Source organism: Mangrovitalea sediminis, assembly GCF_002514725.1.
In the GTDB taxonomy this organism is placed as follows: Bacteria; Pseudomonadota; Gammaproteobacteria; order Pseudomonadales; family Oleiphilaceae; genus Mangrovitalea; species Mangrovitalea sediminis.
Genome location: NZ_NTLB01000007.1, coordinates 57672 through 115342 on the forward strand (window position 1 = coordinate 57672; position 57671 = coordinate 115342).

At 61.0% G+C, this 57671-nt stretch carries 52 protein-coding genes (2 of these 52 cut by a window edge); 35 read left to right on the plus strand and 17 right to left on the minus strand.

Annotated features, from left to right (window positions below):
* Positions 1-1271 carry the 5' portion of a xanthine dehydrogenase small subunit gene (gene xdhA, locus CLR77_RS17395; RefSeq protein ID WP_097461985.1) on the minus strand. 154 nt of this gene lie to the left of the window's left edge, so 1271 of the gene's 1425 nt are visible here — the first part of the coding sequence; the start codon lies at positions 1269-1271; the stop codon falls past the left edge of the window.
* A gap of 601 nt (positions 1272-1872) precedes the next feature.
* Between xdhA and CLR77_RS17400 the strand changes: the two genes are divergently transcribed.
* The 7 genes from CLR77_RS17400 (at position 1873) to CLR77_RS17430 (ending at position 7667) form a co-directional block, all read left to right on the plus strand.
* Positions 1873-2571 carry a GntR family transcriptional regulator gene (locus CLR77_RS17400; RefSeq protein WP_097462230.1) on the plus strand — a complete coding sequence of 233 codons (699 nt, stop codon included), beginning with the start codon at positions 1873-1875 and terminating at the stop codon, positions 2569-2571.
* A 23-nt stretch (positions 2572-2594) separates the two neighbouring features.
* The gene (puuE, locus tag CLR77_RS17405) at positions 2595-3545 is read left to right on the plus strand and encodes an allantoinase PuuE (RefSeq protein ID WP_097461986.1); all 951 of its coding nucleotides are present in this window, start codon (positions 2595-2597) and stop codon (positions 3543-3545) included.
* Positions 3542-4558: an allantoicase gene (alc, locus tag CLR77_RS17410; RefSeq protein WP_097461987.1), complete on the plus strand. Its 1017-nt coding sequence runs from the start codon at positions 3542-3544 to the stop codon at positions 4556-4558. The genes puuE and alc overlap by 4 nt, the downstream gene beginning before the upstream one ends.
* 5 nt (positions 4559-4563) lie before the next feature.
* On the plus strand, positions 4564-5061 hold the full coding sequence (locus CLR77_RS17415) for an ureidoglycolate lyase (protein WP_097462231.1): 498 nt from the start codon (positions 4564-4566) through the stop codon (positions 5059-5061).
* An 80-nt stretch (positions 5062-5141) separates the two neighbouring features.
* Entirely contained in the window at positions 5142-6053 is a 912-nt protein-coding gene (locus CLR77_RS17420; RefSeq protein ID WP_097461988.1) for an AraC family transcriptional regulator, read from the plus strand.
* 43 nt (positions 6054-6096) lie between these two features.
* A complete protein-coding gene (locus tag CLR77_RS17425; RefSeq protein ID WP_097461989.1) occupies positions 6097-6654 on the plus strand; it encodes a YbhB/YbcL family Raf kinase inhibitor-like protein in 558 nt (185 codons plus the stop codon).
* 422 nt (positions 6655-7076) lie between these two features.
* On the plus strand, positions 7077-7667 hold the full coding sequence (locus CLR77_RS17430) for a Yip1 family protein (protein WP_097461990.1): 591 nt from the start codon (positions 7077-7079) through the stop codon (positions 7665-7667).
* Between the two features lie 80 nt (positions 7668-7747).
* On the opposite strand, the gene aceF is transcribed toward CLR77_RS17430, so the two are convergent.
* Both aceF and aceE read right to left on the minus strand, forming a co-directional pair.
* A complete protein-coding gene (gene aceF / locus CLR77_RS17435) occupies positions 7748-9376 on the minus strand; it encodes a dihydrolipoyllysine-residue acetyltransferase (protein WP_097461991.1) in 1629 nt (542 codons plus the stop codon).
* A gap of 13 nt (positions 9377-9389) precedes the next feature.
* Positions 9390-12041 carry a pyruvate dehydrogenase (acetyl-transferring), homodimeric type gene (gene aceE / locus CLR77_RS17440; protein ID WP_097461992.1) on the minus strand — a complete coding sequence of 884 codons (2652 nt, stop codon included), beginning with the start codon at positions 12039-12041 and terminating at the stop codon, positions 9390-9392.
* Between the two features lie 442 nt (positions 12042-12483).
* Here aceE and malT point away from each other — a divergent pair, with 442 nt between their 5' ends.
* From malT to hypE, 14 genes are all read left to right on the plus strand, one after another.
* Positions 12484-15240 carry an HTH-type transcriptional regulator MalT gene (gene malT / locus CLR77_RS17445; RefSeq protein ID WP_097461993.1) on the plus strand — a complete coding sequence of 919 codons (2757 nt, stop codon included), beginning with the start codon at positions 12484-12486 and terminating at the stop codon, positions 15238-15240.
* A 181-nt stretch (positions 15241-15421) separates the two neighbouring features.
* Positions 15422-17047, plus strand: a complete 1626-nt coding sequence (locus tag CLR77_RS17450; protein WP_097461994.1) for an alpha-glucosidase — start codon at positions 15422-15424, stop codon at positions 17045-17047.
* Positions 17048-17088: 41 nt separating this feature from the next.
* On the plus strand, positions 17089-18204 hold the full coding sequence (malK, locus tag CLR77_RS17455) for a maltose/maltodextrin ABC transporter ATP-binding protein MalK (protein WP_097461995.1): 1116 nt from the start codon (positions 17089-17091) through the stop codon (positions 18202-18204).
* A 226-nt stretch (positions 18205-18430) separates the two neighbouring features.
* On the plus strand, positions 18431-19546 hold the full coding sequence (locus CLR77_RS17460) for a 4Fe-4S dicluster domain-containing protein (RefSeq protein ID WP_097461996.1): 1116 nt from the start codon (positions 18431-18433) through the stop codon (positions 19544-19546).
* A complete protein-coding gene (locus tag CLR77_RS17465) occupies positions 19539-20372 on the plus strand; it encodes an FAD/NAD(P)-binding protein (protein WP_097461997.1) in 834 nt (277 codons plus the stop codon). Before CLR77_RS17460 ends, CLR77_RS17465 begins: the two co-directional genes overlap by 8 nt.
* A gap of 32 nt (positions 20373-20404) precedes the next feature.
* Positions 20405-21184, plus strand: a complete 780-nt coding sequence (locus tag CLR77_RS17470) for an NADH-quinone oxidoreductase subunit B family protein (protein ID WP_198962813.1) — start codon at positions 20405-20407, stop codon at positions 21182-21184.
* On the plus strand, positions 21174-22478 hold the full coding sequence (locus tag CLR77_RS17475; protein WP_097461999.1) for a Ni/Fe hydrogenase subunit alpha: 1305 nt from the start codon (positions 21174-21176) through the stop codon (positions 22476-22478). The genes CLR77_RS17470 and CLR77_RS17475 overlap by 11 nt, the downstream gene beginning before the upstream one ends.
* Positions 22475-22981, plus strand: coding sequence for a hydrogenase maturation protease (locus tag CLR77_RS17480; protein ID WP_097462000.1), 507 nt, complete (start codon positions 22475-22477; stop codon positions 22979-22981). Before CLR77_RS17475 ends, CLR77_RS17480 begins: the two co-directional genes overlap by 4 nt.
* Before the next feature lie 28 nt (positions 22982-23009).
* Entirely contained in the window at positions 23010-23246 is a 237-nt protein-coding gene (locus CLR77_RS17485) for a HypC/HybG/HupF family hydrogenase formation chaperone (protein WP_097462001.1), read from the plus strand.
* On the plus strand, positions 23239-23601 hold the full coding sequence (locus CLR77_RS17490; protein WP_097462002.1) for a hydrogenase maturation nickel metallochaperone HypA/HybF: 363 nt from the start codon (positions 23239-23241) through the stop codon (positions 23599-23601). Before CLR77_RS17485 ends, CLR77_RS17490 begins: the two co-directional genes overlap by 8 nt.
* 12 nt (positions 23602-23613) lie before the next feature.
* Entirely contained in the window at positions 23614-24366 is a 753-nt protein-coding gene (hypB, locus tag CLR77_RS17495) for a hydrogenase nickel incorporation protein HypB (protein WP_097462003.1), read from the plus strand.
* A 9-nt stretch (positions 24367-24375) separates the two neighbouring features.
* Complete coding sequence (gene hypD / locus CLR77_RS17500) at positions 24376-25515, plus strand: hydrogenase formation protein HypD (RefSeq protein ID WP_097462004.1); 1140 nt, start codon at positions 24376-24378, stop codon at positions 25513-25515.
* Positions 25512-27794, plus strand: a complete 2283-nt coding sequence (gene hypF / locus CLR77_RS17505) for a carbamoyltransferase HypF (RefSeq protein ID WP_097462005.1) — start codon at positions 25512-25514, stop codon at positions 27792-27794. Before hypD ends, hypF begins: the two co-directional genes overlap by 4 nt.
* Complete coding sequence (gene hypE / locus CLR77_RS17510; RefSeq protein ID WP_097462006.1) at positions 27787-28791, plus strand: hydrogenase expression/formation protein HypE; 1005 nt, start codon at positions 27787-27789, stop codon at positions 28789-28791. The genes hypF and hypE overlap by 8 nt, the downstream gene beginning before the upstream one ends.
* Before the next feature lie 232 nt (positions 28792-29023).
* On the opposite strand, the gene trmB is transcribed toward hypE, so the two are convergent.
* The 3 genes from trmB to CLR77_RS17525 form a co-directional block, all read right to left on the minus strand.
* Complete coding sequence (gene trmB, locus CLR77_RS17515) at positions 29024-29728, minus strand: tRNA (guanosine(46)-N7)-methyltransferase TrmB (RefSeq protein ID WP_097462007.1); 705 nt, start codon at positions 29726-29728, stop codon at positions 29024-29026.
* Between the two features lie 141 nt (positions 29729-29869).
* Positions 29870-31390: a YifB family Mg chelatase-like AAA ATPase gene (locus CLR77_RS17520; protein ID WP_097462008.1), complete on the minus strand. Its 1521-nt coding sequence runs from the start codon at positions 31388-31390 to the stop codon at positions 29870-29872.
* A gap of 112 nt (positions 31391-31502) precedes the next feature.
* Positions 31503-31763 carry an accessory factor UbiK family protein gene (locus CLR77_RS17525; protein WP_097462009.1) on the minus strand — a complete coding sequence of 87 codons (261 nt, stop codon included), beginning with the start codon at positions 31761-31763 and terminating at the stop codon, positions 31503-31505.
* A gap of 338 nt (positions 31764-32101) precedes the next feature.
* Between CLR77_RS17525 and glnK the strand changes: the two genes are divergently transcribed.
* Both glnK and CLR77_RS17535 read left to right on the plus strand, forming a co-directional pair.
* Entirely contained in the window at positions 32102-32440 is a 339-nt protein-coding gene (gene glnK / locus CLR77_RS17530) for a P-II family nitrogen regulator (protein WP_097462010.1), read from the plus strand.
* Between the two features lie 241 nt (positions 32441-32681).
* Positions 32682-33959 (plus strand): ammonium transporter, encoded by a 1278-nt coding sequence (locus tag CLR77_RS17535; RefSeq protein WP_227519989.1) that lies wholly within the window; start codon positions 32682-32684, stop codon positions 33957-33959.
* Positions 33960-34226: 267 nt separating this feature from the next.
* Here CLR77_RS17535 and speE read toward each other — a convergent pair whose 3' ends face one another.
* Entirely contained in the window at positions 34227-35087 is an 861-nt protein-coding gene (gene speE, locus CLR77_RS17540; RefSeq protein ID WP_097462011.1) for a polyamine aminopropyltransferase, read from the minus strand.
* Between the two features lie 165 nt (positions 35088-35252).
* On the opposite strand from speE, the gene speA reads away from it, so the two are divergent.
* A complete protein-coding gene (gene speA, locus CLR77_RS17545; RefSeq protein WP_097462012.1) occupies positions 35253-37163 on the plus strand; it encodes a biosynthetic arginine decarboxylase in 1911 nt (636 codons plus the stop codon).
* 16 nt (positions 37164-37179) lie between these two features.
* Here the strand turns inward: speA and CLR77_RS17550 are convergent, their stop codons facing one another.
* Complete coding sequence (locus CLR77_RS17550) at positions 37180-37932, minus strand: glutathione S-transferase family protein (RefSeq protein ID WP_097462013.1); 753 nt, start codon at positions 37930-37932, stop codon at positions 37180-37182.
* A 91-nt stretch (positions 37933-38023) separates the two neighbouring features.
* Positions 38024-39043, minus strand: coding sequence for an AraC family transcriptional regulator (locus CLR77_RS17555; protein ID WP_227519990.1), 1020 nt, complete (start codon positions 39041-39043; stop codon positions 38024-38026).
* A gap of 294 nt (positions 39044-39337) precedes the next feature.
* On the opposite strand from CLR77_RS17555, the gene CLR77_RS17560 reads away from it, so the two are divergent.
* Both CLR77_RS17560 and CLR77_RS17565 read left to right on the plus strand, forming a co-directional pair.
* Positions 39338-39988: a sigma-70 family RNA polymerase sigma factor gene (locus tag CLR77_RS17560; protein ID WP_097462015.1), complete on the plus strand. Its 651-nt coding sequence runs from the start codon at positions 39338-39340 to the stop codon at positions 39986-39988.
* Entirely contained in the window at positions 39985-40614 is a 630-nt protein-coding gene (locus tag CLR77_RS17565) for a ChrR family anti-sigma-E factor (protein ID WP_097462016.1), read from the plus strand. The genes CLR77_RS17560 and CLR77_RS17565 overlap by 4 nt, the downstream gene beginning before the upstream one ends.
* A 529-nt stretch (positions 40615-41143) precedes the next feature.
* On the opposite strand, the gene CLR77_RS17570 is transcribed toward CLR77_RS17565, so the two are convergent.
* Positions 41144-42184, minus strand: a complete 1041-nt coding sequence (locus CLR77_RS17570) for a GGDEF domain-containing protein (protein ID WP_097462017.1) — start codon at positions 42182-42184, stop codon at positions 41144-41146.
* Between the two features lie 180 nt (positions 42185-42364).
* On the opposite strand from CLR77_RS17570, the gene tcdA reads away from it, so the two are divergent.
* From tcdA to CLR77_RS17585, 3 genes are read left to right on the plus strand one after another with little or no spacing between them, the layout of a single operon-like run.
* The gene (gene tcdA / locus CLR77_RS17575) at positions 42365-43189 is read left to right on the plus strand and encodes a tRNA cyclic N6-threonylcarbamoyladenosine(37) synthase TcdA (RefSeq protein WP_097462018.1); all 825 of its coding nucleotides are present in this window, start codon (positions 42365-42367) and stop codon (positions 43187-43189) included.
* Between the two features lie 25 nt (positions 43190-43214).
* Complete coding sequence (locus CLR77_RS17580) at positions 43215-45131, plus strand: cation:proton antiporter (protein WP_097462019.1); 1917 nt, start codon at positions 43215-43217, stop codon at positions 45129-45131.
* A gap of 8 nt (positions 45132-45139) precedes the next feature.
* Positions 45140-45991 carry a fructosamine kinase family protein gene (locus tag CLR77_RS17585; RefSeq protein ID WP_097462020.1) on the plus strand — a complete coding sequence of 284 codons (852 nt, stop codon included), beginning with the start codon at positions 45140-45142 and terminating at the stop codon, positions 45989-45991.
* Position 45992: 1 nt separating this feature from the next.
* On the opposite strand, the gene CLR77_RS17590 is transcribed toward CLR77_RS17585, so the two are convergent.
* From CLR77_RS17590 to CLR77_RS17605, 4 genes are all read right to left on the minus strand, one after another.
* On the minus strand, positions 45993-46943 hold the full coding sequence (locus CLR77_RS17590) for an NADP-dependent oxidoreductase (protein WP_097462021.1): 951 nt from the start codon (positions 46941-46943) through the stop codon (positions 45993-45995).
* Positions 46944-47044: 101 nt separating this feature from the next.
* A complete protein-coding gene (locus CLR77_RS17595; protein ID WP_158227231.1) occupies positions 47045-47767 on the minus strand; it encodes a tRNA-uridine aminocarboxypropyltransferase in 723 nt (240 codons plus the stop codon).
* Positions 47748-48218, minus strand: a complete 471-nt coding sequence (locus CLR77_RS17600; RefSeq protein ID WP_097462023.1) for an acyl-CoA thioesterase — start codon at positions 48216-48218, stop codon at positions 47748-47750. Before CLR77_RS17600 ends, CLR77_RS17595 begins: the two co-directional genes overlap by 20 nt.
* A gap of 134 nt (positions 48219-48352) precedes the next feature.
* Positions 48353-49363: an AlbA family DNA-binding domain-containing protein gene (locus tag CLR77_RS17605; protein ID WP_097462024.1), complete on the minus strand. Its 1011-nt coding sequence runs from the start codon at positions 49361-49363 to the stop codon at positions 48353-48355.
* 435 nt (positions 49364-49798) lie between these two features.
* Between CLR77_RS17605 and CLR77_RS17610 the strand changes: the two genes are divergently transcribed.
* The 4 genes from CLR77_RS17610 to CLR77_RS20155 all read left to right on the plus strand — a co-directional run bounded on the left by CLR77_RS17610 (position 49799) and on the right by CLR77_RS20155 (position 53428).
* The gene (locus CLR77_RS17610; RefSeq protein WP_097462025.1) at positions 49799-51583 is read left to right on the plus strand and encodes a GMC family oxidoreductase N-terminal domain-containing protein; all 1785 of its coding nucleotides are present in this window, start codon (positions 49799-49801) and stop codon (positions 51581-51583) included.
* 23 nt (positions 51584-51606) lie between these two features.
* Complete coding sequence (locus CLR77_RS17615) at positions 51607-52071, plus strand: hypothetical protein (RefSeq protein ID WP_097462026.1); 465 nt, start codon at positions 51607-51609, stop codon at positions 52069-52071.
* A complete protein-coding gene (locus tag CLR77_RS17620) occupies positions 52068-53066 on the plus strand; it encodes a hypothetical protein (RefSeq protein ID WP_097462027.1) in 999 nt (332 codons plus the stop codon). The genes CLR77_RS17615 and CLR77_RS17620 overlap by 4 nt, the downstream gene beginning before the upstream one ends.
* A gap of 191 nt (positions 53067-53257) precedes the next feature.
* On the plus strand, positions 53258-53428 hold the full coding sequence (locus tag CLR77_RS20155) for a hypothetical protein (protein ID WP_158227232.1): 171 nt from the start codon (positions 53258-53260) through the stop codon (positions 53426-53428).
* A 15-nt stretch (positions 53429-53443) separates the two neighbouring features.
* Here the strand turns inward: CLR77_RS20155 and CLR77_RS17625 are convergent, their stop codons facing one another.
* From CLR77_RS17625 to CLR77_RS17635, 3 genes are all read right to left on the minus strand, one after another.
* Positions 53444-53998: a 3'-5' exonuclease family protein gene (locus tag CLR77_RS17625; protein WP_198962814.1), complete on the minus strand. Its 555-nt coding sequence runs from the start codon at positions 53996-53998 to the stop codon at positions 53444-53446.
* 98 nt (positions 53999-54096) lie between these two features.
* Positions 54097-54924, minus strand: a complete 828-nt coding sequence (locus tag CLR77_RS17630; protein ID WP_097462028.1) for an alpha/beta fold hydrolase — start codon at positions 54922-54924, stop codon at positions 54097-54099.
* Positions 54925-54941: 17 nt separating this feature from the next.
* The gene (locus CLR77_RS17635; RefSeq protein ID WP_097462029.1) at positions 54942-55619 is read right to left on the minus strand and encodes a DUF1722 domain-containing protein; all 678 of its coding nucleotides are present in this window, start codon (positions 55617-55619) and stop codon (positions 54942-54944) included.
* A gap of 256 nt (positions 55620-55875) precedes the next feature.
* Between CLR77_RS17635 and CLR77_RS17640 the strand changes: the two genes are divergently transcribed.
* Both CLR77_RS17640 and CLR77_RS17645 read left to right on the plus strand, forming a co-directional pair.
* Positions 55876-56319 (plus strand): PilZ domain-containing protein, encoded by a 444-nt coding sequence (locus tag CLR77_RS17640; protein ID WP_158227233.1) that lies wholly within the window; start codon positions 55876-55878, stop codon positions 56317-56319.
* A 412-nt stretch (positions 56320-56731) separates the two neighbouring features.
* Positions 56732-57671, plus strand: the 5' portion of a protein-coding gene (locus CLR77_RS17645; RefSeq protein WP_097462031.1) for an AraC family transcriptional regulator. The gene runs 107 nt beyond the window's last position; the window shows 940 of its 1047 coding nt (coding positions 1-940); its start codon is at positions 56732-56734; its stop codon lies beyond the right edge, outside the window.

The following is a 57671-nucleotide window of genomic DNA, read 5'->3' on the forward strand; positions in this document are numbered from 1 at the left end:
CGGGACCAGTCGATTGCATCCTGGCTACGGCCTTCCAGCTCAGCGGCAACGGCCGGTGCCAAAACCGGTGTCGCCGCCATACCGCCAAAGGCGAGGCGCACGTCACGAAAACACCCGGCCTCGAACGAGAAACTGAAGGCGCCCAACACCGCCGAGATATCGTCCTCCCAACGCTTGGACACCTTGTACACCTTGCAGACCCGCTGGGGTGCCAGGAATGGCAACCGGATGCGAGCAACAATCTCCCCGGCCTGAAGCGCGGTTTTGCGGTAACCCAGGAAAAAGTCCGATACCGGCATCCCACGTTCGGCATCCGGCCCCAGCAGGCACAGCTGGGCGTCCAAGGCCAACAGAACCGGTAGCGTGTCACCAATGGGCGATGCCGTTCCCAGATTACCGCCAAGCGTACCGCGTTGCCGGATCTGTTCGGAGCCCAGCCGGCTCAAGAGCGCGGCAAACACGGGGAAATGGGTCTTCAGGTAGGGTTGAAGGCGGGAATAAACCACGGCCGCGCCAACCTCGAGATAGCCGTCGCCTTCCTCGATGGCCGCCAACTCGGCGACACGGGAGAGATCGATCAGCTTCGGCAAACGCTTCAGCGCCTGGGTTCTCTCCAGCCCCAGATCCGTTGCACCGGCCACCACATGGGCGTCTGGCCAATCCTTCATCGCCGCCCGCAACGAGGTGAGGTCCTCCGGCCGCCGATAACCGGAGGTTTCGGCCGGTATCACATCGTTTGGCATTGCCGCCAGACAAGCCATCATATCGGGGCTACCTGACCAGGCGGGCAATGCAGGAGCCTGCCGGGCCAACATCGTTGCCGCATCCAGGATCGGGCGATAGCCGGTGCAGCGACAGAGGTTTCCCGCCAGAGCTTCCTGCGCGGAAAGGCGATCCGTACCATTCAACTGCCAGCAGAACAGCGACATGACGATACCCTGCGTGCAAAATCCGCACTGGGAGCCATGCCCATCCACCAAAGCCTGCTGTACCGGATGTAGCGTTTCGCCGTCGGCCAGTCCCTCCACCGTGACCAGATGGCGCCCCTGCAGTGAGCCGGCAAAAGCAATACAGCTATTGATGGCGCGATACTTCAGGGAGCCGCCGTCGACTTCGCCAACCACAACGGTACAGGCCCCGCAGTCACCCGAAGCACAGCCTTCCTTGGTCCCGCACAGATGCTGGCGTTCACGCAAAAGCTCCAGCACCGTGAGATCGGGCTCTACGTCATCCATGCGGATGGGGGTACCGTTCAGATAGAATTCCAGCATGATTCCCTCATGATGCGCCCAACCCGTCCGTTGAAACCATAGAGATACTCTACACCTCCCAACAGCCAACGGAAGGTCGCGAAATGCCGCTTAACGGCCTGAATTCAGCAAATGTTGTGCCCGACGAGCGCAGTTCCTGATACTGGATGGCATTTTGCCGCCGCAATGGCCCGCAACCCTCTCTCCAGGCAGACGGGAAACGCCCCTGCATACATAACATAGCCAGATTGTATGCAAAATAAAGAAACAGACGCTCGCCAAAAGAACCCTACATTATTCCGCTGCCGCATGTCCGTCACCCCTCGGAGAGTGGCCCACAACGGTGCGCATCCTGAGAACCACGCAACGTGCTGGTGCAGGCAAGACAATGGATCCGGCCCCAATCGTCCATCATGCGTCAACGGTCGATAAATCAATGGACTGATCGCCAGCTTTCTGTATACATTTCTAAAAACAAGGTGCCTGACACTCAGGGAAAATACCGCCAGGATCGCAGAAGGCAAACGTCGAATAAGCCGCCGAAACCACAGCTATAAGGCCCCAACGCCAGGTACTGCCAGGAATTGCCAACGCCATGTCGAACCGTTCCAACACCCAACACATGCTGTCCCGTGCGGAGGTCCCTCGGGGACTCTCTCGCGACGAACAGATCTACAGGGATATTCTGGAGGCCGTGGTTGAGCATCGACTGGCGCCAGGGGCACGCCTGCCGGAAGATTCCCTGTCCGACGTGTTCGGTGTCAGCCGTACCGTTATCCGTAAGGTGCTGCAGCGGCTGGCGCTGGAAAAACTGGTATTGATCCGCCCCAACCGGGGGGCGCAGGTGGCTCAGCCCTCCGCCAAGGAGGCCCAGGATGTCTTCGCCGCACGCATTCTGATAGAGCCGGCCATGATGGCGGATGTCTGCCGTAGGGTGACTGACACCCAGCTCGATCAACTCCAACAGGTCGTCGACGAAGAACGGCTGGCACAACAGACTGGCCGCCAGAGCGACGCGATCAGCCTCTCGGCCCGTTTCCACGTGCAGTTGCTGGCCATTGCCGGCAACGAGGTCATTACTGAGCAGGTTGCCCAATTGACCACCCGCTCATCGCTGATCATTGCCGTCTATGGAAGCCGCAACAGTGTCGGCTACGAGTGCGGCGGTCATGGGGAGCTCATCGGGTTGCTACGTCTTGGTGATGACAAAGGTGCCAGCGCCTGGATGCACCGACACTTGAGTCAGATCCTGGAAAGCCTGGAGTTCGACCTCGGCGCCCCCGGCACACCCGACTTCCACACCATCTTCCAGCGCAAATGACTAAAACGCAGGGGCCGCCGCCTATGACCATCCTCTTCGACAACAGTAATTATCCTCGCGATCTGCGCGGTTACGGCGCTCATCCGCCGCAGGCTCGATGGCCCGGCAATGCCCGCCTTGCCGTTCAGTTCGTCCTCAATTATGAGGAAGGTGGCGAGAACTGCGTGCTGCACGGCGACAGCCATTCGGAGACCTTTCTGTCCGAGATCATCGGCGCTACGGCCTATCCCGATCGCCACATGAGCATGGAATCGCTGTACGAATACGGTTCACGGGCAGGTGTGTGGCGCGTATTGCGCGAGTTCGACAAGCGCCGCCTGCCGCTGACCGTCTTCGGTGTCGCCATGGCCCTGGCCCGCAACCCCGACGTGGCGGCGGCATTCCTGGACAGAGGCGACGAGATCGCCTGTCACGGTCTGCGCTGGATCCATTACCAGGAAATGCCCGTCGAACTCGAACGCGCCCACCTGCGAGAAGCCATCGACCTGTTTCGCACCCTCACCGGCGAACGTCCGCTCGGCTGGTATACCGGACGCGACAGTCCGAACACTCGACGCCTGCTCGTCGAGCAAGGCGGTTTCCTCTACGACAGCGATTACTACGGGGACGACCTCCCCCTGTGGACCCAGGTCACATGCGAGGACGGCACACGTAAACCGCACCTGATCGTACCCTACACCCTGGACGTCAATGACATGCGTTTCCTGACGCCACAGGGCTTCAACAGCGGCGAACAGTTTTTCCAGTATCTGCGCGACGCCTTCGACGTTCTCTATGCCGAAGGCGAGGAAACGCCCAAAATGCTGTCCGTCGGACTGCACTGTCGTGCCATCGGTCACCCAGGGCGTTTTCGGGCACTACAGCGTTTTCTCGATCATATCGAACACCATGACCGGGTCTGGATCTGCCGCCGGCTCGACATCGCACGCCATTGGCACGAGCATCACCCTTTCATCGCCGGAGACACTGCATGAATCAGCGTATTGTTGCCGCCCCGGCGGAACTGCCAGGGTTTGCGCGAAACACCCTCAATCTCGCCGACAGTTCACTGGGCGCCGTCATCGTAGCCGTCAGCGACGAATTCTTTGCACCCGGACCGCGCATGATCGATCCGGCCCCCCCGGTCTTCGTAGCGGACCTGTATGACGACAACGGCAAGTGGATGGATGGCTGGGAAACCCGGCGCAGACGGGATACCGGCCACGACTGGTGCATCATTCGGCTGGCTTATGCCGGTATTATCGACGGCGTCGACATCGACACATCGTTCTTTACCGGCAACTTCCCACCGGCCGCATCACTGGAGGCCTGTTTCTCGCCAGCCGGAGACCCCGGCGCCGATACGCACTGGCACATCTTGTTTGAGCCCATCGACCTATCCGGCGACCGGCACCATTTCCAGGCGGTGAGTGCGCGGGGGCCCTGGACGCATTTGCGCCTGAACCTGTTTCCCGACGGCGGCATCGCTCGCCTGCGCGTCTATGGCAGCCCCTATTGTGAATGGCAGTCGCGTTCCGCAGACGAGGAATGCGACCTATTGGCGCTCGAAAACGGCGGTCGTCAGGTCGCCTGGAGCGACGCCCATTACGGCGAGCCGATGCGCCTGCTGCGCCCCGGTCGCGGCATCAACATGGGCGACGGCTGGGAAACCCGCCGCCGCCGCGAGCCCGGAAACGACTGGTGCATACTGCAACTGGGACATCCGGGAATCATCAGCGAGATAATTGTCGACACCGCGCATTTCAAAGGAAATTTCCCTGCCCGTTGCAGCATACAAGCCGCCCTGGTGCAGGACAGCACGGATAAGGCCCTGATCACCCAAAGCATGTTCTGGAAAACCCTGCTACCGGAACAGCCCCTCGGCGCCGACAGGGTCCACAGCTTCCGCGACATAGAAGCTCTGGGGACGATCAGCCATATCCGTTTCAATATCATGCCCGATGGTGGAGTCAGCCGGCTCAGACTGCGCGGGCGAATCAGCCGATGAGCGATATGGATTTATTGCCACTGGAACCGCTGACCGCTGACGCCTTCAAGCCATTCGGCGACGTGATCGAGACCCGGGGCGCTCGCCACTTCCCGATCAACGGCGGACGGACCGAGCGTTATCATGACCTGGCCGACATCCAGTTCGACGGCCCCGGTGCGAGGCCCATCCTGTCGATCTTTCGCTGCGAACCGGTCTCCCTGCCGTTACGTATCGAGATGCTGGAACGTCACCCTAGAGGCAGCCAGGCCTTTATGCCGCTGGCCAACCGCCCCTATCTGGTCGTCGTGGCCGCCCCGGGCGAAGACCCCGAAACCAGCGGCCTGCGCGCCTTTCTCGCTCGGGGCGATCAGGGCGTCAACTACCATGCCGGCGTCTGGCACCATCCCTTGTTGCCCCTGGAAAGCATCGCCGACTTTCTCGTCGTCGACCGCGCCGGCCCCGGAAACAATTGCGACGAGCGCCCCCTGCGCTCGCCGTATCAGATCCGGCAAGAACGCTGACACGACAACACCGTCGCCAGGACAGCATGGCCCTAGATTCGGTACGATAACCACACCTACAACGATATGCCGGGTGCCTTATGGGTCAGGAATCGACGCTCCCACCCTCCTCGACATCGCAGCTGACGGAACGCCTGCTAGAGGCCTTGCGCCATGAATCCATCCCCAGGCTCCCCGAGGGGGTCGGACTGTTTTACGGGTTCGACACACAACAGCTGCGAGCCGTTCCGATTCAAGCGCCCACCCTGATCTGGGTTCTGGCCGGCAGCAAGCGCTATTGCGTGGACGACAGTTGGTACAGCGCCCGCGCCGGTGAGCTCATCATCCTGCCCGTTGAAACCGGGGTTCACATCACCAACGAACCGGATGAGCAAGGCGACTATCTGGCCCTGTGCCTGTCCCTGACGACAGAGGATCAATCCTGGCTGCTCACGCAGCGACCGGACATACAGCGCGCCTGTTGGAGTCTGGCGCCGCCAGAAGGCTTCGCGCTCAGTTATAGCCAGTGGGTCTCACTGGCGGGCCAATGCACAATTCCCGAAGGCATACAGCAACATCGCCGGCGGGAACTGATCGGCTGGCTGACGGCACAGGGTGTAGCCGGGAACCTGCTGCGCGAGGCGCCCGCCGTGAAACGCCAGGTCCTCCAATTGATACAGTCCGACATCGCCTATCCATGGCGCCTGAGCACCATCGCCGAGCAACTGCATATGAGCGAATCCACCCTACACCGCCAGTTGGGGCGGGAGGGCATCAGTTTCCGTCATTTACTGGAACAGGCCCGTCTGCTCACCGGATTGGGACTGCTGCAGGGAACCCGCCGCACCATCATGGATATCGCCGCCAGCGTCGGCTACCAGTCACCGTCGCGTTTTGCCGAACGCTTCCGGCAGCACTTCGGCCTGTCTCCCAGCGAACTGCGTGAGACCCATGAAGTTGACGGTTTCCGGCGCAAGAATGGCAGTTTGCGGCGCGCTGGCGTCGAGCGCTGACGGATAAGCTGGGGAGGAATTCAACCACGGAGGAGAATCTCCCATGCGGCTCGCCAAACCTTTGTTACTGGCCTCGATCCTGGTCAGCGTGTCACTGAACGCCAGCGCCCGTCCGTTCCGCCTCAGCAGCCCGGACATTGCTGCGGGCAAGACGATTGCCAAAACTTACGTCTTCAACGGTTTTGGCTGCCATGGCGACAACCAATCACCCGCACTGCACTGGCAGGGCGAGCCCAAAGGCACCCAGAGTTTCGCCATCACGGTCTATGACCCGGATGCGCCGACCGGCAGCGGCTGGTGGCACTGGGCTGTTGCCAATATTCCGGCGACGGTGCATAACCTGCCCCGCAATGCCGGACAGGCGAACAGCGCCATGTTACCGACAGGCGCCGTGCAGCTACGCACCGATTTCGGCACCAGCGCCTACGGCGGCCCCTGTCCACCCGCGGGCGATAAGCCGCACCATTACCAATTCAAGGTGTATGCGCTGGACGTGAAAACGCTACCTGTCAGCAGCGACAGCAGCCCGGCGCTGATGGGTTTCATGGTGCATCAGCACGCCTTGAGTGTCGCCAAACTGGTCGCCCGCTACGAACACTGATGACATCCGGGAAGCCCGGCACCTGCCCGGCTTCCCCCATTCGATTTCGCGCCTTCGTCCAACGCCCCTTTTCCGCAGCATCGCCTTACCGGCCAGAGGGCACGCCAAGCCGCTTTTTGCATAAATTCCCAATACATCCCATTAATGCAAACAATCCTCTGAAATCGCTGATTTTTTAGCCAGATCTCGCATTGGCTTTGCCTCCCGGCGCATGCCTCGGGCTGTTGACACCCACCAGGCTTCCTGCTATCGAGTTAGGTGAGAACCGTTCTTTTCATGATCAGCTCTGGAGTTTGATGCATTTTGGCCAACAACGTTTTTACTCAACAATAAAAGGCCGCAGTCCGCATCCCAGCCTCATGCGGTGGAGAGGTCGGCGATGGGGTCGTTGATTGCGGCGCCGGCGGAAAAAGAGGTGTCACATGATCAACCATCTGTGGGGGCTTCTGTCTCACCCCGATCAGGAATGGAAGCAAATCCAGCGCGAGCATGAGAGTGTCCCGCATCTTTACGGGCACCATGTGCTTTTGCTTGCCGCCATCCCCGTTATCTGTACCTTCTACGGAACCGTTCATTTCGGCTGGACCTTCGGCGAAGGCGTCGCTGTCAAGCTGTCGACAGGGATGGCCCTCATGCTGGGCGTCTTGTTCTATCTGATGATCATTGCCGCCGTCGGCCTGATGGGGTCGGTCATCCACCGGATGGCCCAACGCTTTCCGAGCCGGCCTTCCCGGGGCGACTGCATTGTCTTTGCGGGCTATATTGCCACCCCGATGTTCCTTAGCGGCATCGTCGCGCTCTACCCGCTTGTCTGGCTCTGTCTGCTGGCAGGGGTAATCGGGCTCTGCTATACCACCTACCTGTTGTATGTCGGCATTCCGAATTTCCTGAATATCAGTACAGAGGAAGGCTTTATCCTCTCCAGCTCCACCCTGGCGGTGGGCGTGCTGGTGCTGGAAGCCCTGCTCTGTGCCACGGTCCTACTGTGGAGCTACGGCCCATCGTTGTTGTAGTGACATCGGCGTTTCGGCAAACCATAAAAAAGCCCCCACTCGTACGAGCGGGGGCTTTTTTTTGGTGTCGAGCCCTGGATCTAGAGCAGCAGCTTACGCAGATCGCCCAGCAGGTCGCTCAGCAACGCCGTGAAGCGAGCAGCATCGGCGCCGTTGACCGCACGGTGGTCGTAGGAAAGCGACAGCGGCAGCATCAGGCGCGGTACGAAACCGCCTTTACCGTCATAGACAGGCTTGAACTGAGACTTGGAGACGCCAAGAATCGCCACTTCCGGCGTGTTGACGATCGGCGTAAACGCCGTGCCACCAATACCACCCAGACTGGAGATCGTGAAACAGCCGCCCTGCATCTCTGCCGGCTTCAGCTTACGGTCCCGCGCCTTGGCGGCCAGATCCGCCATTTCTTCGGCGATTTCCCAAAGGCTCTTTTGGTCCACATCGCGAATAACCGGCACCATCAGGCCATTCGGGGTGTCGACGGCAACACCGATGTGGATGTAATGCTTCTGAACGACTTCCCGGCGATCCATATCCAGCGAGACATTGAACTGGGGGTAAGTCTTCAGGGCATAGGCACAGGCCTTCAGCATAAACGCCAGCGGTGTCAGCTTGACGCCCCGCTTCTCACCGGCAGCCTTCTGATCCTTGCGGAAATTCTCCATTTCGGTGATATCCGCCTCGTCGAACTGGGTGACGTGGGGGACATTCAACCAGTTGCGCTGCATGTTCTCGGCGGTTACCTGATGGATCTTGGTCATGGGTTGCCGTTCGATCGCGCCGAACTGGCTGAAGTCGGGCAGTTTGACGGTCGGCAGACCCGCACCACCGGACACCGCACTACCACCGGACTGCAAACGCTGCATGCCCGCCTTGACGAACCGCTGCACATCTTCCTTGACGATTCGGTTACGCGGCCCAGAACCCTTGACCTGCGCCAGATCGACACCAAATTCACGCGCCAGTTTACGTACGGCGGGGCCGGCATGCACCTTACCGGACGTCGGCGCCGGCTCAGCGGCAGCCGTTGCGGGAGCGGGAGCGGGAGCCGGTTCAGGCTGTTTTGCCGCCGGCTGGCTCGGCGCAGAAGCCGGTTTGGAGGCCGGGGCTTGGGCTGGAGCAGCCGTATCCATCACGGTCATTTCGAGGATCGCCGTGCCTTGACTGACGGTATCCCCCACCTTGACCAGCAGCTTGCCGATCTTACCGGCAAAGGGCGCCGGAATTTCCATGGAAGCCTTGTCCGATTCCAGAACCAGCAGCGGATCGTCGACAGCGACGGTATCACCCTCGGCCACACTCAGTTCGATAACGGGAACATCCTCAGAGCCACCGATATCCGGCACCGTGACGGTTTCGGTGCGGCTGCCACCGGCAGGAGTCGCCGGTTCAGCGGCAGCCTCAACCGGGGCTTCGACGGGGGCTTCCGGCTCGGCGGGCGCCTCGGCCTTCGCCGCTGGTGCCTCGCCATCGCCCTCGACTTCCATCAGGAACATCAGGCTACCTTCGGACACCTTGTCGCCGACCGCCACTTTCATTTCCACGATACGACCGGCCTGCGGACAAGGCACCTCCATCGTCGCCTTATCGGACTCGAGGACAATCACTGGATCGTCCACAGCCACCTGATCGCCGGCTTTCACCAGCAGCTCAATCACTTCGACATCGGTCGAGCCGCCGATATCGGGTACGGTAATTTCGATTGCGCTCATACTCGCACCCTCCTTAGCTATACAGCGGATTGGTTTTGTCGGGGTCGATGTTGTACTTGCGAATCGCCTCGGTCGCCAGGGTCGCCGGCACCGTTCCTGCACGGGCCAGCGCCTCCAGGGCCGCGACGGTCACGTAGTAACGATCCACCTCGAAGTGGTGCCGCAACTTTTCACGGGTATCGCTGCGACCGAAGCCGTCGGTACCCAGCACGGTGTAATCCGCGGGCACAAAGGCGCGCACCTGATCCGCAAACAGCTTCATGTAATCGGTGGACGCAATAACCGGCCCCTCACGCCCTTTCAGGCAGCTGGTGATATGGCAGTCGCGAGCCGGCGATTCGGGATGCAGCATGTTCCAACGGCGCTGATGCTGGCCATCGCGGGCCAGTTCGTTGAAGCTGGTGACGCTCCAGATGTCGGCATCCACGTCGAAGTCCTTCTTGAGCAGCTCAGCCGCTGCGCGTACTTCATTGAGGATACTCCCGCAGCCCAGCAACTGGACACGGGCCTTACCGCCACCCTTAGCCTCTTCCAGCAGGTACATCCCTTTGACGATACCCTCCTCGACACCTTCCGGCATTGGCGGATGGGCATAGTTCTCGTTAAGCAGGGTAATGTAGTAGTAGACGTTCTCGTTCTCACCATACATCCGGCGCAGACCGTCGCGGATAATGACTGCCACTTCGTAGCTGTAGGTCGGATCGTAGGAAATACAGTTGGGTACGGTCGCCGCCAGGATATGGCTATGGCCGTCCTGATGCTGCAGGCCTTCGCCGTTGAGCGTGGTCCGGCCGGAAGTACCGCCCAGCAGGAAGCCTCGAGCCTGCATGTCGCCCGCCGCCCAACAGAGGTCGCCTACACGCTGGAACCCAAACATCGAGTAATAGGTGTAGAACGGAATCAGCGGGTAATCGTTGTTGCTGTAGGACGTCGCACAGGCAATCCAGGCGGACATGGCGCCAGCCTCGTTGATGCCCTCTTCGAGGATCTGGCCTTTCTTGTCCTCTTTGTAGAACATCACCTGATTGCGGTCGTTGGGGACGTACTTCTGCCCTTCGGACGTGTAGATCCCCAACTGGCGGAACATCCCTTCCATACCGAAGGTACGCGCCTCGTCCGGCACGATCGGCACGATACGGCTGCCGATCTGCTTGTCCTTGACCAGGGCATTGAGACCACGAACGAAGGCCATGGTGGTGGAGATTTCGCGATCGCCGGAACCCTTGAGCAGGTTGTCGAAGACGCTCAGTTCCGGGATGACCATCGGCTGGCTCTGCTTACGACGCTTCGGCAGGAACCCGCCCAGACTTTCCCGACGCTTGCGCATGTACAGCATTTCCGGCGAATCCGGCGCCGGGCGGTAATAGGGTACCGACTCCAGTTCCTTGTCGGTCAGCGGCACGGCAAAGCGGTCGCGGAAACGCTTCAGGGTTTCGACGTCCAGCTTTTTCAGCTGATGCGTCGCGTTCTGCGCTTCGCCCTGATCGCCGAAACCATAGCCTTTGATCGTGTGCGCCAGGATGACCGTCGGCTGCCCCTTGTGATGGGTCGCCGCGTGATAGGCCGCGTAGACCTTATAGGGATCGTGACCGCCCCGGTTGAGCTGGTAGATGTCGTCATCCGACATGTTCTCTACCATTTTCAGCAACTCTGGATCCTTGCCGAAGAAATGCTTACGGGTGTAGGCGCCACCGTTGGACTTGAAGTTCTGCATCTCACCGTCAACGGCCTCGTCCATGACGCGCTGCATGGCGCCATTGGCATCCTTCTCGAACAGCGGATCCCAGAGACGGCCCCAGACCACCTTGAGTACGTTCCAGCCGGCGCCACGGAAGATACCTTCCAGCTCCTGGATAATCTTACCGTTGCCGCGTACCGGCCCGTCCAGACGCTGAAGGTTACAGTTGACCACAAAGATCAGGTTATCCAGCTTCTCACGACCGGCCAGGCCGATAGCGCCCAGGGTTTCCGGCTCGTCGGTTTCGCCGTCGCCGACAAAGCACCAGACTTTACGCCCATCCATATCGCCCAGCTCACGACTGTGCAGATACTTCATTACGTGGGCCTGATAGATCGCCTGAAGCGGCCCCAACCCCATCGATACGGTCGGGAACTGCCAGTAATCGGGCATCAGCCAGGGGTGCGGATAAGAAGGCAGGCCGTTGCCGTCCACCTCGCGGCGGAAGTTGTCGAGCTGCTCCTCGCTGATCCGCCCTTCGAGGAAGGAGCGTGCGTAGAGGCCTGGTGCCGAATGGCCCTGGAAATAGATCAGGTCGCCTTCGCGGTTTTCGTCGCCGGCATGGAAGAAGTAGTTAAAACCGACATCCAGCAGCGTGGCGATGGAGGAAAATGACGAGATATGACCACCCAGGTCGCCTTCGCGCATATTGGCGCGCATCACCATCGCAAGAGCGTTCCAGCGCACCAGCGAACGAATACGGCGTTCCATGAAGAGGTCGCCCGGCATACGGGCTTCCTGGGTCGCAGGGATCGTATTGCGGTAGGGCGTCGTAATGGCGTAAGGCAGCGGCGTGCCATCTCGGGTCGCGCGCTCGGACAGGCGCTCCAACAGGTAGGTGGCCCGCTCGACACCTTCGTTCTCGAGCACGGACTCCAGGGATTCAAGCCATTCCCGGGTTTCGATCGGATCGGAATCATCACGCATATGGACGCGCTCCTTGTTGTTATCCAGCATATTGGGTAGATGCATTTGGCAAGCCGGAATCAGCGTTTGGCGATATCTACGGCTTGCGTGCCACGCAGCGTCTTTTGGACGCCTTACGGCCGTAACTGTCCAGATTCAGCCGGGGAGAAAACCCTTCCTAAAGGGGCCCTTGTCACAAATCCGGGTCCAAGAAAGCGTTCAGGCGAAATTCTGGCTATCTTTCACTGCACGGTTGAAGATAGTCGGGATACATCGCAGGCCCGACACCTCATCGGGGACGGATGACACTCCCGGAAACCGGCATCCCAGCCCCAAGACAGAGGCTATTGAGGGTAACTCGTCATCCTGAGGTAGGAAAATTACCAAAATGTGACGAATAATCTATTAAATATTAGTATTATTTTGGTAGTTTTTACAATAAAAGCATAAAGCGCGAACCACTATGCAACCATCGATCTGCTTCCGGGAACAAGCTATCATCCAGGCGCGCATGCTTCCGCCTCCCACGCCCAACACCTTGTTACCGCGCGAGAAATTCAACGATCAGTTGCACGACACAGACCCCGTCAACCTGATCCTGATTCACGCGCCCGCCGGTTACGGCAAGACGACGACCGCATCAGAAAGACTGGCCGCCCTCGACGCTACCGCCGCCTGGTTCCACCTCGACGCCCGGGACAACGATGCCTCGTTGTTCGCCAGCTACCTCGTCAAAACCCTCAACCATCACACGCAGGACGCCTGCGCACAGACATTTGCCACACTCGCCCAGTCCGGCTTCGCCGACCTGCAGGACTTTCTTACGGCACTGCTTTCGGAACTCCCTCTCGAAGGAGATCCCCTCTATCTGGTATTAGACGATTACCACCTGATCGACAACCCGGAAATCCATGCCGGCATCCGTTTTCTGCTGCGGCATCAACCGCCCTACCTGACACTGATGCTGCTCTCGCGGACACTGCCTCCGGTCGGGGTCGCCCAGATGCGCATGCAGGGCCGCATGCTGGAAATCACGTCCAGGGAACTCGCCTTTACCGCCGACGAGGCGCAACAGTACTTCGAACAACGACTGCCCTTCGAAGTCTCACGGGAAAGCATAGAACGCGCAGTTCGACGGGTGGAGGGCTGGGTTTCCGCGCTGCAACTGGTGGCCAGCAGCGTGTCGACCAGTCTTGATTTCAACGACTTCGTCGAACAGTTGCAACAGGGAAACCAGCATATTTTCGATTACTTCGACGAATTGATGAGCCAGGTCATCGACGCCGAACAACGTGCCTTTCTGCTGAAGACCAGCATACTGGAGCGCTTCAACGCCTTTCTGGTGATGCGGGTCACCGAAAGCGGCGAAGGCCAGGCGCTGCTGACCCGTCTGCTGGGGCTGGGCCTGTTCCTGATTCCCCTCGATGGCAGCGGACTCTGGTACCGCTATCACCCCCTGTTCGCTACCTACCTGCGCCATCTGCAGATGAGTGCCCAGCCCGAGGACGTCAAGGCGCTGCATCGCCGTGCCTGCGACGCCTGGCTGGAAATGGATGACTATGAGGAGGCCGCCCGCCACGCGGTGATCATCCGTGACAACGAACGCCTGACACGCATCCTGACAGAGCGCGGCCGCGCGTTCTTCACCCAGGGGCAGTTTGCCCTGCTGCAACGCTGCCTGGATAACCTCGACCGTGACATTATCGCCGACCGCCCTTTCCTGACCCTGCTGCGCGCCTGGGTGGCCCAGAGCCAATACCGCTTCGATCAGGTCGAAAGCTGGCTGAAAGCGGCCGAAGACAAGCTGCGCGCCAACCTGAGCGAAGCCGACTTCCACCGTATGCGCTGCGAATTCAGTGCCGTACGCGCCCAGGTCGCCATGAATTTCGGTCATCCGGAACAAGCCATGCAGCTGGCGACGGAAGCGATCGGCCAGGAAGCCCATTACCTGCCCACCTCAAAAGTGGCCGCCCACTCGGTGATCGGTGAAGCCCTGTTTGTACAGGGTCAGCTACGTGACGCCCTGTCCCGTATGCAGGAGGCCGAACAACTGGCTCGCAGTCAGGACGCCCATCAAAGCGTCATCTGGGCACTCTGTCAGCAATCCGAGATTCATGTGGCGATGGGCCTGCTGCAAATGGCTTACAACGTACAGGAACGGGCTTTCCAATATGCCGACGAACACCAGTTGAATAACCTGCCGATCCTGGAATTCCTGTTCCGCATCCGCAGCCAGATCATGTGGGAGTGGCACCATCTGGAAAATGCGGAGCGTTGCGCCCTGCATGGCATCGAGATCCTGGAAGCCCAACGGGAGCGTTGGTATGTCCAGAGTTATATCTCGCTGGCGAAAGTGGCCCAGGCTCGTGGACGGCAGGCGCTCTGTGCCGACTACATTCAGAAAGTGCAAAAGATGCTGGCTGTGGGCGAATATCACCTCGACTGGCTCGCCAATGCGCACGCGACGATGCTCTCCTACTGGGACTCCGTCCGTGACCACGAGGCCATACAACGCTGGCTGACCGCCGCGCCCGAGTACCATATCGAACAGGCTACCAACCATTTCAATCAGTGCAATGCCCGCAACTGGGCCCGCGCCTATATCGCGCTGGGCCGCTACGACAAGGCGCAGCCGATCCTCGACGGGCTCCAGGACACTGCCGAGCGCCTGGGTCTGGTCACCGACCAGAACCGCAATCATATCTCCCTGGCCCTGCTCCATTGGCAGATGGAAGACCGGGAGCGGGCACTGGACCACATGGCCGCCGCCCTCCGCCTGGCCAGCACGACGGGTGCCGTCGGCAGCTTCCTGCGACTGGGCAAGGTGCTGATCAATATCCTCAAGGCGCTGTCCAGCGACCGTTCGCTGGAGAGCATGGAACAGCAGCGCGCCGAGCGCCTGATCCAACTGGTGCAGCAACAGCGCGACTTCAGCCGGGCCGTGCGCATCACGCTGGACGAAGCCATCATCCAGGACATCATCGACCGGCCGGACGTTCCCGAGCTGATTCGTACGTCGCCATTGACCCGCCGCGAATGGCAGATCCTCAGCCTGATCCATGCGGGGCTATCCAACGACCAGATCGCCGAGCACCTGAAGGTCGCCTCCACGACGGTCAAGACACATATCCGCAGCCTCTACCAGAAGCAGAATATCAGCCACCGCTCCGAGGCCATCGCCCTGGCTCGCGACCTGCTCAGCAAGATCCAGGGGGAGTAGTCACACCCTACTTCCGCCCAAGGGGGCAGGAGACGCGCAAAAAGTCGTACGCCCCCTACGCCCCTCATCCTCCCCCTCGACTACGCCGACAAAAACCTTGCAGGGAGGATGAATTGCCTCTCACCGCAACGCACCATCGTCATCAGTCGTTTCCAGAAACTCTCCGCAGAAAGAGCAAGACATGATGCAACAGGATCGTGAGTGGTGGCGTGGAGCGGTCATCTATCAGGTGTACCCACGCAGTTTTTTCGATGCGAACAATGATGGCATCGGCGATCTACCGGGCGTGACGGCAAAGCTGGATTACATCGCGGGCCTCAATGTCGACGCCATTTGGCTGTCCCCTTTCTTCACGTCTCCGATGAAGGATTTCGGCTACGATGTCGCAGACTATCGCGGTGTCGATCCGATTTTCGGGACGCTGGAAGATTTCGACGAACTGGTCCGCGAAGCCCATCGGCGCAATCTGAAAATCATGATCGACCAGGTGCTGAGTCACACGTCGGACCAGCATCCCTGGTTCGTTGAGAGCCGCGCCAGCCAGGACAATCCCAAGGCCGACTGGTATGTGTGGGCCGACCCCCGCCCGGACGGCTCGCCGCCCAACAACTGGCTGTCGGTCTTCGGTGGCTCCGCCTGGGCCTGGGACAGCCGGCGCAAGCAGTATTACCTGCATAACTTCCTGACCAGCCAGCCGGACCTCAACTTCCACAATCCGGATGTAATCCAGCAGGTCCTCAGCGATGTCGAGTTCTGGTTGGCGCGGGGCGTGGACGGCTTCCGCCTGGACGCCATCAACTTCTGTTACCACGATCCCCGGCTACGCGATAATCCTGCGAGCAAGGCTATCGCCGAAGGCTCTATCGGGGTGCGCAAGGAAAATCCTTACGCCTATCAGCAACATGTATATGACAAGACACAGCCGGAAAACCTGGAGTTCCTGCGGCGCTTCCGGCAATTGCTGGAACGTTATCCCGGCACCACCACCGTTGGCGAAATCGGCGACGATAACTCCTTGAAAACCATGGCCGACTACACCAGCGGCGGTGACAAGCTGCACATGGCGTATTCCTTCGACCTGCTGACAGAGCAGAACGATAGCGCCCACATCCGCAAGACGGTCGAGACCATCGAAGCCAGCATGACCGACGGCTGGCCCTGCTGGGCCGTCGGCAACCACGATGTTGCCCGCGTTGCGACACGCTGGCAGGCCCGTTCGACCGCACAGGTCAAACAGATCATGGCGCTGCTGCTGACCCTGCGGGGCAGCGTCTGCATCTATCAGGGCGAGGAACTGGGCCTGAGCGAGGCGGAACTCGCCTACGAAGATCTGGTCGATCCCTACGGCATCAATTTCTGGCCGGAATACAAGGGACGCGATGGCTGTCGCACCCCCATGGCCTGGCATCACGGCGAGGTCAACGCCGGGTTCTCCCAGGGACGCCCGTGGCTGCCCGTCTACGATGCTCATATCGGCGCCGCCGTTTCACGTCAGGAAGACACCGACGACTCGGTGCTTAAGGCCTACCGGGACTTTCTCGGCTGGCGCCGACAGCAACCGGTACTCCGGGAAGGCCGAATCCAGTTCTACCCGAGCCCGGAAAACACGCTCCTCTTCCTGCGCGAACACCTGGGCGAGCAACTGCTGGTGGCGTTGAACATGACCGAGGCGGCGGTTAGCCTGGAATCGCCCCTGAGTGCAGTCGCGGTGAGCGGTGCACCCGAGGTGGTCAACGGGGAATGGGACGATAGGACGATCCACCTGCCAGCCTATGGGGTCGGCATCGGACGCGTCTCCGGCGCCTGATCGAGGCAGGCGTTAATACTCACAAAAACGGCGAAAACAGCATGGCCAGTGTCACTCTCAGAAATGTCTGCAAAAGCTTCAGCGGTGTCGAAGTCACTCGCAACGTGAATATCGATATCGAAGACGGTGAGTTCGTCGTTTTCGTGGGCCCGTCCGGCTGCGGCAAATCGACCCTGCTGCGGATGATCGCCGGTCTTGAGGACATCACGGACGGCGAGCTCTATATCGACAACGACAAAGTCAATGACAAGCCGCCCATGGATCGCGAAGTGGGCATGGTTTTCCAGTCCTATGCGCTGTATCCCCACATGAATGTGGCGGAGAACATGGCGTTCGGCCTGAAACTGGCAAAGACCCACAAGCCGGAGATCGATCGCCGGGTCACTGCAGCCGCCCACACCCTGCAACTCGACAGGCTGCTCGAACGCAAACCGAAGGACCTGTCCGGCGGGCAACGTCAGCGCGTTGCCATCGGCCGCACCATGGTCCGCGAGCCGAAGGTATTCCTGTTCGACGAACCCTTATCCAACCTGGACGCCAGCCTTCGCGTACAGATGCGTATCGAGATTTCAAAACTGCATAAACGTCTTGCGGCCACCATGATCTACGTGACCCACGATCAGGTCGAAGCCATGACCATGGCAGACAAGATTGTGGCGCTGGATCAGGGCACGGTCGCCCAGATCGGCCGCCCGCTGGAGCTGTATCACTACCCGGCCACCCGTTTTGTCGCAGGCTTCATCGGTTCGCCGCAGATGAACTTCATTAACGGCCGCACCCAAAGCGCCAGCAGCCAGAACGTGACGGTCACGCTCCCCGGCGGCATCCATATCACCCTGCCGGTCAACGGCAGCGCCCTGAAACCGGAAGAACCGGTGACGCTGGGCGTGCGCCCCGAACATTTCGTCAGCGCGGACGAGGCCGAGATCGTGCTCAACGGCACCATCAACGTCGTCGAACGGCTGGGCTACCAAACACTGGCCCACATTGATGTCGAAGGCATTGCCTCCACCCTGACCCTGCGCACCGACGGCTCTAACCCTGTCCAGGAGGGCCAGGCCATTGCACTTGGCATCCAGGCCCGCAGCTGCCACCTGTTCCGTGAGAACGGCGAGGCCTGCCCCAGGCTTTATCACGAGCCCTGCGTCGACTTCTGATTACCGCTGCCCCGATGTACGGGCACCAACCCAGTGCCCGCTTTTCAGATGACCTGACGCCGCCAAGGCGTCGCGTCACCTTTTGATCTGTGCCAATACCCGCGATTTTCCATTACAGTAAGCTGGCCGTCTGACGTCGACGTCGCACACACGAAAAACCCAGACCTGCCGCAACGCCCGCACAGGATTTACCGGCAGGATTCGAGACTATCAGGACGGATAGATCATGGCCGACGCCGTTCCCGGATTCCTGCCGCGCGCAGCGCTGCAACACCTGATCGACGCACTGATTGCGGCCGGTTATCGGTGCCTGGGCCCCCAGGAGCGCGACGGCGCCATCCTCTACGACCGCCTGACCTCCGTCACCCAACTGCCGCTGGGACGCCATGACCGGCAGGCGCCCGGCCACTACCGGCTGGAAGCATCGGCGGATCCCCGCTGGTTTGCCTGGGCCAATGGTCCGCAGGCGCTGAAACCACTGCTGTTTGCACCCACAGAGCCCCTCTGGAAAGTCACCCGGGAAGCAGACGGCGTCATGCATTTCAGTGAGCAGGCCGTACCGGCCGAACCCACCGCGGTCATTGGCGTCCGCGCCTGCGATCTCGCTGCGCTGGCCCTGCAGGACGCCCATTTCATGGCGCCGCCCCATGCCGATGCGCACTATATGGCCCGCCGCGCCAATCTCTTTCTCGTCGCGGTAAACTGCACACATCCTGCAGATACCTGTTTTTGCGTTTCGACCGGCGACGGTCCCAATGCCACGACCGGCTACGACATCGACCTCAGCGAACTGGAGGACGGCTTCCTGATTCAGGCCGGCAGCGACGAAGGCCGTCAGATCCTTGCATCGCTGCCGCTGGTGCCCGCCAGCACCCGGCAGATCGCCCTGGCGCAAAGCCAGACCGACAAAGCGATTGCTGCCCAGTCCCGGTCCCTGCCGGGTCATAACCTCCGGGCGGCGCTGTTTGCCAACCTGGAACATCCCCGCTGGCAGGAGGTGGCGGACCGCTGCCTGTCCTGCGGCAACTGCACCTCGGTCTGCCCCACCTGTTTCTGTTCCAGTCACAACGAGGTGCCGGATCTCAGCGGGACCAGCAGCGAACATGTGAGAGAGTGGAGTTCCTGCTTCACGCTCGACCACTCCTATATGCACGGGTATGTGGTGCGGCCCGATACCCGCACCCGCTATCGTCAATGGCTGACCCACAAGCTGGGCAGTTGGCACGAGCAATACGGCCGCAGCGGCTGCGTCGGGTGCGGACGCTGCGTCAGCTGGTGTCCGGCAGGCATCGATATCACCGAGGAAGCCACAGCCATTTGCGGAGGCGGGCAGCATGACTAGCCCCTATGTGCCGGCCGAAGCCCTCATCCTGGACCGGATACAGGAATCGAAGAGCATCTTCACGCTGCGCCTGCAGCTGACCGACCCGGTACGCCGGGAAGCCTTTCGTTTCGAACCCGGTCAATTCAACATGCTCTATCTCTATGGGGTGGGCGAGATCCCCATCTCGATTTCATCCGACCCCCACGATCCAGAAACCCTGGGACATACCATCCGCGCCGTTGGCCGGATATCCCAGGGGTTGTCGACACTGGAACCCGGACAGCGTCTGGGCATTCGAGGCCCCTACGGACGCCCCTGGCCGCTTCAGGCCGCAGAGGGGCACGACGTTCTGGTGGTCACCGGCGGCCTCGGCTGCGCACCGGTGGTGGCCGTCATCAACTATGTGCTCCTGCGCCGTGAGCATTACGGGCGCCTCATCATCATCCAGGGCGTCAAACACAGCGAAGACCTGATCTGGCGGGATCGCTACGCCTATTGGAGCACGCTGCCCAACACCCAGGTCCTGCTGGCCTCCGATCACGGCGGCCCCATCTGGCCCTGGCATGTGGGAAGGGTGACCGACGTGTTCGATGACGCCCGTATCAATCCGGACCATTGCTTTGCCATGATGTGCGGACCGGAAGGCATGATGCGGGCCGGCATCAAGAACCTGACGCAACGCGGTGTGCCCGAAGACCATATTTACCTGAGCATGGAGCGCAACATGCAGTGTGCCGTGGGGCATTGCGGGCATTGCCAGTACGGCGCCAGCTTTCTCTGCCGGCAAGGGCCTATCTACGCCTATCCGGCGATCAAGCCCCTGTTCAGGACGCGAGGTTTCTGATGACCGAATCCGCCGCCAAGCCCCGTGTCGCCGTGCACAAGTTTTCCTCCTGCGACGGCTGCCAGCTGGCCTTTCTCAATCTGGGCGAGACGTTGCTGCAGATCGCCGAACTGGTGGATATCGTGCATTTCGCCGAGGCCGGCCCGCTCGACCCGGAGGCGGCGGTAGACATCGCCTTTGTCGAAGGCAGCATTTCCACCCCGGACGAAGTCGAACGCATCCAGCGGGTACGCGCCAATAGCCGCTTCCTGGTGAGTATCGGCGCCTGCGCCACGGCGGGCGGCATCCAGTCCTTACGTAACCTCGCCGAAGATAACCAGTGGCTCGGACAGGTCTATGCCCGGCCCGACTACATTGCGACGCTCGACAAGGTCACCCCGATCGCCGGGCAGGTGAAGGTGGACCTGGAACTCTGGGGCTGCCCCGTCAACAGCCGGCAGATCGTCAGCGCCATCCGCGCCCTGCTGTTCGGCGTGGTGCCGGTGACCGAGCAGGACAAGGTCTGCCTGGAATGCAAGCGCCAGCAGCGCGTCTGTGTGTTGGTCGCCCAGGGCACCCCCTGCATGGGGCCCGTCACCCGTACCGGCTGCGGCGCCCTCTGCCCGAGCTTCGGCCGGGATTGTTACGGCTGCTACGGACCGGCGGAAAACCCTAACACCCAGGCATTGGCCCGCCGCTTCGAAGGCTTGGGCCTGGCGCCCGACGCCATTGCCCGCCGCTTTCACGCGATTACCAGCGGCGCACCGGCGTTCCATGAGGCCGGTCTGCAGCAGTCGGATCTGAAACGACAGGAAAAAGACCATGGCGGATGAGACGCAGCAACGCTCGGTCGAGCTTCATGTACCGGTGCTCACCCGAGTCGAAGGCGAGGGTGCACTGCACCTGCGCATTCGGGACGGCCAGATCGAACAGTTGCAGCTGGCCATCTTCGAGCCGCCGCGGCTGTTCGAAAAGTTCCTCGAGGGCCGCTCCTATGAAGAGGTCCCGGACCTGGTCGCCCGCATCTGCGGTATCTGCCCGGTGGCCTACCAAATGAGTGCCGTGGATGCGCTGGAGAGCCTGTTCGGCATCGACCCGGGCCCCTGGGTTCAGGACATGCGGCGCGTGCTGTATTGCGGCGAATGGATCGAGAGCCACAGCCTGCATATCCACCTGCTCGCCGCCCCGGATTTCTTCGGCTACGACAATGTGATGGCCATGGCCAAGGACCACCCGGACGAGGTGCGACGGGGCATGCATCTGCAAGGGCTTGGCAATGCGCTGATCCGGCTGCTGGGCGCCCGCTCGGTGCACCCGGTTGGCGTGCGCGTCGGCGGCTTCCACCATGCCCCCGATGAGCGGGAGGTGGACAACCTGCTACGCCAGCTGCGTGACGCGTTACCCCAGGCGGAAGCCATGGTGCGCTGGACAGCGGCCATCGACCTGCCGGAGCGAACCCAATCCTTTCCGTCAGTTGCCTGCCAGAGCGACGACTATCCGCTGGTCGGCGGCCGCATCGTCTCCGACCGGGGACTGTCCATCGACAAGAGCGCTTTCGAGCAACAGTTTGCCGAGCATCAGGAGCCCCATTCGACGGCGCTGTACAGCCTCCTCGACGGCCAGCCCTATCTGGTGGGGCCGATGGCCAGGCTCAATCTGCACCGCGACCGTCTGCCGGCGGCAGTCACGCATCTTATGGACAGCCTGCCCATTGACTGGCCCAGCGCCAATCCGTTCCACGGCATGGTAGCACGAGCCATCGAAATCTATTATGCCCTGCACGAAGCCATTCGCCTGCTGGGCGCCTACCGCCGACCGGCGCAGCCCTTTGTACCGGTCACACCGAAAGCCGGCACCGGCTTCGGGTGCAGCGAAGCGCCCCGCGGTCTCTTGTGGCATCGCTATGACGTCGACGCCCAGGGCCTGATCACGGCGGCCCGCATCGTACCGCCGACCAGCCAGAACCAGGCCCGTATCGAAGCGGATCTGCGGGAGTCGCTGACCGACTTCGGGCTGGACCAGCCGGACGACGCGCTGCGCCAGCATTGCGAACAGGTGATTCGCAACTACGACCCCTGTATCTCCTGTGCCACGCATTTTCTACGATTAACCACGGAGCGGTTATGAACAGCATCCGAGTCATCGGCGTGGGATCGCCCTCAGGCGACGATCAGGTGGGCTGGCACGTGGTAAGGTCGCTGGCCCACCAACCGTTACCGAGCACGGTCACCCTTCTCGAACTGGACCGGCCCGGCGCCAGCCTGCTGCGATATCTGGAGGGCATGGACGCGGTCGTTCTGGTAGACGCCCTGCGCGCTGGCTTCGAAGCCGGCAGCGTACTGAGCCTCACCCGCGAGGACCTGCTGACGGAGAGTCGGATCTGGTCCAGCCATCAACTCGGCGTCGCCGAAGCACTGGCCCTGGGAGAGGCACTGGATCTGCTGCCCACCCGCCTGGCCCTGATCGGCATCGAAGCCGACCCGTCTCAGACGTCGCTGAAACAGCTGTCGTTACCCGTGCAAGCGGCCATTCCCCAGGCCGTCGCCAAACTGAGCTCGCTGCTGGCAGAATGGTCCCAGGCCACATCCTCACCGTCCCCAACCATTCCTGTCCTGACCGACAGGCAATGACGGACCGCTATCAGGAGCGTATGACCCTATGTGTCTGGGCATCCCCATGCAGATCGAGCACATCGACGGCCTGATTGCCCGCTGTCAGGCCAGGGGCATCGCACGCGACGTCAACCTGATGCTGATGCAGGGAGCGCCGCTGTCACCCGGCGACTTCGTCATGGTACATGTGGGATACGCCATCGAACGCATTGACGACCAGGCGGCGCGCACGGCCTGGGAAACCTACGACGCCATGGTCGCGGGAGACAGCGACCATGCATGAATTCAGTCTTTGCCGGGCCTTGCTGGGACAACTGGAAAGACTGGCCCGCGACCAGGGGGCCGCTCAGGTCATCCGTGTCACCCTGCGCGTGGGCCCATTGTCCGGCGCCGAACCGAAATTGCTCCGGGACGCCTTCCCTCTGGCCAGCGAGGGCAGTCTCGCGGAAGGTGCCGAGCTGGTGATCGAAACAGTGCCGGTTCTCGTCTATTGCCCGGCCTGCCAAACCGACAGTGAAGCCAGCCCCAACGATCTGCGCTGCCGACGCTGCGGTGCAGCCGATACCCAATTGCGCGGCGGCGACGAACTGTTGCTGGTCAGCGCCGATCTCCGTACCGAACCCGCTATCCAGACTTAGGAGGATACCGTCATGTGCCAGGACTGCGGCTGCAGCCTCAACGGACCCGCTCAGCGACTCGCGCCCCTCCACCGGCCGGAGACACAGACTCTGCCGCTATTGCAGAGCCTGCATCTGCAGAATCAGGCCGTGGCCGATGATATCCGTAACCACTTCGCCCAACATCAGGTGTTGGCGATCAACCTGATGTCGTCTCCCGGCGCGGGTAAAACCACCCTTTTGGAAGCCACCCTCGCGCAGCTGGCGAGCGAATTTCGCTGTGCCGTGCTGGAAGGCGACCTGGAGACCGACCTCGACGCCCAGCGCATCCGCGCCCAGGGCGTGCCGGCGTTACAGATCACGACAGGCAACGCCTGCCACCTCGACGCCCAAATGATCAAAGACGCCCTGGAACAGCTGGATCTGGCCAACCTGGATATCGTCTTTATCGAAAACGTCGGCAACCTCGTCTGCCCCGCCAGTTTCGATCTGGGCCAGCATGCGAACGTCATTCTGTTATCGGTCACCGAGGGCGACGACAAACCGGCCAAATACCCGGTCATGTTCCGCGCTGCCGATCTTGTGCTGATCAGCAAGATCGACCTGCTCCCCTACCTGGGGGATTTCGACCCGGCACGTGCCGAAGCCTTCCTGCGCCGCCTGGCCAGTCAGGCGCCGGTCATGCCCCTGTCCGCCCGTCAAGGCGAAGGTCTGGAAACCTGGTTCGGCTGGCTGCGCGACCAGCGACGAAGCGTTCAGACCACCCTCGCTGCACAAAGCGCCTGAAGGTTCCCCATGGACGAAGCCCGTCGCTGGCTGGAGCGTATCCGAGCCCTGCCGATCCCGCCCCGTTTCCGCATCATGAATGTTTGCGGTGGCCATGAGCGGACCATCAGCATGGCGGGGCTGCGTTCGCTACTGCCCGCGGGCATAGAGCTGATCCCCGGCCCCGGCTGCCCGGTCTGCGTCTGCCCGGAAGAGGATATCTTTCAGGCGATCCGGCTGGCACTGGATGAGAAGGTCACGCTGGTGGCCTTCGGGGATATGCTGCGCGTTCCGGTGAACGGCCCCAGAAGCGAACCGCGTTCGCTGGAAGAAGCCCGGGCGGCCGGCGCGGATGTCCGCCCCGTCGCCAGTCCGATGGAAGCCGTTCGCATTGCCCGTGACACACCCGGGCGCGAGACCGTATTTTTTGCCGCTGGTTTCGAAACCACCATGGCGCCGGTCGCGGCCATGCTCGCCGAAGGCGTACCGGAGAATCTCTCCATCCTGCTGTCGGGACGCAAAACCTGGCCCGCCGTGGCCATGCTTCTGGCAGACGGTCAGAAACCCGGGCAGCAGCCCGGCTTCGACGCCCTGATTGCGCCGGGACATGTCTCGACGATCATGGGACCGGAGGAATGGCGCTTTGTGCCCGGGCAGTATGGACTTCCTACCGCCGTTGCCGGCTTCCAGAACGCCTCGCTGCTGGCCGCCATCTACTCAGCCCTGCGGCAGGCGCAAAGCGGCCGGATTTTCCTCGACAACTGCTACGCCAACGTCGCTCACCCCGGCGGCAACCCGCAGGCCCAGGCCCTGCTGGATCAGGTTATGACCGTTGGCGACGCCAACTGGCGGGGCATCGGTACCATTGCCGGTTCCGGCTTTGCCCTGCAGCCCGCCTATGGGGCGCAGGACGCGCGACGCCGTTTCCCCGACTGCAGCGACCCGCAGCGCCGGCGCGCCGGAGAGATGCCGCCGGGCTGCGCCTGCGCCCAGGTGGTACTGGGGCAGATCTACCCCAACCAATGTCCCTTGTATGGACGCGCCTGCCAGCCGCGTCACCCCATCGGCCCCTGCATGGTGTCCGATGAAGGCGCCTGCCGCATCTGGTGGGCGACCGGTGTACGCGAACCCGTCTCGCCAGAATCGGTCTCGTCAGTAGAAAGCCCATGAACCGCGCCCCCCAGAACGTTTGTCGCCGCTGGCATATCCACGGCCAAGTTCAGGGCGTGGGCTTTCGTCCCTTTGTGTACCGCCTCGCCACCGGACTGGGACTCAGCGGCCATGTGCGCAACCGGAGCGGCTGGGTGGAAGTGATTGCTGCCGGACCGGAACCGCAATTGACGCAGTTCGAACAACGACTTATCGCCGAAGCACCGCCACTGGCTCGCCCGCAGCTCGCACCCGGCACCTTGTGCGCCATGCCCGGGGAGCCGGGTTTCCGGATTCTCGACAGCGACGCCGACACCGACAACTACACCGACAACTACACCGACGCAACGGACATTCAGGTTCCCGCCGACCGGCATTGCTGCCCGGAATGCCTGCACGAACTGGAAGACCCGACGGACCGCCGTTACCACTATCCCTTTATCAACTGCACCCAATGCGGCCCTCGCTATACGGTGATCGAGGCTATGCCCTACGATCGTCAGCGCACCACCATGACCGCCTTCCCGCTCTGTAGCGCCTGTCAGGCTGAATACGACTCAGCGGATGACCGGCGTTTTCATGCAGAGCCGCTGGCCTGCCCAGCGTGCGGGCCACAGTTGCAGTTCGAGTCCGGTGACCGTCGCATAGGGAATACACCAGACGCCCTCTCGGCAACCGTCGACGCGCTGCGCGCCGGAAAGGTCGTGGCGGTAAAAGGCGTCGGCGGCTATCACCTGATGGCCGATGCGAAAAACGAGGCCGCCGTGCAGCGCCTGCGTCAGCGCAAACAGCGCCCCGACAAGCCCTTTGCCGTCCTGTTTGCCGATGATCTGAAGGCCCTGGAACAAGCGGTCATCGTCGATACCACAACGCTCAACGCGCTACGCGACCCCGCCCGCCCGATCCTGTTGCTGCCCAGGCGCCCCCATAACGGGCTGGCCGGTGCCGTGGCGCCCGGTGTGAAGGATATTGGCGTGATGCTGCCAGGTAGCCCACTGCAAGCGTTACTGAGTCGGGCCTTTGGCGGCCCGCTGATTGCCACCTCCGGCAACCTGAGCGGCGAGCCGGTACTCACCGATCGGCAAGAGGCTCGCGAGCGGCTGTCGGGCATCGCCGATGCTTACCTTCACCATAATCGCCCCATTGCCAGACCTGCCGACGATCCGGTTCTGCGTCCGGTGGCAGGCCAGTTGCGCGCCATACGACTGGGGCGAGGCACCGCGCCCGTGGAATGGACCTTGCCCCACCCTGTCGGCGAACCGGTCCTCGCCGTCGGCGGCCACATGAAAAACACCATCGCCCTCGCCTGGGGTCGGCGCCTGGTACTCTCCCCCCACATCGGCGATCTGGAGTCGCCCCGCGCGCGCGCTGTTTTTGCGCAGGTCATCACCGACCTGCAGCGCCTCTACAGCGTCCGCCCCAGCCGGGTCCTGTGCGATGCCAACCCGGACTATGCCAGCAGCCGCTGGGCCAGAGACTCTGGACTCCCCTGCCAGACAATCTTCCATCATCACGCCCATGCGTCAGCGCTGGTCGGCGAACAGGTTGCCATGCATACGGCCATGGATGAGACAGGCTGGCTGATCTTCACCTGGGATGGCGCGGGCCTCGGCACGGACGCTACGCTCTGGGGTGGTGAGGCACTGCTGGGTAAACCCGGCCACTGGAGGCGGGTGGCCAGTATGCGCCCCTTCCGCCTGCCCGGCGGCGAACGTGCCGCCCGCCAACCCTGGCGCAGTGCCGCTGCACTGCAATGGGACACGGGTGGCGATTGGGATGCGCCCAGCCTGGTGCGAGAGGCATGGGCGAAGGACATCAACTGCCCGGCGACCACGTCGGTCGGCCGCCTTTTCGACGGAGCGGCCGCGCTTCTGGGCCTCTGTCACGCGGCCAGCTACGAGGGGCAGGCACCCATGCAATTGGAAGCACTCGCCGCCCGCGACATCGCCGCCGAGCCCTTGCCCCTGCACCAGGATGATGAGGGTATCTGGCGCGCCGACTGGCAGCCCTTGCTGTCACGGCTGTCTGACGACAGTCTGAGCACCGCTGAACGGGCGGGCGCCTTCCACACCTGTCTGGCGGAAACGCTGGTCCAGCAAGCCTTGCACGTTCAGAAGAATACGCCGTTCGTTCACGTCGGCCTGACCGGTGGCGTCTTCCAGAATCGGTTGCTGACCGAGATCTGCCACGCCAGACTGATGGCCGAAGGCTTCAACGTCGCCCTGCCTCGCCAACTGCCGGCCAACGACGGCGCCCTGGCCTTCGGCCAAATCATGGAGATCCTTTACCAGCATGCATGACGACCGCTATATCCAGCTGGCACATGGCAACGGCGGCCGCCGTATGCGCGAACTGATCGCCAGCCTGTTCGTCCGTCATTTCGGTGACAGCCTGAACACCCAACGGGACGCCGCCCCGTTGCCCGATATCAGCGGCGACCTGATGATCACTACAGACAGTTTCACGGTAAACCCGCTGGAGTTCCCCGGCGGCAATATCGGCTCACTGGCGGTGCACGGCACCCTCAACGATCTTGCTGTCGCCGGAGCCGAACCCCGTTACCTCACGGTCAACGCCCTGATCGAGGAAGGCTTCGAGATCGCACGTCTGGACCGGTTGATCGCCAGCCTGGGCGACACGGCCCGGGAGGCTGGCGTCGCCATCGTGGCTGGGGATACCAAAGTCGTTGCCCGCGGGGAAGGCGGCGGCCTCTATCTCGTCACCACCGGTATCGGGACGCGGGTGCCCCGGCTCAACCTGGGTCTGGAGCACATAGAACCCGGCGACCGCCTCCTGGTCAGCGGTCCCATCGGCGACCACGGCATCGCCGTCATGCTCGCCCGCGAACAGTTCGGGCTCTCCGGCAGCCTCACCTCCGACGCCGCCTGCGTACTCCCCCTCACCCGCGCCCTGCACGCGCTTCCGGGCCTCCGCTTCATGCGCGACCCGACACGGGGCGGCCTCGCCACCGTGACCCATGAAATCCGCGAAGCGACCGGTTATGGCATGAGCCTGGAAGAAAGCGCCGTGCCCGTGCGCGCCCCGGTCAAAGCCGTGTGCGAGATGCTGGGCTACGACCCTTACTATCTGGCCTGCGAAGGCCGGGTCGTGGCAGTGGTGTCAGAACAAGATGCGGAGAAGGCGCTCGCCCTCTGGCGGGCACTGCCACAGGGAGCCGACGCCGCGATCATCGGAACCATCGACCACAAGACAGGCCCCGTGGTACTGACGACGAGCCTGGGGGGACAACGGGTTCTGGACGAACTGGAGGACGATCCGTTGCCGAGGATCTGTTGATCCGGAGAAGCCACCCCGATCCTATTGTTTCTAAATGCTTCGCTAAACGAATAGCAGTCCCTGCGGTGCAAAAATACGAACCCTAGAACATTTCTCAGCTGTCACAGGTTCGCTTATTCCCACCGCAGGCAGGTGCATGAATGGAAAAACAAACCGGCAATTACCTGTTGATACCAGGGAGCTGGTTCACCGAGTTTTTGCTCCCCAGGGTCTCGGCGACGCTGACCGGCGTCTAATTCGTGCGCCGGAACAGCAAATCCCACACCCCGTGCCCCAGGCGCTCGCCACGCCTCTCGAACTTGGTGATGGGCCGATCGTCCGGGCGGGGCGCGTATTGACCGGCGGGCAAGGTGTTTTCGAAGCCTTCAGCGTCGCTCATCACTTCCATCATGTGCTCGGCGTATTCCTGCCAGTCGGTCGCCATGTGAAAGATGCCACCAACACGAAGTTTGTGGCGGATACGCTGGGCGAATTCCGGCTGCAGCAGACGGCGTTTGTTATGACGCTTTTTGTGCCAGGGATCGGGAAAGAACAGGAGAACGCGATCCAGGCAGGCATCCGGCAGGCAGCGATCGATGACGTCGTTGGCATCGGTGCAATAGATGCGGACATTATCGAGCTGACGGGTTTCCACTTCCCGTAGCAGTGCGCCGACACCGGGCTTATGAACTTCGATACCGATAAAATCCTGCTCCCGTGCAGCATCCGCCATTTCGGCCAGGGACTGGCCCATACCGAAACCGATTTCCAACGTCAGCGGCGCTTCGCGGCCAAAACAGTCACGGGGATCGATCACCCCTTGCGCCACCTCCAGCCCAAATTTGGGCCAGCCTGCATCGTAGGCCTTTTTCTGGGCGTCGGTCATGCGGCCGCCACGGATCACAAAGCTGCGGATGCCGCGTTGGCGGCCGGTTTCGGGGGTCTGGTTATCGGTCATTGCTGTCTTTCCAGAGTTTGCCGCCAGCGCAACGGTAGGCCAACCGGCTTCATCAAATCGGGGCCGCAGTTTAGGGCCTTACAGGATTAACGTCCATGCCTGCTTGACGAGGGACTCCTACGACAAGGCAAAGACAAGGGATCAGTTTTGCATGAGCGTGGAGGGCGCCAACGCGGCGCGATAACCGAGCGCTTCCACCAGATGGCCCCGCTGGATACATTCGGACTGCGCCAGATCGGCAATAGTGCGCGCAACCCGCAGAATGCGGTGCATTGCACGGGCGGACAGGCCCAACCGGTTCATGGCCTGCTCCAGCAAAGCGCGACTGCCATCGTCCAGCGCGCACGCCTGATTGAGGGCTGCCCCCACCAGATCCGCATTGCGGCAGCCACGCGTCAGCTGCGATTCCCTCGCTGCGTCGACCCGCTGACGAACGATATCCGAAGATTCTTCCGTTGGCGCCGCCGCCAACAGCACCTTGCCCTCCTGTACCGGAACCTCCACATGCAGATCGAAGCGATCGAGAAGCGGGCCGGACAGTTTGGTCTGATAACGCACCACCTGTTGCGGCGTGCAGCGGCAATCTATGGAGGGATGCCCCCGATAGCCGCAGGGACAGGGGTTCATGGCCGCAACCACCATAAAGCGTGCCGGATAGGTCACCTGAGATGCTGCTCGCGAAATCATGATCTGACCGGACTCCATCGGCTCACGCAGCACTTCCAGCACTTTTCGATCAAATTCCGGCAGCTCATCCAGAAAGAGCACGCCTTGATGCGCAAGCGAAATCTCACCGGGCCTCGGACTTGAGCCACCACCCACCAGGGCGACGGCCGACGCCGTATGATGCGGCGCCCGGTATGGCGGTTCCCGCCAGCGCTCGGGATCGATCTGCTGACCGGCAACGGAATGAATGGCCGCCACCGAGAGTGCCGCATCCTCCGCCAATGGTGGCAGGAGACCGGGCAAACGCTGCGCGAGCATGCTTTTGCCGGTTCCCGGCGGACCAAAGAATAAGAGGTTATGCCCGCCCGCCGCAGCGATTTCCAGGGCGCGCTTGGGCAGTTTCTGTCCCCGGACATCCGCCAGATCCGGGCCGCCCCGTCGGGGTGCTGCCCCCGAGTCCACCGGTTTGACCGCCGTCAGCGGTTCCTCGCCACACAAATGGGCACAGACTGCCAGCAGGTGTTTCGCGGTAAAGGTATCCTCACGACTGGAAAGCGCCGCCTCGGTGAGATTGGCGTGTGGCAGGACCAGTTGGCGACCGCTGCGACGGGCGGCAATCACGGCGGGCAACACGCCCCTGACGGGACGCAAAACGCCGTCCAGGGCCAGTTCCCCGACAAACTCGTGCTGGTCGATGCGATCCGCGGGCACCTGCCCCGACGCGACCAGAATCCCCAGCGCGATCGGTAAATCAAAGCGGCTACCTTCTTTCGGCAAATCGGCAGGGGCGAGATTGATCGTGATCCGGCGCGCCGGAAATTCAAAGCCGGCATTCATCAAGGCACTGCGAACGCGGTCCTTGCTTTCCTTTACGGCGGTTTCCGGGAGGCCGACAATCGACAGTCCGGGCAGCCCATTGGAGAGGTGGATTTCAACAGTGACGGCGGGCGCTTCAATGCCCACCCTTGCGCGGGTGCGTACGATAGCCAGAGTCATGGCATCCCTTCCATGCAATGTTATGAGAAAAGCGATATGGCGTGATGCGTCAAACCGATCGCATCACCGGGGCCCGGCGTCCTGCGCGAAGCCCCGTTTCACGCTGACAGGATCAGTCCTTGTCCGCGGCGAGCATCTTTTCCAGCTCGGCGACCTGGCGTTCCAGAGCGTCCACCTTTTCACGGGTACGCTGGAGCACGGCGGACTGGGCATCGAACTCTTCCCGGGTCACCAGATCCAGGCGAGCCAGTGCCGACGATACCGCCGCGCGAGCATGCTGTTCGAAGTCTTCCCGCGCCGCACGCGCCATATCCGGCACGACACGACCGACCTGATCCTGCAACTGTGCAAAAAATTCATGCGGTGCTTTCACACTTTTTGCCCTCTACGCGCTACCCTGTGAACGATGGCGCCGATTCTAGCACAGCCTGGCACCGGCTGCGGTTGATTGCCTCATTGGTGATCACTACGCACTCAATTGGTTCATACTGCAGGTCTGAGCGCTATAATGGTGCACCAAAGTGACCCAATACAGGGCCATCATCAATCAACATATTGTTTATCCTAACTTTTTTTGCGTTGGCACAAGGGATGCTAAGACGTTCGCACACTGTCCGCACGACAATCGGTGCGATCAGAAGGGCATCCCGGACTCCTCGCCGGGTTTCCCGGTGAAGTTCCTTTTAAGGCGGCACTATCAAGGAGAAATCAATGAAACTCGTGACAGCCATAATCAAGCCTTTCAAGCTCGATGACGTGCGTGAAGCACTCTCCGAGATTGGCGTGCAAGGCGTGACAGTCACTGAAGTCAAAGGCTTTGGTCGTCAGAAAGGCCACACCGAGCTGTATCGCGGCGCGGAGTATGTCGTGGACTTCCTGCCCAAGGTCAAAGTGGAAGTTGCGATTGCAGACAACTTGCTGGACCAGGTCATCGAAGCCATCTCGAAGGCAGCCAACACCGGCAAGATCGGTGATGGCAAGATCTTCGTGACAGATCTCGAACAGGCCATCCGTATTCGTACAGGGGAGACGGGCGAAGACGCCGTCTGATAAAGGTTTAGCCAACACCGAGCAGCCAACGCAAAAAACCTTCTTTCCGAAAGCCTAGTGCGGAAGGCTTGATGGGAAAGTCCGATTCCGGGATTCACCTCCAGTGACCGGCCTTGGCCGGACACAACGGGGAAGTTGCGTCCAGCGATTACGAAATCCGGAACTGACATTTCGCATCGACGGTTGCGCCGGTATCGAACTGCTTCGACAAACCGACGAGAAGATCATAGGAGCGACAATAATGCGCCATATGTCTAAAGCCCTTATAGCCCTGGGACTGCTGAGTTTCAGCAGTCTCTCACTGGCAGACACGCCAACGCTCAACTCGGGCGATACAGCGTGGATGCTGACCTCGACAGCCCTTGTTCTGTTCATGACCATTCCAGGTCTGGCCCTGTTCTATGGCGGCATGGTCCGCAAGAAGAACGTCCTGGCCACCATGATGCAGAGCTTTGCGATCACCTGCATCGTCACCATCCTGTGGATGGTCGCGGGTTACTCCATCGCCTTCGACAGCGGTAATGCCTTCATGGGCGGCCTGAGCAAGATGTTCTTGCACGGCATCGGTGTCGACACCCTTCAGGGCACTATCCCCGAGTCCCTGTTCATGGTCTTCCAGATGACCTTCGCCATCATCACCCCGGCGCTGATCACCGGTGCCTTCGCTGACCGCATGAAGTTCTCCGCCATGCTGTGGTTCATGGGCATCTGGGTTCTCGTCGTCTACTCTCCGATCTGTCACTGGGTCTGGGGCGGCGGCTGGCTGGGCAACAAAGGCATTCTGGACTTCGCCGGCGGCACCGTTGTACACATCAACGCCGGTATTGCCGGTCTGGTCTGTGCCCTGGTTCTCGGCAAGCGTGTGGGCTTCGGCAAAGAATCCATGGCGCCGCACAACCTGGTCCTGACCGTTATCGGTGCAGCCATGCTGTGGGTAGGCTGGTTCGGCTTCAATGCCGGTTCGGAACTGGCGGCTGACGGCCGTGCGGCAATGGCCATGACCGTAACCCAGATCGCTACCGCTGCAGCGGCCCTGGGCTGGATGTTCGCTGAGTGGATCGTCAAAGGAAAGCCGAGCGTTCTGGGTATCGCTTCCGGTGCCGTCGCTGGCCTGGTCGCCATCACTCCGGCTTCCGGCTTCGTTGGCCCGATGGGCTCGCTCTGGATCGGTATCGCAGCTGGCGTGATCTGCTACTGGGGCGCCACTGGCCTGAAGCACATGCTGGGCTACGACGATTCCCTGGACTGCTTCGGTGTACACGGTATCGGCGGTATCGTCGGCGCCATCCTGACTGGTGTGTTCGCACTGAAAGGTATTGGCGGCACTTCAGGTCTGATCGAAGGCAATGCCGGCCAGGTCGTCACCCAGATTCTGGGTGTCTGCGCAACGCTGGTGTACAGCGGCGTTCTCACCTACATCATCCTTAAAGTCCTGGATGTCACCATCGGCCTGCGCGTCAGCACTGACGAAGAGCGCGAAGGTCTGGACGTCGCACTCCACGGCGAACGGGTTGAATAATTAAAGGCTAGCGCTGAAGCCTTACAACAACGCAAAAGAAAGGGGTGCCCCATAGCGGGAGCCCCTTTTTTTGTTTGCCAATTTAGTCGCAACACCGGAACGTCGATGGGTAGGCCGCAATAACCGAAGGGCATTGCGCCCTACATGATCTGGATGTTGCACTCCAGGGCGAGCGCGTCGGGTAAGTCAAAGGCTAGTGCTGTAACATAACTAAAAAAGGGCGCCCTACGATGGGGCGCCCTTTTTATTGACGGCAGGGTTAGACCTTCAGCCTTCCAGCAAATCCACCATGAACTGCGGCTGGGCCAGGGCGCCACGGTGAATGTCGGCGTTGTAATAACGAGTCACGAACGGGCGATCGGTTGCATCCTCCTCGCGGAAATACTGCAACGGAATCTGCTTGCCACCCATGGTGCAACTCCACCAGCCTGTCGGGTAGACCGGCTGCGGGAACGGCAGGGTGCGCACATGGCTGAACCCGGCTTCGCGCATGTCCTTGTGGATGTCGCGGATAATGGTTTCGGCATGCAGCAGAGGGGATTCGCTCTGTTGCACGATGATGCCGCCGTCCCGCAGGGCCAGCATACAGTCACGATAGAAATCCACCGCGAACAGCCCTTCGGCCGGACCTACCGGATCCGTACTGTCGACGATGATGATGTCCACACTGTTCGGTTCGATGTCGCGCATCCATTGGATGCCGTCACCAAAGAAGAAGTTAGCGCGGGGATCGTTATTGGAGGTGCACAACTCCGGGAAATACTGCTCGGACACCCGCGTCACACGCTCATCGATCTCCACCTGCCAGGCTTCCTCGACACCCGGATGCTTGAGCACCTCTTTCAGGGTACCGCAGTCACCACCGCCGACGATCACGACCTTCTTCGGGTTCTTGTGGGTAAACAGCGCCGGATGCGTCATCATCTCGTGGTAGAGAAAGTTGTCGCGCTCCGTCAACATGACGCAGCCATCGATCACCATCAGCTTGCCGAAGGTTTCGGTATCGAAAACCTCCAGATGCTGATAGGCCGTCTGCTCTTCATGCAGCCGACCGCGAATCTTAAGGGAAAATGCCGTACCTTCGTCCTGGAACACCTCGGTGAACCAGTCATCGTTCAATTGCGCCATGGGACAACCTCCTGAACAGTGCGAGAGAGCAAAGGCGTTATTGTATGACGGGACCAGACCATACAGAACATTTATGTCGTCAGCGCATTTCCCTATACAATGGCAATCCGCGCCCTTCCTGGCGCCCGGCGACACATGCCCCGGCCTGAGAGGAACTGACCAACGATGATCCGCAACACCCGCGACAAAGCCCTGGACGCCTACAACATCCCCTACTGGAGCGACGGCTACATTGACGTCAACCCAGCCGGCGAAGTCATTATCAGGCCCCACAGGGACAACAGTCCGGCGCAGGTGAATTTGCCGCAGTTGGTACGGGAGCTCGCGACCCGGGACCTGCAGATGCCGGTCCTGTTGCGATTCAGCGATATCCTGCACGATCGCGTCAATACCCTGTGCGGGGCCTTCAACCAGGTGTCGCACCAGGAAGGATATCGCGGGCGTTACACCGCCGTTTACCCGATCAAGGTCAACCAGCAACGCCGCGTGGTGGAGGAAATCCTGCGCAGCGAGCCTGCGGCGACGGACGGACAAATCGGCCTTGAGGCAGGCAGCAAGCCGGAGCTGATGGCGGTTCTCGCCCTCTCCCAGCGCCCTGGTTCCGTGATTATCTGTAACGGTTACAAGGACCGGGAGTACATCCGCCTGGCCCTGATCGGTCGCCGTCTGGGCCACCGGGTGCATATCGTCGTCGAGAAACAGTCGGAATTGCGCCTGATCCTGGAAGAATCCAAGGCACTCGGTGTACAGCCGCTGATCGGCATCCGCGCCCGCCTGTCGAGCATCGGCAAGGGAAATTGGCAGAACACCGGTGGCGAGAAATCCAAATTCGGGCTTTCCGCCTCACAGATTCTCGATGTCGTGTCTTTGTTGCGCCAGAATGACGCACTCGAGAGCCTGCAACTGCTTCATTTCCATCTCGGTTCCCAGATCGCCAATATTCGCGATATCCAAACCGGCCTGAAGGAATGTGCCCGTTTCTACAGCGAGCTACACGCCCTGGGCGCACCGATTGCGACCATCGACATCGGCGGCGGACTGGGCATCGACTACGAAGGCACCCGTTCGCGCAGTGCCTGCTCGATCAACTACAGCGTGTCCGAATACGCTTATAACGTGATCCACACCCTGCGTGAAGAATGCGATCAGGCGGGAGTGCCGCATCCGGACGTCATCAGCGAGTCCGGCCGTGCAATGACCGCCCATCATGCCGTTCTGGTGACCAATGTCATCGATGTCGAGTCACCCGAAGTGACGGTGCCCGAGGCACCTTCCGGCGATGCACCGGCGCCGCTACGCGACCTGTGGACCGACTATCGGGACCTGCTGGACGGTACCGGCCGGCGTTCCATGGTCGAGATCTATCACGACGTGGTGCACGCCATCAGCGACGTCCACACCCAGTTCGCGCACAGCCAGCTCAGCCTCGATGACCGCGCGCAGGCGGAGCGTATTTACCTGGCCACCTGCCTGCATCTGCGTACACATCTCAATTCGGATAACCGGATGCACCGGGAAATCATCGACGAATTGCACGAGAAACTGGCCGATAAGTTGTTCGTGAACTTCTCGCTGTTCCAGTCGCTGCCGGACGTCTGGGGCATCGATCAGATATTCCCGATTCTACCCATTGAGAACCTCCACGAGCCGGTGACCCGTCGCGGGGTAATCCAGGACATCACCTGCGACTCGGACGGCCGGGTCGACCAGTATGTCGACGGCAGCGGAATCGAGACCACATTGCCATTGCCGGAAGTGCCGCCCGGTAAGGAACGCCTGCTGGGTTTCTTCCTCACCGGCGCCTATCAGGAAATCCTGGGCGATATGCACAACCTGTTTGGCGACACGAACTCGGTCGACATTGCGATCGACAGCGAAGGGCACTACCGGATCGACCATCCCATCGCCGGCGACACCGTCGAAAAGATCCTGCGCTATGTAAACTTCGATCCGGAGAGCCTGATCGACAGCTACCGGGAACAGCTCGCGCGCGCCGAACTGGATACCGGTGAGCAAGCCGCCCTGCTCCAGGAACTGGAACAGGGACTTCGCGGCTACACCTACCTGGAAGAATGACCCTGAACGAGTGACGCTAGCGGACGGAGTAGCCACTGACCATGATGTCATTGGCCTCCGCCTGACCGAAGAAGTCCGCAAACCAGACGTTGTCGATGCGTTCCGTCAGTGCGACGAGGTTGCCGCAGCGCCGGATGTAATCCTTCAGCGGACTTTCCAGCGGGGCATGCAGCACATTGCACAGCAAGCCATATAGCGTGGCATCGACCGTCGACGGCTGAGAGCCCATCAAATAGGGTTTGTCACCCAGAAACTCACTGACCGCGTGCATATCCTGATTGGCCAATTCGTAGATCTGGTGCGGCAGATGACGCCCCATACCCTGCCCCATCAGTTCCTCGCGCATGTGACGCTTGACGAGCATCCCAACCAGAGGCCGCAAAGCCAGCGGCATATGGCCAAACACGCCTCTCAGGGTCCGAGCCTGATTGCTGCCGACCCAGCGGTCATACACCAGGGCCCAGTAATAGTGCTCTTCCAACATAATGGAAAAAGCATGGGACTCGGCGCGTTCGAGCGAAGACAAACCCTGGTCGAGCCCCACCTCATAGCGGCTCGACAGGAATTCGATAATGTGACGGGAGTCGGAGACGGTTTCCCCGTCCGCTTCAACGTAGGGAACCTTACCCCGAGGCGTTCGCCGCAGGTCGGTGACCTCGCGCACCTGGTACTCGAGGCCGGTCATACGCAACCAGCACTCCAGTTTCAGGCAGAAGGGACTGGGATTCGGCAAACCCCAAATACGAGGAAACTGATACAGGAGAATCATGCGGAACTCCTTGTTCAGCAGGCCATATCAGGTTAACAGGTCACTGAAACCATCATTTCACAGCGACACGGGGATTGCCAGATAGAACGGGTCAATCTGCCGGCCCATTCTGGGCCCGGTAGGCGGAAGGAGAAAGGCCGGTCCATTTGCGGAAGGCACGGCCGAAATTGGAGGGGTCGGTATAGCCAAGAGCCTGCGCGATCTCGTCGACCGAACGCCGGCCCTGACGCAACATGCGCTGGGCTCTGGTCAGCCGGACCTCGGCCAGGAGATTCTGGAAACTGGTGTCATGCTGCTGTAGTTGCCGGCGCAACGTACGCGGCGTGGTGAACAGGCGCTGCGCGACGGTCTCCATGGTCGGCAACGTATCGCCGCTGTTCTCGAGCAAACGGCGCACCCGGATCAGGATGGACTCGCGCGCTCCCAGAGAGCGAAGCTCCTCTTCGCATTGCTGTTCGGCCAAACGCTTGGCGACCGGATTGGCCAACGCCATTGGTAAGGCCAGGTTATCCTTGCGGAAACGCAGCTGATTGACGCCGGTGTCGAACGTTAAGGCATCGTAGAAGTGGCGCCGGTATTCATCGCCATAGGCCGGCTCCGGATAACTTATCCGGCAACTGCCGCCATAAAGCAACTTGAGACCGAAAAGCAGGCTGTTCACATCCATCACACTGACAAACAGCGCTTCGATCAGGAAGGGCCGCAAGTCACCCAGCCCCACTCGCTCATCCAACTCGATCACCGCATCCTCGCCCTCGATAAAGAAGCGCAGATCAATGCTTGAAAAGCGGATCTTGTAATACTTGATCAGCAGTTGCAGTGCTTCCTCGATGTTCGCACTGCTAACGGCCGCCTGGGACAAGGCGCCGTGCGTGGTGAACTTGAGACGTTCGCCGAAATGCAGACCGAGCGCCGGATCGCCGGTCATGTCCAGGGCCGCCCGCACCAGACGCTCGAATTCGTCCAGCCTCAGGTGGTTATCCGGATCGCGCAACAATCGCGGCGGCAACCCGGCCGCATCGAGCAGAGCGTCTCCGCTACATCCTTTATCAACGGCCAGCTGGTACAGAATTTCGGCATAGTGCGCACGAATAAAAGTGTCGGTCGACACACTGACTCCAAGAATGAGGTGCATTGCAAGCGGCGGGCTCACGGACGCTGACCACAACTCGCTGTCCGAAAATGACCGATACGATGATCTTAACCCGAATTCACAAGCTCAACAATTGCCGGCCTGACAGTCGACACGGGACGGCGCAGCCACTGATGGCGAAGCTCCTCGTCATGAGCCGTCACAGGCTTCTCCCCAAGGCCGGGACACTAAAGTTACACCACTTGTTTGATCCGAGAGCAACGACAAAGCGTATAAGGAACAACCTTTGCGAACCCGGGTTGTGAACCAAACATGACTTCGACTACCCTGAAACAAACGCCCACCGCCCTGAAGGAGCGTCCCGTGGCCTCCGCCCGAGACACCAATGCACGCCAAGAAGGCTGTAAGGATCCCTGGAGCAAGTTATTGGAGCGGGTCGGACAGCAGCGAGATCGCGAAGCCTACCGGTCGCTTTACGAACACTTCGGCCCCCAGATCAAATACTATGCGCTGTCCAACGGCATGGCACACCATGCCGAAGAACTGGTGCAGGAAGTCATGATTTCCGTCTGGCGCAGAGCCTGCCTGTATGACTGGCGCAAGGCGGCTGCCTCCACATGGATCTTTACCATTGCGCGTAACCAGCGCATCGATATGCTGCGCAAGATGCAACGCTCCAGTGCCGAAATGGCGGTAGAGACCGAAGATTTATGGCAGATTCCGGGCGATAACGAAAACGAACCGGTTACTGCCCTGCACCGTATCCTGGCAGAACGCCGGGTACGTGAGTCGCTACGTTCCCTGCCAGAGGAACAGGTCACGGTCCTGGCCAAGGTCTATATGGAAAGTAAATCGCACCAGATGGTGGCCGACGAACTCCAGATCCCCCTTGGCACCGTCAAGAGCCGGGTACGTCTGGCATTGAACAAGCTCAAGGTTATCTTGCGGGATCAAGCCGTATGATTCAGCACCACCCCGACGAATCCCTTTTGCTGGAATACAGTGCCGGCAACCTCGACACGGCCCAGGCGCTGTGCCTGCGCCTGCACCTGGACGTCTGCTCCCGCTGCCGCTGTCAGGTCGACATGCTGGATAGCGTTGGCGCCATGCTGCTTCAGGAAGAGAAGAGCAGCGCACTCAGCAACGATCTCTTCGATCGCATCCTGACACGCATCGAAACGCTGCCGGAAGACGAGCCCAAACCCAAGGTGACAACCGATCCACTTCGAAAATTGGTGGGAGACCTGAATGCCCTGCCCTGGAAGCGGCAACTGGTCAACGTGAGCGTCTACGACCTGAGTGAACAATTCCCGGACCAACCTGGCCAGGTGGTCCTGCAGAAAATCTCTGCCGGTGGCAAGGCGCCCGTGCATACGCACCGCGGCACCGAGACGACAGTCGTGGTTCAGGGCGGTTTCACTGACAATCGCGGCGTCTTCGAAGCCGGTGACTTTGTCGTCCTCGGACAGCAGGATGTCCACAAACCGATAGCGCTACACGGCGAGGACTGCGTCACTCTCTCGATCCTCAGCGCACCCGTCAGACTGACCGGCCCTCTGGGACGATTGCTCAATCCCTTCATTCGCTGATCATGGCAGCCGCGGGCACCGCCGCCCGGAAAGCTGGCATCAGGCAAAAAAGAAGGTTCATCGCACTTTACCGGGAAAAGCGGCTTTGATTTCAAAGAGAAGTCGCTGCCCCGATCCCCCTTGTCATACCTGGAGGTTAACGCTTGCTCCATCGGTAGGGCGCAATAACCGAAGGGCATTGCGCCGCATGGCAGCAGGCAAACTCCGAGTTTAGCTTCCGGGTGTAGTATCGCCGTTGGTCAGTCATGGGGTGTTGTTACACCGAGTGGCGTCTCATTCGGCGCAATGCCCTTCGGTTATTGCGCCCTACGACTTTTCACGCTAATCCGCGACGATCCAAAAAAAAAGCCACGCAAAAGCGTGGCTGGACAAGCAAGGAGATTCGGAATCGAGTAACTCCAAACCTCGGATTAGTTCAGAGACACTAATCAACGTGGACTATTCTGGGGGAAAGGCGATAGAGCCTGAAGGTCAATTTCTGACATCAATCGGTCATTTTGGGACATCGATGCCCGACCAGCGCCCGCCTTCAGCGAATAATCTGCACCTTGTCAGAACCAGCTTCTGCCAGCGCCAGACAGTTACGCCCCGCCACTTGAGCCGTCGACAACGCCCGCTCCGCCGCATTCAGCAACACGCCTGCTGCGGGTGGCCGACCAGCAGGCAGGACGCCTCCCACACTAACGGAAACCCCCTGGGGGATCTGACCGCGCAGGGATTCGGATGCAATCCTGGACCGGATACGCTCCCCGATACGAGTCACCTGCTCGCGCTCGTCTGTCGCCAGCAGGCAGAGAAAGGTACTAGCGTCATAGCGCCCTATTGCGTCGACCGAGCGTAACGCGCTCATCAGCCGGTGGGCCACGACCTGCAGCGTCCCCGAGTCCAGCCCCTGCCCGTCATCGCGTACCGGGTCGGCCCGCACCAGCATGACGGAAAACGGAATCTCCTCCCGTTTTCCCATCTCCAGCATCCGATCGATCAGTCGCAGAATACCGCCGCGATTCCAAAGGCGGGTCTCGGGATCGATCAAATCCCCCCCTTCCTGCTGCTCTTCAATCAATGCCCATTGCGCCGGTGTCAGTTGGGGCAGCTCGATTTCCTGCTCAATCATCGCGCCCAGATCCTTGAGAAAGGCCAGATCCTCCACTGTGAAGTTTCGTGGCTCTCGATCCATGATGCAGAGCGCCCCGACCGCCTGTCCGTCCGGCGCCAGTACCGGGACGCCGGCATAAAAGCGGATCTTCGGATCGCCGGCCACCAGGGGATTGTCGGCAAAGCGAACGTCCTGGAGCGTATCCGGCACAATCAGCAAGCCCGGCTGGAGAATCACATGACCGCAGAACGAAAGGTCCCTTCCGGTCTCCACCAACGGCATTCCCTGGGCAGACTTGAACCACTGCCGACGGGCATCGATCAAGGTGAACGCCGCTATCGGTACGGAGAAGAAGCGCTGCGCCAGCCGGGTAATCCGATCGAAGCGTTCTTCTACAGGCGTATCCAGCAGCTTGGTGGCGCGCAGGCTGGCCAGGCGCAATTGTTCATTGATCGGGACAACGGGAGGTTGCATAGACAAATCCGACAGTTAAAAGCCCTAATGACTTATAGCCCCAAGTCTAGACCCAATTTTGAGAGTGCGTTATTCCGGTGCAGCGAGGGTCCTTGCAAAGAGAGCGTCTGTGGATGCTACGCATCCGCATTCGGACGAAAGTCCGCTACAATCGCGGGCAACGTTCGGAAGGGTATAGGCATGACACAGCAAGATCACCACTATCGTTTTGGCGGCATAGCCCGTCTCTATGGCGATGCCGTGCTGGAGGCCTTCGGCTCCGCCCATGTCGCGGTGGTGGGATTGGGCGGCGTCGGCTCCTGGGCGGCAGAGGCTCTGGCTCGCTCGGGTATCGGCCATATCACGCTGTTCGATCTCGACGAAGTCTGCGTCTCCAATACCAACCGCCAGTTACATGCCCTCGACGGCCAATATGGACGGGCAAAAGTGGAAGCCATGGCCGAACGCCTCAAGGCCATCAATCCATCATGCCAGGTCACGACCCGATTGCAGTTCGTCACCGCCGACAATGTCACCGAGACCCTGACACGGGAGTTCGATGCGGTCATCGACGCTATCGACAGTGTCAAATCCAAAACTGCCTTGCTCGCCCACTGTCGTCGCCAGAAAATTTCGGTGGTGTGCTGCGGTGGTGCCGGCGGCCAGTTGGACCCCACGCAGATTCGTGTGGCCGATCTCAACCGGACCACGCAGGATCCGCTGCTTTCCAAGGTCCGTCAGCGCCTGCGCCGCGAATACGGTTTCTCGCGCAACCCACAGCGCACCTACGGCATCGAGTGTGTCTATTCGACAGAGCAGTTGACCTACCCAACCGCAGGCGGCGGCGTCTGCCGGCAAAAACCCGATGCCGACGGCCCGGTTCGACTGGATTGTGCCACCGGTTTCGGGGCCAGTACGGCAGTGACAGCCTCCTTTGGACTCTTCGCCAGTGCTCGCGTCTTGGATCGGCTGGCGAGAAAGGCCACAATGGCCGCTACGGTCGAGGAGTCCGGCACGGCTCCCTGACGGAAAAACAACGACAGGGAAGGCCATGACAGAAAATACCGTGCTCATTCTCGCCAGTATCGGCGTTCTCTCACTGGCCTGCCAATGGGCGGCCTGGCGTCTGCGCATACCCGCCATCCTGCTGCTGCTCGGCAGCGGCATGCTGGTTGGGCCTTTGCTGGGCTGGCTGGACCCACAGGATCTGTTTGGCTCCCTGCTGTTTCCGCTGATTTCCCTGGCGGTGGCCGTTATCCTCTTCGAAGGCAGCCTGACCTTGCGGTTCGAGGATATCGGTGTTCACGGCAAGGTTGTCCGTAACCTGATTCCCCTGGGCGCCGTGGCGACCTCCATCGTCGGCACACTGGCTGCACACTGGGCGCTGTCCCTGTCCTGGGCGATTTCCCTGCTGTTCGGCGCCATCATTGTGGTTACCGGCCCTACCGTGGTCGGGCCTCTCCTGCGTTCTGTGCGACCGACATCGCGTCTCAGCAATATTCTCCGCTGGGAAGGCATTCTGATTGACCCGGTCGGGGCCCTGCTCGCGGTTCTGGTCTTTGAAGGTATCGTATCCTTAGGCCACGACAACGTACTTACGCATACCCTGGCCACCTTCGGGCTGACGCTGTTTTCCGGCCTCTGTATCGGCAGTATGAGCGGCTGGTTGCTGGGTCTGGCGCTGCGACGCCACCTGCTCCCTCATTACCTGCAAAACGCTGCCACCCTGACGTTCATGCTGGGCGTCTATGCCCTGTCCAACACCCTGTCCCATGAATCCGGCCTGCTGACGGTCACCATCATGGGCCTCTGGCTGGCCAATATGAAAAACGTGCCGGTGGACGATATCCTCGAATTCAAAGAGTCTCTCAGCGTCCTCCTGCTGTCCGCCCTGTTCATTATTCTGGCCGCCCGTATCCGCTTCCATGCCATCGCTGAACTGGGATGGGGTTTCCTCTGGGTCCTGCTGGCGATCCTGCTGATTGCCCGCCCCATCAGTGTCTGGCTGGCGGCGATCGGCTCCGACCTGGACTGGCGGGACAAGGCCTTCCTCAGTTGGGTCGCGCCACGAGGGATTGTCGCCGCCGCCGTTTCCACCCTGTTCACCTATCCCCTGCAGAAACTCGGGTACAGCGATGCACCGGCCCTGGTGCCACTGGTCTTCATGGTCATTATCGCCACCGTGACCCTGCAGAGCCTGACGGCACGCCCTATGGCGCGACTGCTGAAAGTTCTCCAGCCTGCCAACAACGGTTTTCTTATACTCGGCGCCAACCAGGTGGCACGCCAGGTGGCATCGGCCCTGGCGAAGCGGGAGATCAGCGTTACCCTGACGGATACCAACTGGGAAAACCTGCGCCTGGCCCGCATGGACAACCTGAACATCTATTTCGGTAACCCGGCATCCGAACACGCGAGCAACCACCTGGATCTGACCGGTATCGGGAATGTCCTGATTATCTCTCCCTACAAACAGCTCAACTCACTGGCCACCTATCATTTCCTCGACTGGTTCGGCAACGGCCATGTCTTCAGCCTGTCCGAAGGCGACCAGGAACAGAAAGCCCGGCATCAAACCGCTGAAAAAATCCAGCAGACCCGGGGACTGTTCGGGGAAGGTATCACCTATGCCAAGCTCGCCAGTATGGTCAGCCAGGGCTACACGGTGAAAAGCACCCAACTGACGGAAAGCTTCACCTACGAGGACTGGCTGCGCCAGCACAATAACAAGGCCATCCCGCTGTTTATCGTCGATGGCCGGAAGCGTGTTCTGCCGGTCATGGCCGGCAAACCACTCAAGCCGGAACAAGGGAAGGACCTGATCAGTCTGGTGCCGCCGGGCAACGGCAAGGAAAGGGAGAAGGAGCGCGGGCAGGAATCCCAGGCCGCACGGGAAAAAGCCGCCGCGGCGGAAGCCTATCATGCGCCTGCCGAAGCGGGCGGGAACCCAGCCACCAGCCAGAGTTGAGCCTCCTGATGCAAGCGCGCGTCCTGGCCCGACTGCTGCGGCAACTTGCACTACCCGACGCCGTGCAGCAAGAGGGCGTGGGCGGCGGCTGCATCAGCCAGGCCCAGCGCCTGACGCTCAGCGACGGGCGACAGGTTTTCCTCAAATACCATGCCCAGGCACCAGCAGGCTTTTTTGACGCGGAGGCTCAGGGGCTTGCCGCCCTGTCCCGTAACGGCGGACTACCGGTCCCCAGGGTCATTGCCGTTTGCGGACAGGCTATCGTCCTGGAATGGCTGGAACCCGGGAAGCCCAGCCAGGATTACTGGGAAACATTGGGGCACGGTCTTGCGGATGTACATCGCGAAACCGCTCCGTGTTTTGGCTTTACGACGGACACGTTCTGCGGACTCACACTCCAACGCAATCCCTGGACCGAGGATGGCCACGCTTTTTTCGCCCAGTTCCGCCTGCAGTCCCAAGCAGACCGGGCCAGACAGGCCGGCTATCTGGAGGCAGAGGATCTGCGGCGATTATTGAGGATTTGCGGCCAACTGCCACACTGGATTCCCAGGCAGCCGGCTTCGCTGGTTCATGGCGATCTCTGGTCCGGTAACGTTCACACTGGCCCAACCGGTGAGCCGGTGTTGATCGATCCCGCCGTTCATTACGGATGGGCCGAGGCGGACATGGCCATGACCCGCCTGTTCGGCGGATTTCCTGAACGGTTTTATCGCGCCTACGCCGAAGCCGGCACCCTGGATGCCCAGTGGGAGTCCAGGGTGCCGCTCTACAACCTCTATCACCTGCTCAACCACCTGAACCTGTTCGGACGCGGCTACCTGGGTGAGGTACAGACCATTCTGCGGCGCTTCGGCTAAATCAGTCCCGCGGGCTGATCACCAGCTTGCCGCGAACGTGGCCCTGCTCCAGCAGACGGTGTGCCTGCGGCATCTGCGCCAGCGGGAAGCGTTGCTGCACATGCACCTTGACGTCACCGGTGACGAGCAGGTCGAGAATCGCCTCCAGATGCTCGAGATCAGGATGCACCAGCATGCCGGTCGCTTCGAGATCGAGGGTTTCGGCGCTTTCGATGATCGCCCTGGCCGAGGCGGTCGGCACAGTAACCAGCATGCCATGCTCTCCCAGGGTGTGCAGGGAGCGGCGCCCCACTTCGCCGCCGACCAGGTCCAGCACGAAATCCAGGCCGTAACAGGCGTCGACGAAATCGTCATGGGTATAGTCGATCACTTCGTGGGCGCCGAGACCATCGACGAAGTCAAGATTATGGGTAGAAGCCGTCGCGATGACATGGGCATCGCGCAGGCGGGCGAACTGCACGGCGAAGTGGCCGACACCACCGGCGCCGGCATGGATCAGCACCTTGGCACCGGGCGCCACCCGCCCTACTTCGAAGAGGCATTGCCAAGCGGTCAACGCAGCCAGCGGCACCCCGCCCATGTCCACAAGGTCGACCGCCTCAGGAACGGCAATCAGCTCGTCGGCACGCACCAGGGCATGGGTGGCACAAGCGCCGCCACCCAGCGGAAATCCAATCATGCCCATGACCCGGTCGCCGGGTACGAAACGCGATTCGCCCAACCCTACGCTGACCACGACACCCGAAAGGTCGTAGCCAGGCACCCAAGGCAGGTGAGACGCCAGCTTTTCGGCGGCAAAACCGAGGCCGCGCCGGGTTTTCCAGTCGATCGGATTAAGACCCGCCCCGGCGACCTTGATCACGACTTCGCCGTGACCCGGCTCAGGTATGTCGCGCTCCTGTTCGACCAAGACATCCGCATCGCCAAACCGCTCTATGACAACCTGCTGCATAACCGCCTCCCGGGCAGAGCCGCCCCTGGGTGATTAGGAAACCCTGAACACACCGATGCACAATGCTGCGCTTGCAGAGTGATGCATCGTTCAATGGCTCCTTAGCCTCGCTGCCCACGATAATCTCGCAAGCAACGCATGTCCTCGTCGTCCTCAAGGATACTCCGGCTGTGACGCCCTGCCACATAATGCCGGGAAAATACCCGAAAATAGCGGGTCAGCAGCAGGCTTTCCTGGGCAAACCCCGCCAGTTGCAGGAGCGCAGCCGCCACTTCCGCCGTACACAGCTGCCCCTCGTGTGAGGCCTTTCGCAGCCCATACTCAGAGCCCTGTTCCGGCGTCAACGACAACACCGGCAGCGGGTCCAGGTAACGGGTGAGACGGAACATTTTTCCTGCCTGCTGCCAAGTGCCATCGAGCAGGATAAAAACAGGGCGTTTACCCGGCTCAGGACGGAAAGGCTGACACCGATGCTGATACGGCTCCCCCTTTGCCGGGAAGACGATATAAGGTTGAATCGACGTTTGTGTCAGTGCCGCCTCAAAAGCGGGATCGGCCTCGCGCCGCTGCCAGCGGAAGCGACGGGTGCCCGGCAGGCACTCTTCGATCAACCGCCCGGTATTGGTTGGCTTGTAGACCTCGTCCGGATGCATCATCAACCAGAAGTCGACAGCTGCATTCAGGCGCGGCCGAAAGGTGCAGATACAGTTTCGATCAGGCAGGCGACAGTCGCCGCAGCGAACGACATTGGCGCCCCTCGCTCGAAACGGCCGGCGCGGAGGCTCGCCCTGCACCGACGGTGCATCAGGCAAGGGCACTATCATCGGCCACCTGCGCAGAGCGGATAAGCTCAGCCATTTCAGCGGGGATACGTGCCGGCCGCTGGCTGACCAGATCGACACAAACATGGCGGGACAGGGCCCGAACCAGCGTGCGCCCATCTGCCGGTCTGATCAATTGAAAGCGCCGGGCCGAGCGCAAACGACCATCAAAACCCACCAGCCAGGTTCCCAGAAGCAGCTTCTCGCCCCGGTTGGCCGGGGCCAGGTAATCGATCTCCGTGCGCGTGATCGCCATGGCACGCCCAAACGCTTCCTGCCGCGCCCAGGTCATGCCGAGAGATTCGATATGGGCCCAGCTGATATCCTCGAGCCAGCGCACATAAACGACATTGTTGGTATGCCCCAACCGATCCAGATCCTCATCCCCCACCGTGATCGGCATAATGAAAGGATCCGGCAAATCCCATTCAAGCGTTTCCAGGGGTACGTCCATCAGTGTCTCCCAATACGATAACGACCTGCGAATCAGCCATGACAGCCATCGCACAGGCAACCGAGTACAGGATACCGCGCTAAGGCATGACATCGGACGCCATTCTACGCAGACACCGCGATCCTGGGTATGCGTCAAGAGTCGTCTTGTGATGAACGCTGGGCCCGGCGGGTGGACGCCTGTACCGCATCGACCGCCTCCATTGCCTGTCGCACCCAGGCACGCAGGGTGGCCTCGTCGATATCCGGATACATACGCGCCACGACATCCAGGAAATCAGCGACCAGGGCTGGATTATCCCGTTCCCGAATCAACGCAGCCATTTCGGTTACCTGTTCCTGGGCGCGGCGGCGCAACGGATCCTCGACAGAGAAGCGGGTCAGCAGGGCGTCGATCTTGAGATTGAGGTCGCCGACCCGGAGTGCCAGATCCTTGTATTTCCGGTCCACGCTGCGCTTGATTCGCCGGAGTTTGTCATTCAAGTCGTGGTCATGTTGCTGGGACGCTGAGGTTTCTGCCCGCATGGCCATCGACCGGCCGTAGAGTTCGTTGAGGATGAACATGGTATCCCGGTCCAGGCGATGCATGTCGTCCAGCATCTGATCGACGCCATGGCGCAATTCCGAATCCATGGTGGTGACCTGGGATTCCAGTTTGCTGACGGCATGCTTGAAACGGATCAGGAACTGCTCGCTCTCCCGCTCCATGAAGAGGTGCAGCATTTCATCCGGCTGCAAGGCACGATTGCGGCCATCGCTGCGGATGCAATAGTCGCCGGACTGACTGCAATGGGGCTTGTTCGGGCTGCTCGGGACCTCGATCCGCAACACAGGGTGGCCGGCCAGGTTCTCCGTCACGATCTGGATGGTAATGGGAGGGATGCAGCTCAGGGCCTTGTTCTGGATCTGCAGGCGAGCACTGTCGCTGACATCGCAACCGATGATATGGCCACGCTGGACACCGTCTGCCCGAGCGCCGTCCTCGACGCCCACCAGCACCGTTCCACCCGTCAACGAATTGGCGAAGGCTATCAGGATCTTCTGCTTAACCGCACCGAGATTACGCTTGAACTCAACTTCCTGGCCCTCGGGCTGGCTGAGCAGAAGACGCGTGCGGCGGCTCAAACGCTGGTATTCACGTCGCATGATCCGATCCTGGGAAAGGTGTCAAAAACCTTTACAGCATCACCCGACAGTACTCCCCAGCACCAACGACTCACAGATCTAACCAGCTGATTATAAAGTCTCTACAAAAATCATGGACCCATAATTGCTAGCATGCAAAGCATCTCCGTGAGCGGCCATCTCTGACGTACCGGCGGGCTCTACGACCATGAAAGCACAGTTTGCCTCACCCTCGCAAAGGGCGCGCAAACTGTCACCGCCACGGAATCCGTTCCTGGACCTCGCATTGCGAATGTGGGATTCAGCACAGCGGTGGCCCTGACCTCCAGCGGGGTCGCCGTCCTTTTCCCGCCATTCTTTTGCCCATATGCCCGACTTTTCCAGGCGCTGCCGCCAATTCCCCAAACGCCAACCCGTCTAAGCTGAGAGTCCGTTCATTGTTGTGGACAGAACCCCATGCCGCTCGATCCTGACAAGCGACTGGAATACTGGCTTGGTCAATGCCTGGAACAGGGTAGTCGCCTGCGTTTCGGCGCCCCATTGTCCGCGCTGGACGAGGCCCAACGGGAGCGCTGGCTGGACTCCCTGGCAGCCCATCCTGTTTCCGGTGCACTGTTACAGGCCCTAAGCGCTCCCGCACGCCTGCGCTGGCTTGCCGAGCCACGGATACTGGCACGCACGGGCCAGCGACCGGACCCCGCGGCGCCCGCTCAACCGGAGCAACCACGCTGGCGGCAGCAGATCGCCACCCCGCAGGATTTCCCTGAGAACGAAACGCTGGAAGCCGATGTCGTCGTCGTCGGCACGGGTGCGGGAGGCGCTGCTGCGGCCTGGGAACTGGCGTCCCACGGACTCGCGGTTCTCATGATCGAGGAAGGCGACTATCCGGACCGGGAAGCCCTGGCGGAAGACCTGCCCACCCTCGTCGAGAGACTCTACCGACATCGGGGATTGACCGGCACTGTCGGGAACACCCTGATTCCGGTGCCGCTCGGACGATGCGTCGGCGGCACGACCACCATCAACTCAGGCACCTGTGTGCGGCCGCCAGCGGCCATTCTCGAACAGTGGCATGGAGCAGGACTGCACTTGTTTGGCAATAACCGACTCGCACCACACCTGGAAATGGTCGAATCGGTTCTTTCGGTGCAGCCTGCCGAGCGCCGCCACGTCGGGCCCGTTGCCGATATCATCGAACAGGGGGCCAAAGCGCTGGGATTCCAACAGGCGCATTGCCTGCCCCGCAATGCAGTGGGCTGTGACGGACAGGGGCGTTGTCAGTTCGGCTGTCCCACCGAGGCCAAGCAGTCGACGCAGGTCAGTTTCGTGCCTCAGGCACTGCAAAAAGGAGCCTTCCTGGTCAGCGGCTACCGTGTGCAGCGACTCCAGCGGCAGGGCGCCCAGATACAGGGGCTTGAGGCCGTCGCCGCCGATGGCGTCAAACGCCTGCAGGTCAGAGCACGGGCCGTCGTGGTGAGTATGGGCAGTCTGCTGACCCCCGCTTTTTTGCAAAAGGAAGGGGTACGCAATGCCTGGCTAGGCGCCAATCTTTCGCTGCATCCGGCCGGTGCGGTCACCGCCTGGTTCCCAGGCATGGACTTCCGGAACTCCCATACGATCCCGCAGGGTTTCGGCGTCTCCGATCTCGCCGACGAGGGGATACTGTTCGAAGGCGCCACCTTACCGCTACCGGTTCATGGCCTGCTGTCGCCCTATCAGGGCCAGCGTTTTGCGGAGCAGATGCAGCGCTATCAGGAAACGGCCTTTTTCGGTTTCATGATTCGCGACGATAGCCGGGGCCGGGTGCGCCACGTCCCGGGACTGCCGTTCCCCTGGGTCAGCTATCGTATGAACCAGGCCGACTTCGAGCGGTTCAAGCATGCAACAGCCCTGCTGACGGCGATGTACTTCGCCGCCGGTGCGCGCAGCGTCAATCTCCCTGGCCTTAGGTTCCGCCAGGAACTGCGATCGCTGGAAGAGGCCCAACAAGCCATCGGCGCCGCACGACACCCCCGCGACTTTCTCGTTTCCGCCTATCACCCCCTGGGCACCTGCCGCCTGGCGCCCCACGCGGCACAGGGTGTCTGTGACCCGACCCACCGGGTCTTCGGCTACCATAATCTGTATGTGATGGACGGCAGCAACCTGCCATCGGCTCCCGGCGTCAACCCCCAGGTCACCATCATGGCGCTGGCCCTGCGCGGTGCCGCCCTACTGGCACAGCGACTGACGAACGGATGAATCCGAATTCTGGAGGTCCCTTGATGACACGACCGCGCTTTCTCCCCCATCCCCTGCTGGCGCTGAACGAGCGTCTCGAAGGATGGATTCAGTGGCAGGGCTCCAGGCAGTTCTTTGCTGTGGATCTGGATGCCTGTGCGACGGACACCTGGTTCCTGGATCGCCCTATGCCGCTGTCCGGCTACGCCCGAATTGGTGAGGACAGCGAGTCCTGGCCGGTCGACGGAGACCTGACACTGCATATCGACGGTCCCGAATACCGGCTCAGGGTTCATCACGAGAGTGGCATCCTTGAATGCCATGGGCGCAAAACCTATCGGCTGGGCGCCCTTCGCTACACGCTGACGACCTGCCCGCTGAGTGTCGACCGGGACGGACAACGGGTTGGCGGCGCCGAGCTGGCATGGCGGGCCCCACTCTGGCGCTTTCCATTGGACTGCCTATCGCTGCGCTGGCGCTCCGACACCAAGAACGAGACAACCTCATGAACCGATCTCAACGCTGGTGGGGGTGCCGTTACGATGACACCCAGAGCCAGGGCCACTATGAAAGTTTCTTCCTGCGGGCAAACGATCCTCTAGCCGCACGCGCTGTCTGGCTCCGGTACACCCTATTTCGCCCCAGGGGTGTTGGCCAGACGACGATCGCCGAACTCTGGGCCATGGTTTTCCTGCCAGGGAAGCCGGTGATCGCCCTAAGGGAATCCTGGCCGCTGAGCGACTGTCGCTTCTCGCCGGCTACCGTGGATGTGGGGCTGCCCCAGGCCGCGCTGACCGATCACTCGGCGGCGGGCCGTCTCGGCTCCCTCGCCTGGGACCTGTCCTGGCAACCGCGCGACGACAGCCTTCTGCTCCTGCCGGAGCACTTCTACGGCGGAAGTTTTCCAAAAGCGAAGAGCCTGGTCCTGCAACCGGGCATCCGCGTCGACGGGACTCTCAGTCTGGACGGCGACAGCCTGACACTTGCCCAGTGGCCCGGTAGCCTCAACCACAACTGGGGCAGCCGGCATACGGACGCCTACGCCTGGGGCCAAATTGCAGCCTTCGACAACGATCCACAGGCGTTTCTGGAATGTGCCACGGCCAGAGTTGCCATCGGTCCCTTCCTCAGCCCGGCCATGACCCTGATGGTCCTTCGCTCCGGAACACGCGCCTGGACCTTCAATAGCCTCAGCACCGCTTTTCGCGCCAAGGCCCGCTATCAACCCTTCACCTGGGAGTGGGAGACCGGCGATCGCCAGACGCGCATTCACGCGCGCTTTACCGGCCAAGAGGCGGATTTTGCCGCCTTGCGTTATGGCAATCCGCCCGGCGGCGACAAGTTCTGCCTGAACAGCAAGGTGGCGCGTTGCGAGGTGGACATTCGGGAGCGGGGACAACCCACGCGGCGCCTGTTGAGCGAGCACGGCGGCGCTTTTGAGATTCTGACAGACCGATTGCCGCACGGCATGACACCGGCCAACTCGCCGGTGAACCCGCGCTAACAATTCTTTACATGCCCGGAAACCACTTTTGCGTCAAGGCATTGTCTAACTTGCAGCCATAGAGCCAGATCAAGAAACGAGGTAATAGCCCGGCACTGGCCTTGCGCCTGTCCGTGTCCTCGCTTAAGCTTCCGTTCGTTTTTTGATCACTTCGTTCATTTTCCGATCAGGTGAGTACGGATCCCATGTTGATGGCAGTATCTCCGATGTTTACCGTGGCCGCGCTTATCGTGCTGGCGGGCATATGCCTGAGCGCCAAGACCTATTTCGACTATCGCCTGGAACGGCTGCACGCCAGCCGGGCCGCACTGGAAGAGGCGATGGGCGACGAGCCTTACACGATTGAGATCATCGAAGCCTGAGCGCTGAGACCGCGTTTAACGGAATTGCAGCGCCTGGGAGCCAGCCGCAACGGTATCGCGCTCCCACATCAGCGTCTTGAGAAAGGTTTGCTGAATCAGCCAGGCATCGGCACTGGCCCGGTGACGGCGAAGTTGCAGTTCGGACTGCACTTCCTCGCGGGCACGCAGCCAATTACGCAGTTGGCTTTCCGACATCAGCACCTGCAGGGCTTCCAGGCGAAAGCTGGGTTGCACGTCGGCGCTGTCGTAAAGACGCCCAATCCAGGAAAGATCCTGCCCCCAGGCATCCGAATAAACCACCTGCCCCCGCAGGATCTTATTCAGCCAAGCAGCAACATCGGCCGCTGAACGACCGTGCTTTTCGAGGGTTGTCCGGTCAATCTGATGCAAACCGGCCGCCTCCTCGTCCCAGTGCGTCCAATCCGGCTCCGGGCGCACCAGCGCGCAACCCCGCTCGCCATTCGGCAGCACGTAACCGACTTCCACCGGATAGCTGCCTTGACCGAATCCTGACGCTTCGATATCCAGGACGGGGGGAATATCGATAGAGCGGGCCTGTTCCGCGCGCATGGGCTTATCCTATTGCCTTGAGCCCGCATCTCCGACGCTGATGATGGTCGCTGGACTCCGGCATTGTTGGCGGGCACGTTTTTTATTGGGCCGAAGTGTTACTCATTATAGCCACCCTCCGCCGGATCGCCTGTCGCGGGCGCCGCCTTTTTCTCATCCGCCAGCAGGAAACGTTCGCACAGCGCAGCGAACACCTCCGGCTTTTCCGCATGCAGCCAATGCCCGGTGCCCGGAATGATCCGGACTTCCGCCCGCGGAAACAACCGCGCCACCTGATCCCGGTAACGCGCCTGGATATAATTCGAATTCCCCCCCTTGATGAACAGTACCGGCCCCTCGAAAGGACCGCTAGCCTGCTGACCGGCTGTCACCTGCTGGTAACAGCGCCGGATCACCGGCAGGTTCATGCGCCAGGCAAAACCACCCCCCTCACGGCGCACAAGATTCTTGAGCAGAAACTGCCGGACCGCGACTTCAGGCACATAGTCAGCCAGGATCCGGTCCCCTTCGGTACGGGAGTGCAGACTGGCTGGGTCCACCGCCGCCAGGCCCGCCAGGATTTCGTCATGATGCGGCGGATAGGACACTGGTGCTATATCGGCCACAATCAGCTTGTCGACACGATCAGGCGCGCTCAGCGCTACCTGCATCGCGGTTTTGCCGCCCATGGAGTGTCCTAGCAACGATACGCGTTCCAGGCCGTGACGCGACATATAGGCCAGCACATCGTTCGCCATATCCGGATATGACATGGAACTGGCGTGCGGAGAACGCCCGTGATTACGCAGGTCGAGCGCATGGATCTGAAAATGGGAGGACAGGCGGTGGGCGACACCGTTGAGGTTATCGAGCGACCCGAACAAGCCATGCAGCAGGATCAATGGTGGCCCGTCACCGCTCACCCGATGATACAACTCCAAAGTCATCGACAGGAAATCTCCAGTTATACCCAGACCATCAGCTCACCCAACGCGGTGGAGTTCAGCAGATAGCTGACATTGTGCGCGGCCGCGAGCCGCTGAATTTCGGACAACAGTTCACGCAGGCTGTCGATTTGCGGGTTGACCGAGGAAAAATTCGAGACGTAACCCCACATGTGCTGCACCGCATTGCGCACGGCACCCGGCGTCGGTGCCACGTGGGAAACGTTGACCATCTCCTGCCAGAGCCTGTCATAAGGGATCGCCCGGGCCGCGATACGCTGCCCGAACCGCAGGTAGGCCTGATGATTGCGGGCCAGCACCGTGTATTTATAGCTGGCCCAGAGTTCGTGATCGTTACGCGGCAGCCGGATACGTCCTGGCCGGCCATTGCGCGCCCGCTCGCCAACACGAGCCACCTGCTCCTCGAGCGGAGTCGCCCCCTGTGTCGGCCAGATGACCGACTCGGCAGTCAGCGCCAGGGGTTCGGGGGTCGCCTGTCCGCGCAGTCGCATTTCCATGATCAGTTGGTTAAGACGCAGAACCAGGGCATCCTCATGCCCTTGCCAGCATTCCGGCAGGCGCTGCCGGCCATCGCCCCCGGTGCTGGACAGCCCCATCAACAGGCGCATCTGCGCGGATAACCAGTCATCGTCGAGAAAGCCGGGATCCAGATCGAAAATTTCAGTCGCGCGCGACAACGATAGACTCCTGTATTAAACCTCGGGCGCGACCGGAATCCTGTTCGCCGGAACGCCTCCAGCTCACCGGTAGCTGTTAAGACCCTATGCGGCGAGACAGCCTATCCTACCGAACATTACGGCACCGTGAACATGATCCCAGCAATTTTATCCCTGCCCGGGCGCTGTATGGTCCCGGCGTCTGCTGTTTTTGTCTCACGGCATTTTGGGCTACGCTTCAGTAACTTTTCGTCATAGCTAATCGGAACGAATGGATATGCACAGTGCCCAGAACGCACAGGCGCATGAGCGCCGACGCTTCAGACGCTTTCCGGCCGCCGAACTCAGCGTCCAGGTCAAGACGCGCCGCGGCCTTTTCGGCAAATGGGAAACCGTCAATCCGGAGGACTTTACCCGCACGGGTCTGGCGTTCGAATCCACCGGCATGGAACTGGAGAAAGGCGATGTGGTGGAAGTACGGGCAACGCTATTGCTGGATATGGGAGACCTGAAAGTCGACCGCCTCGTTGCCGTTGTGCGCAACCTACATCGTCACGGCATCGCCCGGCGTTATGGACTCGAATTCGATTACAGCGCATCGCGCCATATGAAGGCCTTAACAACCCAGGCTCAACTGGGACGTATCGAAGGCATTCTGGATCGCAGCGAGAAACTGCGTCGCCGCCTGCATGTCCAGCAGGACGAACAGGAAGCGCGCTAGGTCCGCGAAAGAAGGGAATACCTGCCGCCGGAAGTTTATCGCCCCCGACGGCAGTCAGGATTCAGCCGAAGTAGATAGCGCTCAAGTACTCAGCCAGAGCCTGGCAGTTTTGACGTTCCATTTCGCACTGGGGCACAAAAATTTCCATATCCATGACAAACCTCACTTAAGACCTATGGTCGATGACAGGGTCACTGCATCCATTCCGCTCAGACTGACACCGTCGGATGACAGTTCGGCGGCAGTGCAATGACAGAGCAACGCCGGCCACAACAGTGGACGGTGAGGGCAACGTTCGGTACCTGCTGCACCGTATTGACAGGATAGGCTTCGGCTGGCGAACCCGCTTGACTCGCTGTCCCAACTGTTTGACATTGTGTAACAACCCGAGACTGCAAAAAGGTGGCTGTCGATGACCCGGTCCACACCGGAAAGCCTTGTTGTTCCTTGCGTCAGCGCTTCGGGCACCCTGACCCTGGCCAACCGTCTGTTAAACCATTACGGCGCCCGCCAGGCCGATATCGAAGCGGTACTCGGAACGACGCTCACCGCTCTTCAGGACCCTGACTGTCGCCTGCCGGCGGAGCGGCACTATGCGCTGTGGCATTTCGCGCTGACGGCCAGTGATGATCCCGCGCTGGGCCTGCACCTGGGACAAATCGTCGAACCCGACCGCATGGGTCTCGTCGGCCATATCCTGTTCAACAGCGATACGCTGGGCCATGCATTGCGCGAGTATACCCGCCTGCACAGACTGGTTAACGAGGCCGTGGATATCCGCCTGGAAACCGTTGGGGAAAGCGCGGTTCTCACTTGGGGCTGCGACCTGGAGGACGATTACTGCATCGCAGACATGGAGCGCACAGTCTCCTCAGCCGTCGCCAGGGCCAGGCACTTCATCCACCCCCGGCTGCACATCGAAAGCCTCGCCTTTGCCCACCCTGAACCGGCCTACCGTGAGGAGTACGATAAAATCTTCGCATGTCCCCTCACCTTCGGTGCCGAGGAAACACGACTCACCTTCGCCAGCCGCTATCTTGATTGGCGCCTCCCCCAGCGCAACCCTTACCTGTACCGGGCCTTGTTGGATCAGGTCAATGGCCTGCTCGCTCGCCTCCAGTCACGTAAGGCATTCAGCCGCCGGGTACGACGCCTGATTGCACGCCAGCTTAGCAGCGAGCAGCTGGACGCGGACCATATCGCACGCCAGCTGCATATGAGCCGGCAGACGCTCTACCGCAAACTGAAACAGGAGGGGGAGGGTTTTCAGGGCTTGGTCGAATCGGTTCGACAGCAACGGGCACTGCGACATGTATCCGAGGACCGCTACGCCCTCAGTGAAATCGCCTTTC

Coding starts and splice junctions, on each gene's coding strand:
- CLR77_RS17480 (WP_097462000.1), top strand. CDS start 22,475: ATGAACAGCATCCGAGTCATCGGCGTGGGATCGCCCTCAGGCGACGAT.
- CLR77_RS17615 (WP_097462026.1), top strand. CDS start 51,607: ATGACACGACCGCGCTTTCTCCCCCATCCCCTGCTGGCGCTGAACGAG.
- CLR77_RS17560 (WP_097462015.1), top strand. CDS start 39,338: ATGACTTCGACTACCCTGAAACAAACGCCCACCGCCCTGAAGGAGCGT.
- CLR77_RS17610 (WP_097462025.1), top strand. CDS start 49,799: ATGCCGCTCGATCCTGACAAGCGACTGGAATACTGGCTTGGTCAATGC.
- CLR77_RS17565 (WP_097462016.1), top strand. CDS start 39,985: ATGATTCAGCACCACCCCGACGAATCCCTTTTGCTGGAATACAGTGCC.
- CLR77_RS17625 (WP_198962814.1), bottom strand. CDS start 53,998: ATGCGCGCGGAACAGGCCCGCTCTATCGATATTCCCCCCGTCCTGGAT.
- speE (WP_097462011.1), bottom strand. CDS start 35,087: ATGGCGCAATTGAACGATGACTGGTTCACCGAGGTGTTCCAGGACGAA.
- CLR77_RS17590 (WP_097462021.1), bottom strand. CDS start 46,943: ATGCAGCAGGTTGTCATAGAGCGGTTTGGCGATGCGGATGTCTTGGTC.
- CLR77_RS17595 (WP_158227231.1), bottom strand. CDS start 47,767: ATGATAGTGCCCTTGCCTGATGCACCGTCGGTGCAGGGCGAGCCTCCG.
- CLR77_RS20155 (WP_158227232.1), top strand. CDS start 53,258: ATGGCAGTATCTCCGATGTTTACCGTGGCCGCGCTTATCGTGCTGGCG.
- CLR77_RS17605 (WP_097462024.1), bottom strand. CDS start 49,363: ATGCGACGTGAATACCAGCGTTTGAGCCGCCGCACGCGTCTTCTGCTC.
- CLR77_RS17620 (WP_097462027.1), top strand. CDS start 52,068: ATGAACCGATCTCAACGCTGGTGGGGGTGCCGTTACGATGACACCCAG.
- CLR77_RS17460 (WP_097461996.1), top strand. CDS start 18,431: ATGGCCGACGCCGTTCCCGGATTCCTGCCGCGCGCAGCGCTGCAACAC.
- CLR77_RS17450 (WP_097461994.1), top strand. CDS start 15,422: ATGATGCAACAGGATCGTGAGTGGTGGCGTGGAGCGGTCATCTATCAG.
- aceE (WP_097461992.1), bottom strand. CDS start 12,041: ATGCGTGATGATTCCGATCCGATCGAAACCCGGGAATGGCTTGAATCC.
- glnK (WP_097462010.1), top strand. CDS start 32,102: ATGAAACTCGTGACAGCCATAATCAAGCCTTTCAAGCTCGATGACGTG.
- CLR77_RS17570 (WP_097462017.1), bottom strand. CDS start 42,184: ATGCAACCTCCCGTTGTCCCGATCAATGAACAATTGCGCCTGGCCAGC.
- CLR77_RS17475 (WP_097461999.1), top strand. CDS start 21,174: ATGGCGGATGAGACGCAGCAACGCTCGGTCGAGCTTCATGTACCGGTG.
- puuE (WP_097461986.1), top strand. CDS start 2,595: ATGACCATCCTCTTCGACAACAGTAATTATCCTCGCGATCTGCGCGGT.
- malT (WP_097461993.1), top strand. CDS start 12,484: ATGCAACCATCGATCTGCTTCCGGGAACAAGCTATCATCCAGGCGCGC.
- CLR77_RS17485 (WP_097462001.1), top strand. CDS start 23,010: ATGTGTCTGGGCATCCCCATGCAGATCGAGCACATCGACGGCCTGATT.
- hypE (WP_097462006.1), top strand. CDS start 27,787: ATGCATGACGACCGCTATATCCAGCTGGCACATGGCAACGGCGGCCGC.
- CLR77_RS17430 (WP_097461990.1), top strand. CDS start 7,077: ATGATCAACCATCTGTGGGGGCTTCTGTCTCACCCCGATCAGGAATGG.
- CLR77_RS17420 (WP_097461988.1), top strand. CDS start 5,142: ATGGGTCAGGAATCGACGCTCCCACCCTCCTCGACATCGCAGCTGACG.
- hypB (WP_097462003.1), top strand. CDS start 23,614: ATGTGCCAGGACTGCGGCTGCAGCCTCAACGGACCCGCTCAGCGACTC.
- CLR77_RS17535 (WP_227519989.1), top strand. CDS start 32,682: ATGCGCCATATGTCTAAAGCCCTTATAGCCCTGGGACTGCTGAGTTTC.
- CLR77_RS17465 (WP_097461997.1), top strand. CDS start 19,539: ATGACTAGCCCCTATGTGCCGGCCGAAGCCCTCATCCTGGACCGGATA.
- hypF (WP_097462005.1), top strand. CDS start 25,512: ATGAACCGCGCCCCCCAGAACGTTTGTCGCCGCTGGCATATCCACGGC.
- CLR77_RS17640 (WP_158227233.1), top strand. CDS start 55,876: ATGCACAGTGCCCAGAACGCACAGGCGCATGAGCGCCGACGCTTCAGA.
- CLR77_RS17585 (WP_097462020.1), top strand. CDS start 45,140: ATGCAAGCGCGCGTCCTGGCCCGACTGCTGCGGCAACTTGCACTACCC.
- CLR77_RS17630 (WP_097462028.1), bottom strand. CDS start 54,924: ATGACTTTGGAGTTGTATCATCGGGTGAGCGGTGACGGGCCACCATTG.
- trmB (WP_097462007.1), bottom strand. CDS start 29,728: ATGACCGATAACCAGACCCCCGAAACCGGCCGCCAACGCGGCATCCGC.
- CLR77_RS17520 (WP_097462008.1), bottom strand. CDS start 31,390: ATGACTCTGGCTATCGTACGCACCCGCGCAAGGGTGGGCATTGAAGCG.
- speA (WP_097462012.1), top strand. CDS start 35,253: ATGATCCGCAACACCCGCGACAAAGCCCTGGACGCCTACAACATCCCC.
- CLR77_RS17425 (WP_097461989.1), top strand. CDS start 6,097: ATGCGGCTCGCCAAACCTTTGTTACTGGCCTCGATCCTGGTCAGCGTG.
- tcdA (WP_097462018.1), top strand. CDS start 42,365: ATGACACAGCAAGATCACCACTATCGTTTTGGCGGCATAGCCCGTCTC.
- CLR77_RS17600 (WP_097462023.1), bottom strand. CDS start 48,218: ATGGACGTACCCCTGGAAACGCTTGAATGGGATTTGCCGGATCCTTTC.
- CLR77_RS17550 (WP_097462013.1), bottom strand. CDS start 37,932: ATGATTCTCCTGTATCAGTTTCCTCGTATTTGGGGTTTGCCGAATCCC.
- hypD (WP_097462004.1), top strand. CDS start 24,376: ATGGACGAAGCCCGTCGCTGGCTGGAGCGTATCCGAGCCCTGCCGATC.
- malK (WP_097461995.1), top strand. CDS start 17,089: ATGGCCAGTGTCACTCTCAGAAATGTCTGCAAAAGCTTCAGCGGTGTC.
- CLR77_RS17400 (WP_097462230.1), top strand. CDS start 1,873: ATGCTGTCCCGTGCGGAGGTCCCTCGGGGACTCTCTCGCGACGAACAG.
- CLR77_RS17415 (WP_097462231.1), top strand. CDS start 4,564: ATGGATTTATTGCCACTGGAACCGCTGACCGCTGACGCCTTCAAGCCA.
- CLR77_RS17580 (WP_097462019.1), top strand. CDS start 43,215: ATGACAGAAAATACCGTGCTCATTCTCGCCAGTATCGGCGTTCTCTCA.
- CLR77_RS17490 (WP_097462002.1), top strand. CDS start 23,239: ATGCATGAATTCAGTCTTTGCCGGGCCTTGCTGGGACAACTGGAAAGA.
- aceF (WP_097461991.1), bottom strand. CDS start 9,376: ATGAGCGCAATCGAAATTACCGTACCCGATATCGGCGGCTCGACCGAT.
- alc (WP_097461987.1), top strand. CDS start 3,542: ATGAATCAGCGTATTGTTGCCGCCCCGGCGGAACTGCCAGGGTTTGCG.